Here is a 55702-nt window from a genome sequence, read left to right on the forward strand (position 1 = left end):
GCGAGGGAGCCGGTCGCTCTGGAGCCGCCGGCGGCGGTCCGCGACGAGTGCGTGCGGGCCGGCGCGGGCGACCCACCCAGCCGCGACCCCAGTCACGAGCGGATCAGCCACGATCGGGGGCGTCCCGGCAGGGCCGCGACATCGAGCCCGTGGACGTGCACGACCCCGCGGGGGTGCGGCTGCAGAAGCTGCTGGCGGCCGCAGGCGTCGGTAGCCGCCGGGCGTGCGAGCAGCTCATCGCCGCGGGGCGCGTAGAGGTCGACGGGCAGGTCGTCACCGAACTCGGCGTGCGGATCGACCCGCTCGGCCAGAGCGTGCATGTCGACGGCATCCGCATCCAACTCGACTCCAGCCGCGTGTACTTCGCGTTCAACAAGCCGCTCGGCGTGGTCTCCACGATGAACGACGAGCAGGGCCGCCCCAGCCTCGGGGACTACGTCGGCCGCCGCGGCGAACGCCTCTTCCACGTGGGCCGGCTCGACTCCGACACCGACGGACTCATCCTCCTGACCAACGACGGGGAGCTGGCGCACCGGCTGCAACACCCCTCCTACGGGGTGCCCAAGACGTACATCGCGACCGTGCCCGGGCCCGTCGGCCGCGACGTGGGCCGCACGCTGCGCGCCGGGGTCGAGCTGGAGGACGGGCCGGCGAAGGTCGATTCGTTCAAGCTCGTCGACTCGGCCCCAGGCAAGGCGATCGTCGAGGTCGTGCTGCACGAGGGGCGCAAGCACATCGTGCGTCGCCTCCTGGAGGCGGTGGGGCACCCGGTCCTCACGCTGACCCGGGTGCAGGTGGGCCCGGTGCTGCTGCGCGACCTCAAGACGGGCCGGATGCGGCCGCTGAACGGCAAGGAGATCGGCGAGTTGTTCCAGGCGGCGGAGCTATGAGCCCGCACATCATCCGAGTCTGCCCATGCCGCGTCACGTCGTTGCCGCCGGTGACGCGGGCCAGCCGGTTCGCGGGCCGCTGCCACGGACGCGCGGGCGCCAGCGGACGCACCTGCCGGTCGAAGTGGCGTACGTGGCCGCGCTGAGCCGGGTTCGAATCGTCGGCACGGGGCTGATCGGCACCAGCATCGGTCTCGCCATCCGTGACCGGGGTGTCGAGGTGAGCCTCAGCGACCCCTCACCGACGGCCGTCGCGCTCGCAGCCGACCTCGGCGCGGGTCGCCTCGCAACCGACGACGACCCGGCCCCGGAGTTGATCGTCGTCGCGGCGCCCCCCGATGTCACGGGGGACGTGGTCGCCCAGCAACTGACCCGGTTTCCGCAGGCGACGGTGACCGACGTGGCCTCCGTCAAGCGGGTGATCGCCCACGAGCTGGCCGAGGCGGGCGCCGATGCCAGCCGCTACGTGGGCGGCCACCCCATGGCCGGGCGCGAGCGCAGCGGGGCGATCTCGGGGCGCTCCGACCTGTTCCAGGGGCGGCCCTGGGTCGTCGTGCCGACCTCGAACAGTCATCCCGGCCGCGTCGAGCAGGTCTGCGCCCTGGCCGAACTCGCCGGCGCGGTGGTGACCCGAATGGAGGCCGCCGAGCACGACGCGGCGGTGGCCGCGGTGTCCCATGTGCCGCAGGTCGCCGCCAGTCTCGTGGCCTCCCGCCTGCGTGAGTTGCCGACGGAGTCGGTGGCGTTGGCCGGTCAGGGACTGCGCGACGTGACTCGCATCGCCGCCAGCGATCCGGCGCTGTGGACCCAGATTCTCGTCGGTAACGCCAGCGCGGTCCGCGACATCCTCGCCGAGCTGGCCCGCGACCTCGGCGGTGTCGTCGCCGCGCTCGACGCGATCGGCGACAATCCGGATGCGCTGGCGCCGGGAGCCCGAGGCGTATTGGCGGCCCTGGTCGCCGACGGCAACGCCGGGCACGCCCGCATCCCCGGCAAGCACGGTTTGACGGCGGTGGCCTACGGGGTCGTCACGGTGGTCGTGGCCGACGAGCCGGGGACCGTGGCCCGCCTGCTGCACGACATCGGCGCCGAGGGCGTCAACATGGAGGATCTGCACATCGAGCACGAGGTCGGCCGCCAGGTGGGCATCGTGCAGGTCTCGGTCGTCCCGCAGGCCGTCGAACCCCTCATCGAGGCGCTGCGCCGCCGCGGCTGGAACGTGCGGGATTGAGGGGTCGGGGCAGCGGATAGGCTGCTCCGATGAGTTCGTCGTCCCAGCCCATGCCTCCGGTCGTCGCGATCGACGGACCGTCAGGCTCCGGCAAGTCCAGCGTGTCGCGCGCGGCCGCGCAACGCCTCGACGTCGCCTACCTCGACACCGGCGCCATGTACCGAGCCGTCACCTGGTCGGCTCTGGAGGCCGGGGTCGACCTGAGCGACCCGCAGGCCGTCGTCGATCACGTCGACAGCGTGGGCCTGTCCGTGGGGGTCGATCCCGAGGCGCCCACGATCGCGGTCGACGACGTCGACGTCACCGAGGCGGTCCGTGAGTCTCGGATCAGCGCGGTGGTGTCCGCGGTCGCCTCCGTCCCGGCAGTTCGCGAACGGCTCATCGAGATGCAGCGCTCGATCATCGAGCAGGCCCGCGACACCGGGCTGGGCATCGTGGCCGAGGGTCGCGACATCACCACCGTCGTGGCGCCCGACGCGGACGCCCGCATCCTGCTCGTGGCCAGCCAGGAGGCCCGGCTGCGGCGCCGCGCCGAACAGTTGCACGGCGCGCAGGGGGCGCAGCGGATCGAGGAGATCCGCGACGAGGTGGTGCGCCGCGACAGCGACGACGCCCAGGTGACCGCCTTTCTCGAGCCGGCCCCCGGCGTGACATTGCTGGACACCTCCGAGCTGGACTTCGAGGAGTCGGTCGCGGCCGTTCTGGCGATCGTGGCCAGCACCGCGATGTGGGAGGGCGACGACGACTTCGGCGACGGCGAGATCGAGGACGAGACCTGGGTCGCAGACGACCATGGCGAGCCTGGCGAGCAGCACGGCGCCACTGGCGAGACGGACGATACGGGCGATGCGGGCCCATCGGTCGATGCCCCTGGGGCGGGCGACGGGGTGGCCGACGAGGACGTCGAGCGGGTGTTGCGGGCCGGGCTGGCCGTCTTCGACCTCGACCTCGACGACCAGGCGCTGCTCGAGCGCGGCGACATCGAAGACGCCGAGGACGACGGCGAGGCGGCCTACCCGGTCGTCGCCGTCGTGGGGCGGGCCAACGTGGGCAAGTCGACGCTCGTCAACCGCATCCTGGGCCGCCGGGAGGCCGTGGTCGAGGACGTCCCGGGAGTCACCCGCGACCGGGTGGCCTACGACGCGGAGTGGGCCGGGCGACGGTTCACGCTGGTCGACACCGGCGGCTGGGAGGTCGGCTCGACCGGCATCCACTTGCGGGTCGCCGAGCAGGCCGAGGTGGCGATCGAACTGGCCGACGCGGTGATGTTCGTCGTCGACGCCACGGTCGGCGCGACGGACGCGGACGAGGCGGTCGTCAAGCTGCTGCGTCGCTCGCGCAAGCCGGTGGTGCTCGTGGCCAACAAGGTCGACGACGAGCGCGCGGAGGCCGACGCGGCGATGTTGTGGTCGCTGGGGCTGGGGCAGCCGTGGCCGGTGTCGGCGCTGCACGGGCGCGGCAGCGGCGACATGCTCGACGCGATCCTCGACGTGCTGCCGGAGGTCTCGGCGGTCTCTGGGGCGTACCGGCGCGGGGGACCGCGGCGCGTGGCGCTGCTGGGCCGACCGAACGTCGGCAAGTCGAGCCTGCTGAACAAGCTGGCGGGCAGCGAGCGCGTCGTCGTCGACGACGTGGCGGGCACGACCCGCGATCCGGTCGACGAGTACATCGAGCTGGCCGGCAAGACCTGGCGCTTCGTCGACACGGCCGGTATTCGGCGCCGGGTGCACCAGACCCGCGGGGCGGACTTCTACGCCTCCCTCCGCACGCGTACCGCGCTGGAGAAGGCGGAGGTCGCGGTCGTGCTCATCGACGCCGGCGACCCGATGGCCGAGCAGGACATCCGCGTCATCCAGCAGGTGGTCGACGCCGGCCGGGCCCTGGTCATCGCCTACAACAAGTGGGACACCCTCGATGAGGAGCGCCGCTACTACCTGGAACGCGAGATCAACAAGGAGCTCGTGCAGATCCAGTGGGCACCCCGGGTCAACATCTCGGCGCGCACCGGCCGGCACATGGACAAGCTGGTGCCCGCGTTGGAGACGGCGCTGGAGTCGTGGGACACCCGCATCCCGACGGCCAAGCTCAACGCCTTCCTCGGCGAGGTCGTGGCCGCCCACCCGCACCCGGTGCGCGGCGGCAAGCAGCCGCGGATCCTGTTTGCGACCCAGGCCGCGACGCGTCCGCCGCGGTTCGTGGTCTTCGCCTCCGGCTTCCTGGAGGCGAGTTACCGGCGCTTCCTGGAGCGGCGCCTGCGCGAGCAGTTCGGCTTCGTCGGCTCCCCGATCGAGCTGTCCGTGCGCGTTCGCGAGAAGCGTCGCCGCGACCGCTGAAGCACGCTGAGCAGCCCGACATCCGGGCGAGCCGGTCCAGCGCGCGAGGCGATTCGGACCGGCACGCCGCGATGAGGTAGTCTGCCGAAGGCCCGAGAGGGTACCGGGATGTGGCGCAGCTTGGTAGCGCACTTGACTGGGGGTCAAGGGGTCGCAGGTTCAAATCCTGTCATCCCGACGGAAAGCCCTGGTGAGCGATTCACTCACCAGGGCTTCGTCGTCTCCGGGTGCGCAGGCGCTTGCGCGTCAGGCGACGGCGGTGCCTTCGAGTTCGACGAGCTGGCCGACAACAGCGAGCCGGGTGACCTCGAGCATGGTCGTGGTCGGGGCTACCCCGGCGGCGCCCAGTCGCCCGGCGAGAACGCCGTAGTGCCCGAACAGGGCGTCCACGTCGGTGACGTAGACGTTGAGGCGCACGAGGTTGCTCAACGACATCCCGGCCTCGTGGAGCACGGCTTCGAGGTTGTCCACGGCCAGCGCAAGTTGCGCTCCCATGTCGTCGGCGTGCAGCGGAGCGCCGTCCGCGCTCATCGCGGTCTGGCCCGAGATGAACAGGGTCCGGCTCTGCCCGCAGACGACTTCGCCCTGGTTGAACCCCATCGCCAGGGACCACGATACCGGGTTGATTGCTGTGCGCTCCATGTCACTCCTTCTCGCAGCGGGCGCCCGGCGACTCCGGCAGCCACCGCGGCAACGCCCGCACGACGAGCTTGGCAACGAATCACGACACCTCTTGTCATGATTTCTTGGGAGAATGAAGGGTGCGTGCGGATCGGCTCGTGTCCCTGGTGCTGCTGCTGCGCCAGCGCGGTCGGATGACGGCAGCGGCGCTGGCCGGCGAGCTGGAGGTGTCGACCCGCACGGTGCTGCGCGACATCGAGGCGCTGTCCACGGCGGGAGTCCCGGTCGGCTCCGACCGAGGCCGCCACGGTGGGTTCTGGCTGCTGCCCGGCTTCCGTACCGAGCTGACCGGGCTGAACCACGACGAGGCCCTCGCGTTGCTGACCGCCGGTTCGGGGCGAGGGGAGAAGGTGTTCGGCCTCAGCGCAGCGCTCGCCTCCGCGATGCGCAAGGTGGTGGACGCGCTGCCGGAAGGCCACCGCTCCGGTCTCGACGCCGCCGCCAGCCGCTTCCTCGTCGAGCCGGAGACCGATCTGCTCTCCCGGCCGGCAGCCAGCGAAGAGGTGACGCGCGCCGTCATGGGCAGTGTTCGCCAGGCCGTACTCACGGGCCACCGCCTGCGATTCGACTACGCCGCTCCCGACCGGCCGCCTACGCAGCACACCGTCGACCCGATCGGCCTCGTCACGGTTCGCGGCCGCACGTACCTGCTGGCGACCAAGACGGGACAGGACCGCACCTATCGGCTGTCGCGGATGCTGACCGCCGAGCAGCTACCCGACCCCGCAGAGCGACCGACTCAGGTCGACCTGGACCGCATCTGGGCCCAACGCAGCGCCCGATTCCTCTCCGAGAACCACCTCGCCGTCGTGGTCAGGGTCGCCCCGGCGCGCCGCGAGGATCTGTTGAACAACGCCCGCTCCGTCCGTCTGGAAGCAGCCGAACCCGACGGTCGCGTTCGCCTGGAGGTGGCCTTCGAGGACCTGCGCCACGCTGTCTGGGCGGTCTGGCAACTGGGCACCGCCGCCGAGGTCCTGGCTCCCGAAGAGCTGCGCGCGGCCCTACGCGATCGCGCCCAGACCCTCGCTGCCAGGTACGGCTCCGACTGACACGCCGACCCCACTGGGCAATCGCGGACCCGACTGGACCATCGCTCGAGCAGTTGCCCAGTGGGGCCGGAGTTGTCCAGTGGGGCTAGCGGTAGTCCAGTCGGCCCGCAGACTCGCCGACGCGACCGGCCGCCTCACACGCGGTAGCGGATGAAGGCGGGGGCGAGGGCGGCGGCGAGCAGGACGCCGACGATGGTCAGGATGCCGCCGGCGGTGATGGTCCAGCCGGGGCCGATGAGCGGAGAGGCTGCGCCGTGGGCGACGTCGGCAAGGCGAGGGCCGCCGGCGACGACGACGATGAAGACGCCCTGCAGGCGGCCGCGGACCGCGTCGCTGGCCGACGCCTGCAACATGCTGGTGCGGAACGCCGATGAGGCCATGTCCGCCGCGCCACCGACCGCCAGCGCCAGCGCCGCCAGCGAAAGCAGCGGCATCGAGGGCCCGTCCGCCATGAGCACGGCCGCGCCCAGCACGACGATCGCCGCACCCCACACGACGATGCAGGCCACCACCGCCAGGCCCTGCCGCTGCACCCGCGACACCCACCCCGAGATCACCCCGCCGAGCACCACGCCCGCCGGCATCGCCGCGAAGAGCACGGCGAACGCCAACCCGCCGGCCGGCGGACCGCCGAACGAACTCTGCGCCACCTCCGGAAAGAGCGCCCGCGGCATCCCGAAGAACATCGCGATGAGGTCGACGACGAACGACATGAGCAGCACCGGGTGGCCCCGCAAGTACACAAACCCCTCGATGACCGAGCGCCATCCCGCCCGGCCCGTCGCGCCCTCTACCGGCAGCTTCGGGAGCTGGGTCACCGCCCACAACGTCGCGAAGATGGTCAGGGTGTCGAGAAAGTACAACCAGGCGAAGCCCAGCACCGGGATCAACGCTCCACCGAGCAACGGCCCGGCGACCGCCCCGGCCCCGAACAGCGTCATCGACAAGGCGTTCGCTGCCGGCAGTTGCTCGGCCGGCAAGATCTTGGGCAGCATCGCGCTGCGCGTCGGCTGATTGACCGCGAAGAACGCCTGCTGTGCGGCGAACAACCCGAGCAGGAGCCACACGTTCTGGTTGCCCAGCGCCGCCTGCACCCACAGACCGCCGGTCGTCAGGATCAGTCCCCATGTCGTGACGATCAAGATCGTGCGCCGGTCGAAGACATCGGCCAGCGCCCCGCCGTACAGCCCGAACACGACGAGCGGCACAAGGCCGAACACGCCGGTCAGCCCGACGTAGGCCGACGAGCCGGTGATGAGGTAGATCTGCGCGGGCACCGACACGATCGTCAGTTGCGCCCCGATGACCGTCGCGATGTTCGCGAGCCACAGCCGGCGGAAGTAGAGGTTCTGCAGCGGCCGGGTGTCGGCCAGATGTCGGCGGAACGCCACAGTCCAACCTCCTCCTCGCCTACGCCGGTCAGCTTCGCGGCCCCGAGGTGGCGCCTCGAGGTCCCCGCAGGAGTATGCGCCCACAGCGACGCGACGCACGAACCAGGCACTGCGGGATCGTTGCGATCGCCCGCCTACACTGGGCCGAAGCCTCGCGGGGCCGAGGTGAGTCGCTGGTAGGGGAGCGGATGTCGCAGGACACCAACACGATCGACGCGCCACCGGCGCGCCCGTCGTTCGGCTACGGGCTCTACCTGCTGATCTCCGGGCTCATCGGGCTCATCGCCTCGCTGGCGCTGGCGATCGAGAAGATCGAACAGCTGCGCAATCCGCTGGGCGCGCTCAGCTGCGACGTCTCGATTCTCGTGCAGTGCAGCGCCAACCTGGACTCCCCGCAGGGCGCCCTCTTCGGCTTCCCCAACCCCTATCTCGGGTTGTTCGGCTTCGCGTGCGTCATCTGCGCGGGCGTCACCACATGGGCCGCACCGGCCATCGCCCGTTGGTACTGGCTGCTGTTCAACCTCGGGGTCGCCGCGGGGCTGGTCATGGTCCTCTGGCTCATCTCCCAAAGCGTGTACGTGCTCGGCACCCTGTGCCCCTGGTGCATGGTCGTGTGGGCGGTGACGATCCCGATGTTCATCGTCGTCACGCTGCGTAACCTGCGCGACGGGGTGTTCGGCGCCGGGCTGCGCGCCCTCGGCGCACAACTGTGGCCGTACGCCGGGCTCTTGGTTTTCGTCGCCGTCGCGGTCGTCGTCTTGCTGGCCCAACTGCGCCTGGATGTCGCGGGCAACGTCTTCGGGCTGTGATCGTGAGTCCCGCGAGCTCCCCAGGCACGGACTCCGGACCATCGACAGACTCCGGCGCACCGCCGCGCCGGGGGCCGGTCGACGCCTCGATGACGCTGATCAACGAGATCATGCGCTCACCCATCGACCCCGGTTACGCGGCCGCGGCCGCCCGCAAGAAGGCGCAGCAGGAGGGGGGTCGCTCGCCCGGCGTTCGGCCCACCACCCGGCTCGTCGTGCTGACGGTGACCGTCCTGCTCGGGCTCCTCGTGGGCACCGCCATCGTCAACCTTCGGCTGCCCGCCGCCGCTTCGGCGCAGGCCCGCGAAGAGCTCGTGCAGCGGGTCGACGCGGCCAACGCTGCGGTGGCGCAGCGCGGGGAGCAGGTGGCGACGCTGCAGTCCCAGATCGCAGCTCTGCAGCGCAGCGGCGACCCCGACAACGGGCAGGCCGCGACCCGCGCCGCCACCCTCGGTCTCCTCGTCGGCACCGTCGCGATGGCGGGGCCGGCGGTGCAGATCACCCTCGACGACGCCCCGGAGTCGGCGCTGCCGGCCGGGCCGAACGAGGCCGAACGCGGCGGCCAGTTCAACCCCGGCCGAGTCGTGGCCAGCGACGTGCAGGCCGTCGCCAACGCGCTCTGGGGTGCCGGCGCCGAGGCCATCGCCATCAACGGACACCGGCTGACCTCCACCTCGGCCATCCGGTTCGCCGGGCAGGCCATCCTGGTCAACTACCGCCCCCTGACGCGGCCGTACGTCATCACCGCGCTCGGCGCCCCCGATCTGGGCAGCCGCTTCTCCGCCGGCGAAGGGGGCGCCTACCTCGAGCAACTGGCCTCCGCCTACGGCGCGCGCACCGACGTGCGCACCCTGCCCCAGGGCGCCGTGCCCGCCGGCACCGCTCTGACGCTGCGCTACGCCCGCCCCGAGGCCTCGCAGACCCCGGCGACGACCACTCCGACCGAGACCTCACCCAACCAAACCTCTACGACCCCGCAGGAGGCCCCCTCATGATCCCCGCCATCGGCCTGCTCGTCGGCCTGGCGATCGGGCTGATCCTGCAGCCGAACGTGCCGCTGTGGCTGCAGCCCTACCTGCCGATCGCCGTGATCGCCGCTCTGGATGCCGTGTTCGGCGGCATCCGGGCGGTGCTCGACGGGATCTTCGACGACAAGGTCTTCGTCGTCTCGTTCGTCTCGAACACGGTCGTCGCGGCGCTCATCGTGTTCCTCGGTGACCAACTGGGGGTCGGCGCGCAACTGTCCACCGGGGTCGTCGTGGTCCTTGGCGTGCGGATCTTCTCCAATGTCGCCTCCATCCGCCGGCATCTCTTCAAGGCGTGATGAGCATGAGCAACGAGCCGACCCAGCAATCAGGGGGCGAGTCGGAGGGTCAGGACGAGAGCCAGGCACGAGGCACGGAGCCGACCACTGAGCCGACCAGGGCGCCGACCACTGAGCCGACCAGGGCCCGTTCGTGGGGGGACCTGTGGCGCGCGGCCCGCCTCCGTCCCTCCCGCTCGGGCGTGGTCGTCGGCGTCCTCGCGGTGCTGCTGGGCATCGCGATCTCGGCGCAGGTGGGGCAGACGCGCCAGAGTGGGCTGGAGAGTCTGCGCCAGGGCGAGCTCGTCGCGGTGTTGGATTCGGTGAACCAACGGTCGGCGCGCCTCGACGAGGAGATCACGCGGCTGACTGCCGAGCGGGACCGGCTGGAGCGAGAGCAGGGGCTGGACCCGACGCAGGCCCGCGCGGCCGCCACCGAACGGGCGGATGCACTCGGCATCCTTGCGGGCACGGTGGCTGCCCGCGGTCCTGGCGTTCGCATCACCATCACCGACCCGGGGCGCACCGTGGGTTCGGCGACGCTGCTCAACGCCATCCAGGAGCTGCGCGACGCCGGCGCGGAGGCGATTCAGGTCGGCGGGGTGCGGGTCGTCGCCTCCAGCTACGTCGCGGAGGACCCCAGCGGCGCGGTCCTCGTCGACGGCAAGCCGCTGCCCAATCCGTACGCGATCCTCGCGATCGGCGACGCGCAGACGCTGGCCTCGGCGATGAACATTCCTGGTGGAGTCGTCGAGACGGTGCGCGGAGTCGGCGCGACGATCGCCGTCAGCCAGCAGGATGGGGTGCGGATCACCGCATTGCACACCCCAGTCGCGCCTCGTTACGCTCGACCCGAAGCGAGCCCAGAGACTGCCTCGCCGGGCTCGTGACGCGGTAGGTTCGACCTACTGACCAGCACCCCGCTCGTGGCCCTCACGAGCACCGCCACTGACAAGGAGCGTCATGCCCGATCTGGAGTTCCCGGAGGACCTGCGTTACACCAGCGAGCACGAATGGGTGCGCACCGGGCAGGACGGCGTCGTGCGCGTCGGCATCACCTCCTACGCCCAGGACGCGCTGGGTGACGTCGTCTACGTGAGCCTGCCCCCTGTCGGTGACACCCTCAGCGCCGGCGACACCTGCGGTGAGATCGAGTCGACCAAGTCGGTCAGCGACCTGTACTGCCCGCTGGACGGCGAGGTGACCGCCGTCAACGAGGCACTGGACGCCACCCCCGAGCTGGTCAACTCCGACCCCTACGGCGACGGCTGGATGTTCGAGATCAAGCTCTCCGACACCGGTGCTCTCGAGGAGCTCATGGACGACAGCGCCTACGAAGAGAGCCTGTAACCAAAGGCCTGCCCGGTGCGGCCGGCACGGACTGGCGCACCGGGCGGAGCGAGACTGGCGCACAACCACACCCGGCCTCGGTCACGCGGCGGGCCGGGCGCTGGTGGGCGTGGTGATGGCCTATCGTGGAGTTTCAGGTTTCACGTCAGGTTGAGACGGCGAGGAAGCGGGTGACGTAGTGGTCGAGGCCTCGGGCAACGACGAGCAGCGGAACGGCGAAGGTCAGGGCCCCGACGAGCGCAACACTGGGCGCCAGCCGGCCAAGGACGGCCAGGACCCCACGCGCCGCCCGTTCGACCCGGCGACCCAGCACTTCCAAGGCCTCTCCGGTGAGCAGCCCGAGTCGTTCGGCGACGCCGACGCGGGCCTGTCCACCGACGACCACGCGACGATCGACGCTCTGCGCCCCGGCACGGCGTTGTTGCTCGTGCTGCGGGGCCCGAACACGGGTGCCCGCTTCCTGCTCGACGCTCCGACGACGACCACGGGTCGGCATCCGGACAGCGACATTTTCCTCGACGATGTGACGGTCTCGCGCAAGCACGCGGTCTTCCAGGTAGAGGGTGACTCGTTCGTGGTGCGCGATGTGGGCTCCCTCAACGGCACCTACGTCAACCGCGAGCTCGTCGACCAGGCCGTGCTGCGACCCGGCGACGAGGTGCAGATCGGCAAGTACCGGCTGGTCTTCTACACCGCGCGCCGCGCGAACTGACGCCGTGGCGCAGAGCCACCACGCCGGCCGTCGCTCCATCGGTGCAGTGCTGGACGAGTTGCGCGCCGACTTCCCCGACGTCACGGTCAGCAAGATCCGCTTTCTGGAGTCGCGGGGCCTCATCAATCCCCAACGCACCCCGGCTGGCTACCGCAGCTTCGACGAAGAGGATGTGCAGCGGCTGCGCTACATCCTGACCGCCCAACGCGACCGCTTCTGGCCGCTGAAGGTCATCCGCGAAGCTCTCGATGCGTTGGATCGCGGACTCGATCCGGCGGGGGACAGCGACCAGCGGCCGCAGGTCCCGAAGCCGGAGCACGACCCTGCCGTTCCGTCGGCGCGGCGGTTGGCCGAGCCCGCCAAGCCCCTGCGACTGACCCGGGCCGAGGTGCTCAAGGCCAGCGGTCTGAGCCCCGCGATGCTGGATGCGCTCGTGGGTTACGGGCTGTTGCAGCCCGACAGCGGCGGCCACTTCGACGCCTACGCGCTGCCGATCGCCGCAGCCGCCGCCGCGTTGGGTTCCTACGGCATCGAGGCTCGCCACCTGCGGCCGTTCCGCACGGCCGCCGACCGCGAGATCGGGTTGGCCCAGCAGGTCGTGGCCCCGGTGCGCGGGCGCGACCCCGAACGGGGTGAACTGCTCACGGCCGAGATCCTCGCCCACGGGATCGCCTTGCACACCGCGCTCGTTCGGGCCGCCCTGCGCGCCTGATCCGAGCGCCGAGTGGCGGTGCCGGTCTCCCGAGGGTTCGACGGGGGTTTCGACAGACGTTTCGACGGGGTGTTCTCGACCCCGCGGCTGTCGGCGGCGTTCAAGGGCGATGGTCGTCATCCGACACCGGCCGGTCTCGCGGGGTAGCGTGGAGTAGTGCGCGATCTCGACGTTCTCGGCGTCCGCGTGGAGATGCCGACCAACCAGCCCATCGTCCTGCTGCGCGAGCGTGACGGAGACCGATACCTGCCGGTGTGGATCGGTGCCGCGGAGGCGGCGGCGATCGCCTTCGCCCAGCAGGGGGTCACCCCACCGCGCCCGCTGACCCACGATCTGCTCCGGGATGTCATCGCCGGGCTAGGGCACCAGCTCGCCGAGGTGCGCATCGTCGAACTGCGCGACAACGTGTTCTACGCCAGCCTCGTCTTCGCCGAAGGCGTGCAGGTCAGCTCCCGCACCTCCGACGCCATCGCGTTGGCGCTGCGCACGGACGTGCCGATCCGGTGCGAGGACGCTGTCATCGACGAGGCTGGTGTCGTCGTCACCGAAGACCAGGACGACGAGGTCGAACGGTTCCGTGAGTTCCTCGACCAGGTCTCGGCCGAGGACTTCGACACGCCGGGCGGTCCGAGCGAACCGGAACGACGCGAGAGCTGACGGCGCGCGCCCGCGCACTTCTTCATGCATGGGCTCGGCCCAACTGCAGCCAGACAGCGCTGAACAGGCGCTTTTCATCTAACTGTCGAGTTGAGAGTAAGGGATTTGGGGGATGCTCCTGCAGCCCTCAACCCTCGATCGAAAGCTCAGCGCGACACGCCGAAACGCGACGATGCGTCGGTGATTGACGCCCCTGGACAGGGCCCGTAGCGTCGTATATGTCACCGCAAGACTCGGTGACGATCACACCCTGTGCCACGCACCCGCCCGGAGCGACCGCCCCGGCCCAGGTCGCACCCGAGGAGGCTGACGTGAACTCCAGCGAGACCCCTACTGGGCGTCGGATCACCGGCGACCAGGGTGTGCTGTTCACCGATGACCTGCCCGACCTTGCCGACGACGAGGGCTACCGCGGCCCCATCGCCTGCCGTGCGGCCGGCATCACCTACCGCCAGCTCGACTACTGGGCGCGCACCGGCCTCGTCGAGCCGTCGATCCGCACGGCCACCGGCTCGGGCACCGCGCGGCTCTACGGTTTTCGCGACGTGCTCGTGCTCAAGGTCGTCAAGCGGCTGCTCGACACCGGGGTGTCGCTGCAGCAGATCCGCATCGCCGTCGGCCACCTGCGGGAGCGCGGGGTCGACGACCTGGCCCAGCTGACCCTCATGAGCGATGGCGCCAGCGTCTACGAGTGCACGAGCAGCGACGAGGTCATCGACCTGCTGCAGGGCGGCCAGGGCGTCTTCGGCATCGCGGTCGGTCGGGTCTGGCGCGAGGTCGAGGGCGAGCTGGCCACGCTGCCCACCGAGCGACTCGAAGCAGAGGGTGCCGCCGAGGGCACCGCCCCCGCCGGCGACTCGATGGACGAGTTGAGCGTGCGGCGTCGCAATCGCCGCATCAGCTGAGGCACCCGCCGCCAGTGATAACCTCTACCCGCTGATCACCTCGCGCGGGAGAGCCGTGCGTCGACGCGTTCCGATCCCGCTGGCCGGTCACGGTCACCCGGGGTCGGTTGCGTGGTGACGTGCGGCGCCGAAGGAGCAAACCTCCCCGGAAACTCTCAGGCACCAGGACCGCGCGAGGCAGGCACCCTTGGAGTCACACCGGCGTGGCGACAGGTGGGGAGGGCACATCGACTCGCAGACCCGGCCGTGCTGGCGTAGCGCCGATCGACACCCCGATCAGCGCGGGAGCCGCACGGGCCCGGGCCGCCCGGAGCAGGGAGCTAGCCCGTGAGCATCGACAGCCAGACCACTGACCAGCAGGACACCGACCAGCATGACCCCCGCATCGGCGCCGTACCCATCGAGCTGAACGTCGCCACCCCGTTCGTCGCTCGCCACCTGGGCCCCCGCGACGAGGACATCGCAGACATGCTCGGCGTGGTCGGCAAGGACAGCCTCGACGACCTCATCGACACCACGCTGCCGGGGGCGATCCGCTCCGGCAAGCCGTTGGCCATCGAGGCCGCCGCCAGCGAGCAGGCCGTGCTCGCCGAGCTGCGCGAGATCGCGGCCCAGAACACCGTGCTCACCTCGATGATCGGCCTCGGCTACTACGGCACCGTCATCCCCTCGGTCATCAAGCGCAACATCCTGCAGAACCCTTCCTGGTACACGGCCTACACGCCCTACCAGCCGGAGATCTCCCAGGGTCGTCTCGAGGCGCTGCTCAACTTCCAGACCGTCGTCTCCGAGCTGACCGGGCTCGACACCGCCAACTCCTCACTCCTCGACGAATCGACCGCGGCGGCCGAGGCGATGACCCTCATGCGACGGGCGAGCAAGGCGCCCAAGGGCGCGGTGCTCCTCGTCGACGAGTCGGTGTTCCCGCAGAGCCTCGGCGTGATCCGCACCCGTGCCCTGCCGATCGGCATCGAGGTCGTCGTCGCCGACATCGTCGGCGCGGGCATCGACAGTCCGGAGGCGTTGCGCGCCGCCGCCGGTGACCGCGACGTGTTCGGGGTCATGGTCCAGTACCCCGGCGCCGACGGCTACCTGCCGCCCACGGCTGAGCTGCGTGCCCTGACCGAGGCCGCGCACGAGGCCAAGGCGCTCGTCACCGCCTGCGCCGACCTGCTGGCGCTGACGCTGGCCACGCCCCCGGGGCAGTGGGGCGCCGATGTCGCGGTCGGCACGAGCCAGCGGTTCGGGGTGCCGATGGGCTTCGGGGGCCCGCACGCCGGCTACATGTGCGTGCGCTCCGGCCTCGAGCGCACGATGCCCGGGCGGCTCGTCGGCGTCAGCAAGGACGCGGCGGGGGAGCTCGGCTACCGGCTCGCCCTGCAGACCCGCGAACAGCACATCCGCCGCGAGAAGGCGACGAGCAACATCTGCACCGCGCAGGTGCTGCTGGCGGTGCTCGCCTCCATGTACGCGGTCTACCACGGGCCGGGCGGGCTGCGCCGGGTCGCGCTGCGGGTGCACGGCCTGGCCACCGCGATCGCCGACCGCCTGCGTGCGGCCGGCGTCGAGGTGCTCCATGACCGCTTCTTCGACACCCTGGCGGTGCGGGTGCCGGGGCGGGCCGAGGAGGTCGTGTCCGCGGCTCGCGAGAGCGGCATCAACCTGTGGCGCGCCGACGAGGACACCGTGTGGCTGTCCACCGACCAGCAGACCACCCCGCAGGACGCCACCGCGGTGCTGGCCGCTTTCGGCGTCGATTCGGAGCCGGTGGGGCGGGTCGACATCGAGGCCGTCGACCTGGCCTCGGAGTGGGACGGCGAGTCGGTGCGCACCGACGACTGGCTGGCTCAGCCGGTGTTCAACACCTTCCACAACGAGACGGCGATGATGCGCTACCTCAAGCGCCTCGCCGACCGCGACTACGCCCTCGACCGCGGCATGATCCCGCTGGGCTCGTGCACGATGAAGCTCAACGCGGCCACCGAGATGGACTGCATCACGTGGCCGGAGTTCGCCGACATCCACCCGTTCGTCCCGGCCGAGCAGAGCCGTGGCTACCGCCGGATGGTCGACGACCTGGAGGCCTGGCTGGGCGACCTCACCGGGTACGACGCGGTGAGCGTGCAGCCCAACTCCGGGGCCACCGGCGAGCTGGCCGCCCTCATGGCGATCCGCGCCTACCACCGCGACAACGGGCAGACCGAGCGCGACATCTGCCTCATCCCCTCCTCGGCGCACGGCACCAACGCGGCGAGCGCGGTCATGGCCGGCCTGCGGGTCGTCGTCGTGAAGTCGACGGACGACGGCTCCATCGACATGGACGACCTGCGCGCCAAGGTCGAGCAGCACGGGGACAAGCTCGCGGCGATCATGGTCACCTACCCCTCCACGCACGGGGTGTACGAGGACACGATCACCGAGCTGACCGACCTCGTGCATGCGGCCGGCGGCCAGGTCTACATCGACGGCGCCAACATGAACGCGCTCGTCGGGGTCGCCCGGCCCGGGCACTTCGGCGGCGACGCGAGCCACCTCAACCTGCACAAGACGTTCGCCATCCCGCACGGCGGCGGCGGCCCGGGAGTCGGGCCGGTCGGCGTGCGCAAGCACCTGGCCCCGTACCTGCCGAACCACCCGTTCGACCCGGCCGCCGGTCCGGAGACCAGTGACGGGCCGAGCGTCGGCGCCCCCTACGGCTCGGCCGGCGTGCTGCCGATCTCCTGGGCCTACCTGCGGCTCATGGGGGCGGCGGGCCTGACGAAGGCCACCGGGGTGGCCGTGCTCAACGCCAACTACGTCGCGGCCCGGCTGCGCGAGCACTACCCGGTGCTGTACTCCGGCAGGGACGGCATCGTGGCCCACGAGTGCATCCTCGACCTGCGCGAGCTGACCAAGCGCACGGGCGTCACCGTCGAGGACGTCGCCAAGCGGCTCATCGACTACGGCTTCCACGCCCCGACGATGAGCTTCCCGGTCGCCGGCACGCTCATGGTCGAGCCGACCGAGAGCGAGGACCGCACCGAACTGGACCGGTTCTGCGACGCGATGATCGCCATCCGGGCCGAGATCGAGGAGGTGGGCGACGGTGACGTCGACGTCGCCGACAGTGCCCTGCGCGCCGCCCCGCACACCGCGCTGTGCCTGACCCAGGAGTGGACCGCCCCGTACTCGCGCGCCCAGGCCGTGTATCCGCCCGGGGTCGACCCGCGCAGCAAGTACTGGCCGCCCGTGCGCCGCATCGACGGCGCCTACGGCGACCGCAACCTCATCTGCACCTGCCCGCCCCCCGAGGCCTTCGAACAGGCCTGATCTACCGCCGAAAGTCCCACGCTCGGGCGAGATCCATAGTTCTTTCTGGGAATCTCGACCGAAAGTGGGACTTTCGGCGGTTTGGGGTGGGTGTGTGGCGCGCCCTTACGGCCCCGGCCCGACAGAATGGCCCCACGAATCGCGGGGCGGCGACCTCGCGAGCTCACGACGCGAGAACGAGGTACAGCCATGGGCCAAGAAGTCGCCGGCAACGAGTGGTCGAACGAGCAGCGCCGCCGGTACCGCGAAAAGGTGCTGCAAAACCTCGACGTCTTCGAACGGATGCTCGTAACGAGCAGCTTCGACTCCGACGTGCCGATGACCGGCATGGAGATCGAGTTGTACCTCGTCGACGAATCACTGCAACCCAGCTACAACAACACGGCGGTGCTCGAGGCGATCGACGACTCGGCGTTCCAGACCGAGCTGGCCCAGTTCAACATCGAGTGCAATGTCGACCCCCGGGTGCTCAACGACGACGCGATGCAGGTGTTGGAGGAGGACGTGCGCTCGGCGATGAACCGGGCCCGCGAGCGCTCCCGCTCCGCCGGGTCCGACATCGTCTCGGTCGGGATCCTGCCGACGGTCACGACCGACCACTTCGAATCATCGGAGTGGATGAGCGCGAACCGCCGCTACCTGGCCCTCAACGACGCGATGATGCGGGCTCGCGGCGAAGACATGCTCATCGACATCCAGGGGCCGACGGGGGAGCGGCTGGCCCTCTACTCCGGCTCGATCGCGCCCGAATCGGCCTGCACCTCTGTGCAATTGCACCTGCAAGTCGCGCCGGGCGACTTCGCCGCCTACTGGAACGCCGCGCAGGCCCTCGTGGGGCCGCAGGTGGCGATCGCGGCCAACTCGCCGTTCTTCTGCGGTAAGGCGCTGTGGCACGAGACCCGCATCCCGCTGTTCACCCAGGCCGCCGACACTCGCCCGATCGAGCTGGCCAATCAGGGGGTACGCCCCCGCGTGACCTTCGGAGACCGCTGGATCACCTCGATCTTCGACCTCTTCGAGGACAACGTGCGCTACTACCCGTCGCTGCTGCCGGAGGTCAGCGACGAGGATCCGGTCGCCGTGCTCGAGGGCGGGCAACCGCCGGAGCTGAAGGAACTCAAGCTGCACAACGGCACGATCTACCGTTGGAACCGGCCGATCTACGACACCCACGGCGGCCGCCCCCATCTGCGGGTGGAGAACCGGGTGTTGCCGGCCGGTCCCACGGTCGCCGACACGATGGCGAACAGCGCGTTCTACTACGGCGCACTGCACACCTTTGCCACCGAGGACCGCCCGGTGTGGACGCAGATGAGCTTCTCGGCCGCGGAGACCAACTTCCGGCACGGGGCCCGCGACGGCATGTTCGGGCGCATGTACTGGCCGGGCTTCAACGCGATCAGCCCCGACGAGCTCATGCTGCGGCACCTGCTGCCGGCGGCCGCCGACGGTCTGGCGGCCCTGGGCGTCGGCGGGCAGGTCGTCGACCACTACCTCGGCATCATCGAGGGCCGCTGCCTGACCCGGCAGAACGGGGCCACCTGGCAGCTCGACGCGGTCCGCCGTTTCGAGGACGCCGGCGACGACCGCTACACAGCCTTGACCAGGATGCTCGCCGCCTACATCGAGCGCATGCACGCCAACGAGCCGGTCCACACCTGGACCTTCCCCGACGCGGGGGAGTCAGACCGATGATCGGTCAGCTCAGCCGGGACTGATCACCTCGCCGCCAGCCGACCGGCCCGCTCGCTAGGCTGGCGGCGACCCATGCTGTCCTCAAGTTTCGGAGCTGATGTCATGTCTGTTCGTCGTGTGGCCCTGCTCACCGCCGGTGGTTACGCCCCCTGCCTGTCCTCCGCCATCGGTGGACTCATCGAGCGCTACACCGAGCTCGCCCCGCAGGTCGAGATCATCGCCTACAAGCACGGCTACCAGGGCCTGCTGACCGGCGATTACCTGACCGTCACCGACACCGTGCGCCAGAACGCGGCGTTGCTGCACGAGTACGGCGGCTCGCCGGTCGGCAACTCGCGGGTCAAGCTGACGAACACCAAGGACCTCGTCAAGCGCGGCCTGGTGCCCGAGGGTGTCGACCCGCTGGAGTTCGCCGCCAAGCGCCTCACCGACGACGACGTCGACGTGCTGCACACGATCGGCGGCGACGACACCAACACGACCGCGGCCGACCTGGCCAAGCACGTCGAGGACGCCGGCCACCCGCTCGTCGTCGTCGGCCTGCCGAAGACGATCGACAACGACATCGTGCCGATCCGCCAGTCCCTGGGCGCCGACACCGCCGCCGAGCAGGGCTCGGTCTTCGCGCAGAACATCTTGGCCGAGCACAATTCCGGCTCCCGGATGCTCATCGTGCACGAGGTCATGGGCCGCGCCTGCGGCTGGCTGACCGCCGCTACCGCTCGCAAGTATCGCGAGTGGCTCGACGGCCGTCAGTGGCTGCCGGAGATCGGGCTGTCCAAGGAGGCCTGGGACGTGCACGGCGTCTACGTGCCGGAGGCCGAGCTGGATGTCGAGGCGGAGGCGCAGCGCCTGCGCAAGGTCATGGACGAGATCGGGTGCGTGTCGCTGTTCGTCTCCGAGGGCGCCGGGGTGCCCGAGATCGTCGCGGCGATGGAGGCTGCCGGCGAGGAGGTGCCGCGGGACGCGTTCGGGCACGTGCGCCTCAACGAGATCAACCCGGGTCAGTGGTTCGCCAAGCAGTTCGCCGACAAGATCGGCGCCGAGAAGGTCAACGTGCAGAAGTCGGGCTACTTCGCCCGCTCCGCCGCGGCGAACGAGTACGACCTGGGCCTCATCAAGGCGATGACCGACCTGGCCGTCGACAAGGCGTTGGCCGGCGAGCCGGGGGTCATCGGCAACGACGAGGAGCGCGACGACGAACTGCGCGCCATCGAGTTCGAGCGGATCGCCGGGCACAAGGCGTTCGACATCACCCAGGACTGGTTCACGCAGCTGCTCGCGGACATCGGCCAGCCGGCCCCCAAGCCCGCCAAGGGCGAGGACCACTGAATCCAGGTTTACGAGTACCGCTGAACCACGCTCGAATCAAACCCGCGTAGGGGCCCGCTGTTCGGCGGGCCCCTACGCGGGTGCCAGCTGAGGTCGGCCGTTAGGCCGCCAGGAGGCGCCGGGTCACCACAGCACCCAGGCCAGGGCCACGAGCAGGATCAGGCTGATGGCCAGCGACACGAAGGCGCTGATCCGGCCCTTCTCTGGCAGGTTGGGGGAGCGGGCGGCGAGCAGTCCGGCACAGACGATGGCTCCACCGAGTCCTCCGGCGAGCGCGCCCAAGGCCCACGCCGGCACTGCAGCCCACGGCCCGGCGACCAGCACGAGCACCAACCCGATCAGCGCGTCGATGGATGCCGTGGCGAGCCCGATGCGGGTGCGCTGTCGCGGCCGCAACAGCCGAACGAGCAGCACCAGCAGCGTGATCGGGGCGACGATGAGGCTGACGAGTCCGAGTGGCCCCAGTCCCGGCCCGGGCACGTCGCCGGCGTCGGTCGCCAGGGCCATGCCCAGGGAATCCACGAGCCGGTCGTCCGTGGTGGCCAGCGCGATGCCGGCGCGGCCCGCGTCCCGATCCAGGGCCAGTATGGTGTGGGTGCCGCCCGTGCCGCCGTTGTGCCAGGTGATCGTGCGTCCGTCCCGTTCACTGATCGCCCAGCCGAGGCCGCCCGTGGCGGTGCCGTCGGGGCCGGGGCGCGGCGTCATCGAGTCTGCGCCGGGGGCGCTGCCGTCCAGGAGGGCGCTCGCGAGCTTGGTCAGGTCTGCGGCGGTGGTGCGGGTCGAGGTGCCTGCCCAGGCGAACGCCGCGCCGGTCCACGGCGCCATGACGCGACCGTTGACGGTGCGGGGCGTCGCCAGACCGGCCGGCTCGGCGCCGGCGGCGGGAACGATGGTCGTCGACTCCATGCCCAGGGGGGTGAGCAGCCGGTTCGTCAGCAACTCGGCGTACGAGCCAGAGCCGGCGGCGCGGGCCAGCGCGTCGCCCAGCAGGGCCGTCCCGAAGTTGGAGTACTCCTCCTGGCCCCCCTGCGTGAGGGTCGCGGTGGCTGCGGCGTCGATCACGCCCTCGGTGGTCCAGCCCTCGTACGGGTTGCCGGGCGCGAAGGAGGAGCCCAACCCCGCCAGACCCGTCATGTCCGCGGGCAGTCGCGGCAGGCCGCTGGTGTGCATCGCGAGGGCTTCGAGGGTGACGCCACCGGCGGGCGTCCCGGCCAACTCGGGCAGGTGCTGCGAGAGGGGATCGGTCAGCGCGGCCTCGCCCCGCTCGACGGCGTCGGCGAGCAGCATCCCGGTGAACACCTTGGTGATCGACCCCAGTTCGAAGGGCGTATCGGAGGTCGGTGGATCGCCGGCCGCCCGCGGGTCGCCGCCGACATCGCCGAACCCGGCGTACCGGGCGGTGCCCTCTGGAGCCTCTCCTGCTTCGACGCGAGCGGCGGAGAGGGCGCTCAGCCCGCGGCCGTCTCCGACCAGGCTTTCGACCTGCGCGATGAGCGCAGGATCGCCGGTCTGCCGTTCGGCCCCGTGCCCCAGTCTGGGGTTCGGCCCGACGAAGACGGCGAGGGCGGCACCGACCGCTACGGCGACCGCGAGCACGAAGGCCAGCGTGCGCCGGGTCGACCCGGCCGGCCTGGTCGGGTCGGTCAGGTGCCCGGTGGTCGCCTCTGTGGTCGCCTCAGTGGTCGACTCGGTGGAGGTCGGGTTGGTCTCTGGTGTGGGCATAACGAGGCTCCTATCGCAGGTCTGATCGGAGGCAGGGGACGTGGGAGTCAGGGGCACAGGGGGGCCAGGGGACAGGACTAGGTTCTGGCGGGTCGCTCACCGTCGCTCACTCGGTGGCGGCGGCAACGATGAGCAGCAGGGGCACGACGCGCTGCGCCGGTACGGCGTAGCGGCCGCGGCTCACGGAGGTGAGCCAGCCCGCGGCGACGAGTTGGCGCAGGTGGTGGTGCAGCTGCCCGGTCGTGCCGAGTTCGTCGTCCTGCGCCATCGCCGCGGTGGTCTCGGTGCCCGTGAGCACGAGCTGCAGCAGCCGCAGTCGCACCGGGTGGGAGAGCGCATCGAGCCGGGCGGCGCCCTGGTGCCAGTCCGACTCCACTAGCGCATCCGGGTCGAAGCTGCGCTGCCAACGCACGGGCCCATGGGGCAGTTGCAGATGTCCGGCGTAGTCGAGAGCGCCGTCCGGACGGCGCCGCAGCACCTCCTGCAACAGCCAGAACGGATCGTCGTGGGGCGCTCCGCCCGCCGTCTCGCCCGCCGTCTCGACAGCTGTCTCGACAGCTGTCTCGGCGCTCGGGATGGCCGGGACATCCGGGGTGGCGATGGCGGACGCGACCGGCGCGCCGGCCCGCTCCACCCGCGCGGTAAGGCGGGCCACCGCTTCTTCCAGAGCCGCCAGCCGCTCGCTCGTCGATGTCATAACTCCATAATTACGTACTTACGTATCTATGGCAAGAACGTGGACCTGAGAGCGCCGGGTTGCCCGGCCACGCGCGCTCCGATCCCTGACGCGACCCACTGGGCGGCCGCTGACCGATGCCTGATCTACACCTGCTCGAGACCTGCCTGTGCCCTGTCCGTGCCCTGTTCGTGACCTGCTCGCGCCCTGGTGAGTTGCTCACCAAGGGCAGGGAATGACCGCACCGCCCCTCGTAAATTCGGGGGTGAGTGCAACTCCACAGAAACCATGAATTGCGAGCTATTCCGTGTGTTTTGAACCGGATTGGCGACCCGGGGCTCGATTGAATCGACAACTTTTCCCTTAGTTCCGCGCATTGAGCGCCGATGTTCTCCCACGAGCGTCCACGGGCGGAGTTCGTCCGGGATGGTCTGTGCCCGGGACCAGGCGCGGACCCAGATTCGCGGACGCCTCGGGGGGCCGGCGCGCGCAGGACCGAGCGTGCGCGACAACGCCTACAGGGAGTGCATTCAACCGTGCGGATTCGCCATCTGGCCGGTGTCGTCGCCACGCTCGTGGTAACACCGGCTCTGACCGTCCTGCCCGCTGCGCCGCCATCGGCAACTGCCGACAGCGCGCCCGTCCCCACCTCCGAACGGCGGGTCGACCTCGTCGATCCCGGCAACGCCAAGGCCGACGACGCCGACAAGACGTCCGCGGCCGATGTCGCCCTAGCCAGGGCGCAGGCGACCCGTACGACCGACGCCAAGAATGGCGTCGCACCGCCACCGGCCCAACCGGTCGATCCGGCCGCCCTTCCCGAGCCGCAGGTGCTCGAGGTCTCCACCCCCCAGGACGTGCCCAGCGACCTCGCCGTGGCCGGCGTCACCTACGGCACCACGCCCGCCGCCGGCACCGTCGTGCAGTACCGCACCAAGCGGGCCGACGCGCCATGGCAGGCCTGGCAGGGCATCGACTCCGACTCGGTCACCGCGGATGCCGCGACCGGCGACGGCCAGCGCGCCGGCGGCTCGGACCCGATCGTCCTCATCGACGTCAGCCAGGTGCAGGTGCGCGTCCTCGGTCGAGCCGGCAGTCCGACCACCGACGCCAAGCTGTCGATCATCGATCCGGGCTCCGCCGCCCAGGACGCGCAGGTCGGCGCACCGCAGGCCGGCGCCGCCCACGCGGCGCAGCGGCGACCCGCGATCTTCACCCGTGCCCAGTGGGGTGCCAACGAGTCGTGGCGCAAGGGCTCGCCCTCGTACACGCAGGTGCGCGGCGTCATCGTGCACCACACCGCGGGTACCAACAACTACACCCAGGCTCAGGTGCCCGCCATCATGCGCGGCATCTACGCGTTCCACACCAAGGACCGCGGCTGGAGCGACGTCGCCTACAACGTGTTGATCGACAAGTGGGGCCGGATGTGGGAGGGCCGCGCCGGCGGACTGGACCGCGGCGTCATGGGCGCGCACGCCTCCGGGTGGAACACCAACACGATGGGCGTCGGAGTGCTCGGCGACTACGACAAGGTCGCGATCCCCGGCGCCGCCGTCAACGCGGTCTCCCGGGTCATCGCCTGGAAGGCCGGGGTGCACGGCTTCTCGCCCAACGGCCGCGCGACGATCAACGGCCGGTCGGTACCGACCATCCAGGCCCACCGCGACGTCGGCAACACCACCTGCCCCGGCCGCTACATGTACGCCCAGATGGGCAACATTCGGCGCACCGCAGCGCAACTCGCCGGGAACGGCACATCCACAGCCCCGCCGGCACCCAACAACCCCGAGCCGGTGACGAGCCCCAGCGGCGGAATCCGCGGCAACGACGTGCTCATGCGCAGCACCGCGAACACGTTGTTCCGCACCAGCCCCATCGGTGCCACGGGCATGTCCTTCGCGGCCCGTGTCTCCGGCGTCGACTGGTCGCAGTACGACAAGGTCGTCTCGACCGGTGACCTGACCGGTGACGGCATCGGCGACGTGCTGGCCCGCACCAGCTCCGGCGGGCGGCTGCACCTGTACCCGGGCACCCCCTCCGGGCAGCTCGCTGACATGCGAGACCTCGGCGCGGGCTGGGGCGGCATGAACGCCATCACCGGCGGCGCCGACTACACCGGCGACGGCCGGGCCGACATTCTTGCGGTCGTGGCCCGCACCGGCGAGCTGTTCATCTACGCCGGCAACGGCAGCGGCGGCTTCGACAACCGGCACTCGCTGGGCACCGGCTGGGGTCACATGCGCGACGTCGCGGCCGTCGGCGACTGGGACGGCGATGGGCGTGCCGACATCATGGGTGTGCTGCGCGACGGCACCGCATTCGTCTACCCGGGCAACGGCCGGGGTGGCTGGCGCGGCGGACGCACGCAGATCGCCACGAACTTCAGCGCGTGGCCCACGATCGTCGGGCTGCCGGGCTCACGAGCGGTCTTCGGCGTCGACGCCAGCGGCAACGGCTTCATGATCCGCAGGCACGGCACCAGCACCGTGCGCTCGACGCCGGTCGCGCCCAACTTCCGCGGCCTGCACGTCTTCGCCAGCTGAGTCACGACGCTCACCCGCGCAGCCGACGTCCGCGGCTGCCTCCCATACACCGCCTGTCGGTCGCTGCAGCACCGGCGGCCGACAGGCGGCGTTCGTCTCGAGCCAGATTCGTTGCGTCCGTTTATTGACACGCGCGGCTCACCTGGTGACACGGGACACCGTCGGGTGCGCCATGGCGGAAAATGGAGGCGTGCCATCGTCCAACCCTCCGACTCCGAACGCTTCGACGCCCTCGGGCCCCGCGCCGACGAGCAAACACCCCGCCCGCCGCGACCTGACGCCCTACGCGTGGCTGTCGATCGCCACGGCCATCACGACGATCTCGCTGAAGACCGGAGCCTGGGTGCTCACCGGCTCGGTGGGTCTGCTCTCGGATGCCGCGGAGTCGGTCGTCAACCTCGTCGCCGCCGTCGTCGCGCTCATCGCCTTGAAGGTCGCCGCCCGGCCGGCCGACAAGTCGCACCACTTCGGACATACGAAGGCCGAGTACTTCTCCGCGGCCGTCGAGGGCGTCATGATCTTCGTCGCCGCGGTCTTCATCCTCATCACCTCGGTCGAACGGTTCATCAACCCGGCGCCGCTGGAGAACGTGGGCCTGGGTCTGGTCATCGTGGTCATCGCCTCGGTGCTCAACGGGGTCGTGGCCGCGGTGCTGCTGCGGGCCGGCAAGCAGCATCGCTCGGCGACGCTGGTGGCCGACGGCAAACACCTGCTCACCGACGTGTGGACCTCCGCGGGCGTCGTGCTCGGAGTCGCCCTCGTCGCCCTCACCGGCTGGGAGCGGCTGGACCCCCTGATCGCCTTCGCGGTCGGCGTCAACATCATCGTCACCGGATGGAAGTTGCTCGCGGAGTCCGTCGCCGGGCTCATGGACGTCTCCTGGTCCAAGGAGGAGAACGCCAAGCTGGCGCGGCTCGTGCGGGCGCACATCAACGACGACGTCAACGTGCACGCCCTGCGCACCCGCGAGGCCGGCCACCTGCGCTACGTCGAGATGCACGTGTTGGTGCCCGGCAGCTGGACGGTGCTGGAAGGCCACGACGTCGTCGAGGAGATCGAGCAGGCGATCATGAACGAGTTCGAGGGGTGCCGCGTGAGCATCCACCTAGAGCCGCGCGAAGACCCGCGGGCCTACGGCGACTACGACCACGAAGTCGTCATTCCTGGGGACTGAGCTCCGCCGCCTCGAGCTCCCGCGCCAGCACGTCGGCCACCTCGTACACCCACGGCGGCCGGATCATCGTGTAGTGATCACCGGTCACCTCGATGCGTTCCCACTGGCCGCACAGGTAGCGATCCCAGTTGTCGCGCTGCTCCTTCTCCGGTGATTGAGCCAGGAAGACGATGCTCTTGCCGGGGTAGGGGCGGCCGCGGTATCGCTTGGCCAGCGCCTTGCTCTGCTCGAACAGCCGCCCGTTGCCGGATCCGCCGGGCGTGCTGCGCAACGTGGTGTAGTGCAGCATGAGCCGGCGCCGGGCCCGCAGCAGGGCCGAGCCCTCGGGTGCCGGGTGCAGCTCCGGGTCGGGCGGGAACGAATCCAACAGGGCCAGCAGGGCGACCTCGTGCCCGGCGTCGCGCAGCTGGTGGGCCATCTCGAAGGCGAGGATGCCGCCGAAGGAGTGGCCCGCCAGGTGGTAGGGACCCTGCGGCTGCACCTGCCGCAGACGCTCGATGTTGTCGGCTGCCATCTGTCGCACCGAGCGCTCGGGCCAGCCGCGGCCCTCGATGACGGGGGACTGCAGCGCGTAGGCGGGTCGATCTTTGCCGAGCCGACGCGAGAGGCCGACGAACGCGATGCCGAGCCCACCGGCTCCGGCCATGATGAACAGCGGCTCCTTGTCGCCCTCGGTGTTCAGCGGGACCAGCGCCCCGTTGACCCCCGAGCCGGACTCCTGCAGCGTGGCGGCGAAATCGCGTAGCACGGGCGCCTGGGCGAGCACCCCGCTGTGCACCCGCTCGCTGGGGATGTTCAGTTCTTGGCTGATGCGGGTCATCAGCTCCTCGGTGGCCAACGAATCGCCGCCCAGGGCGAAGAAGTCGTCGTCGGCGCCGACGTGGTCGACGTCGAGCACCTGGGCCCAGATCATCGCCACGAGCTGCTCGAAGTACGACAGCGAGCCGTCCTCCTCGACGCGGGCCGCGGCGGGCGGCTCGGGCAGGGCGGCGCGATCGATCTTGCCGCGCTCGCTGCGGGGCAGGGCCTCGAGAAACACGAGTCCCTCGGGCACCATGTGCGCGGGCAGAGCCCGGCGCAACTCGGCGCGCAGCGCTCCGGCGTCCGGCGGCCCGTCGGTGCCCACGATGTAGGCGACGAGCCGGGTGCCACCGGTCTGGCGCGGCACGCCGACGACGACCGCCTCGCGGACCGCGGGCAACGCGAACAGGGCCGCGTCCACCTCCGCGGGGTCGACGAGGTAGCCGCGCACCTTGACGCTGTGGTCGGCGCGGCCGACGAGCTGCATCGAGCTATCGGGCAGGAAGCGGCCGAGGTCGCTGGTGCGGTAGGTGCGGGTGCCGTCGGGATTGTCGCGGAAGGAGTCACCCGTCTCGTTGGGCATGCCCCAATAGCCGAGGGCGACATCGGGCGCGGTGACGGTGATCTGACCCGTCGCGCCGGGTTCGACGGACACCTCGATGCCGCCGGCGGCGGTGGTGGCCACCAGGTCGATGACCGTGCGGCCCACGCCCCGACCCACCGGTAGCGGCCCGTCGATGGCTGGGGCGTCGGGGGTGATGACGTACTCGCTGATGAGCCCCGTCTCCGAGGAGCCGTAGCGGTTACGCAGCACGCAGGTCGGCGGCAGCAGCGGACGCAAGGCGTCGGCGTCGCGCCCATAGGCGGCCTCGCCGGCGATCGTCACCGAGGTCAGGCTGCGCAGCGCCGCCCGGTCGGGTTGGCTCGAGCAGAACGCGCGCAGGATCGCTGGGCTCGTGATCATCACCGTGCACCCGTACTCGGCGATGAAGGCCGGCAGGTTGGCGATGCCGCGGCTGCGGGAGTCGTACAGGCGCATGCAGGCACCGACGAGCAGGCCGTGGATCGTCGTCGTCAGGCCGGCGTGGAAGGCGATGGGCAGGGTGTGCGCAATGACACCGGTGCTGTCGTAGCAGCCGGTGGCGATCGAACTGTTCCACGCGTCGCGCACGAACAGCCGGTGGTCGTTGGCGACCGGTTTGGGCTGCCCGGTCGAGCCCGAGGTGAAGGCCAACGCCGCCACCTGGGTCGGCTCCGGCGGGTTCTGCCACAGCAGGTCGACCGGGGTGCTCTCGTCCGCGTCGCGCAGCGGCACCGTGACGGTGGCGCCGAGGTCGGCGGCCAAGGCCTCGTTGGCCTCGTCGGCGCAGATCAGCGTGACGCCGGAGCGCTCGACGAGCGTGCGCAGGCGTGGTGCGGGCGAGCGCGGGTCGAGCACCAGCACCGGGTGCCCGGAGGCGAGCACGGCAACGAGGGTGGCCACGGCACCCACGGTGTGCCCGTACAGCATGCCGACGGGCTGGTCGGCGGGCAGGTCGGCCGCCGCCCGGCGCAGGCCGGCCAACGCTGCCGCGCTACGTTGCGCCAGTTGGGCGAACGTGAGGTCTTCGACCTCGTCGCTGACGGCAACTCGGTCTCCGATCGACTCGACGACCGTGCGCAGGCGCGGCAGGATGCCGGCGGCGACCTCGTCCTCGGTCAGCTCGGCGAACCGCCGGCCATGTCGAAGGTGGACATTCGTGGGCCCCGGATCGCCGGCGCTGGCAGGCGCCGTGCTGGGTGACACGCTCATGACGGGATCCCCTATTCCCCTCAGGTGGCAATACGGCACTTGTTGCCGCGCAATTTAGGCAAGGCTAACCAGTTGGCAGTCTCATGTGGGTTCGGTCACGTCTTGACAGTGATCACGCACCCCCGGCGGCCACCATACGCCCGCGGCGGGCGTGGTCGTCGGGTCCCTCGGACCGCGTTCTTCGCCTCCACCCCCCGCCGTTTATGAATATCAAGGAGGGACAAGGAAGTTCGACGTTCACTTGCGCTCGCTGCCTTGTGGACAAAAGCGGTCCGGCGCAGATCGCGCTCAGCGGTCGCGGCGAGCGGGCAGGGCGGGGTCCGAATCGGGGTGCCGTGGCGCGTCGATGAGCCGATGGGCGAGGGTCCGGCCGGTGACGAGACCGACGACGATCGCCAAGGTAGTGAGGGTAGCGGCGCTGGCGTTCGCGCCGACGCTCAGGAGCGTCGCCGCGGTGGGGTCCGCCGCCAGGTCGACCAGGCCGGCGGCGAACCGGAAGACGTAGACACCGGGCAGGAGAGCCACGACCGCGGCGAAACCGACCCCGGCGAAAGGGGCGTGCGCTCGCCGCGCAACCGGAGCCAACAGCAGCCCGGCGACGAGACACGCCAGCAGATCGGCGGTCGGGGCGTTGACGGCGGCCTCGTTGATGAGCGCCCACCGCAGGGCGTGCGCCACGGCTCCAGCCAGGACCGGCCAGATCGTCAGCCGCAGGGGCAAGGAGAAGTACACCGGATAGGAGGCGGCGGCAACGGCCGCCGCGGGCACGTCGAGCCACAGCCGGGTGCTGCCCAGCGGGGCGTCCGGAGGCAGATCGGCACCGCCGATTGCCAATCCCGCGACGAGTCCGGCGCTGATGCCGCCGAGGATGAGGGTCGCATAGGTCAGCCGTGCCAGCCCTTGCGTGATGCGGGCGTGCCCCAGGTCGATGGCGCCGTTGAGGATGTGCGGCCAGGCACGAGAATCATCGCCGGGCAGACAGCCACGAGCCGAGCCGGGCCGCTCAGGTCCAGATGCGTGGCCAGCGCTCCGGCCACGCCCGCGATGGCGGCGGCGGCGAAGGCCTGCCCGATCATGCCCTGACCGCGGGCACCGAGCAGCCGCCGAGCCCATCCGCCGATCCCGGCCGCCACCGCCACCAAAGCGATCGCCCCCGGATGGTGCGCACCGAAGATCACCGCCAGCGCGACCGCCCCGGTGACGCTGGCCGCGACGAACAAGGGGGTGGCGGAGGCGGGCCGGCGAGCTGCCTGTCTCAGCTGCGCGTCCAGGGCGGCGAGGTCGACGGGTCCGGGCGCGGTGTCGACGCGCTGCAACAACGTCATGACCGCTGTCGCCACGTGCATGTTCACGGCCTTCGGGGGAGCCGCCACCACGCGCAGGGGGCGACCCCTGGCGTCGGCCAGCGTCACCATCGACCAGTCAGGCACGACCCGGACCGGCTCGCCGAGGCGGGCCGCCAGCCGCTCGACACCGGCCACCGTCTCCGTCGTGGTGTGGCCGTTGGCGTGCAGCAGGGCCGCCGCTCGGGCGAGAACGTCGAGGCGGTCGACCCCGCTGCCCTGGTCACCCTGGGCCATGTTCACCCGTGATCACCCTCGGTCCTGCTCCTGGCCTGTAAGGCTCACCTCGTCGCCTCCCTCGCGTCGCCCGCGGTCCGGTGGTCCGGGGTTGTCCCGTGCCCGGGGCTACCTCGGCTGGATGTCGGCGTAGACCGGCTGCCACATGGCGTCCTGCACGGCCTGCACGAGGTTGTCGTGCTGCTTGGTCGCGACGCCGTCGGCGGCGGCCTGCGCGGCGACCGCCACCGCGACGGTGGCCGAGGAGGCGCGCAGGTTGGCGACCTCCGGCAGCAACGCTGCACCCAGCGCGCTGGGATCGACCTGGCCGGCAACCGCCTCCGCCGCAGCGAGCAGCATTGCGTCGGTGACGTGCTCGGCTCCGCTGACGATCGTGCCCAGCCCCAGGCCCGGGTAGAGGAGGGCGTTGTTGCCCTGCCCGATGGTGTACGTGGTGCCGTCGTAGGTCACGGGGTCGACCGGGATGCCGGTGGCCACGAGGGCCCGGCCCTTGCTCCAGGCGATGACGTCAGCGGGCATCGCCTCGATCTTCTCGGTCGGGTTCGACAGCGGCAGCACGATCGGGCGTTCCACCCCAGCGCTCATCGCCTCGATGACCGCCTGGGTGAAAGCGTTGTGGTCGGTGGAGGTGCCGATGAGAACGGTGGGCTTGACCTGGCGCACCGTCTCCAGCAGGCCGATGTGTCCGTCGTTGCGCGCCCAGTCGGCGACCTGCGCGGCCGGGCGAGCGTAGGCCTGCTGATAGTTCGGCAGGTCGGCCATGTCGTCGGTGACCAGGCCGTTGATGTCGATGAGCCAGATCCGCTCCGTGGCCTCCTGCTCGCTCAGGCCCGCGCGCACCATGCCCGCGTGGATCTGGTCGGCCATGCCGGTGCCGGCGGTGCCCGCGCCGTAGACGAGCAGCCGTTGGTCGGCGAACGTCTGGTGGGTGACCTTCATGCCCGAGATGACCGCGGCCATGACGATCGCGCCGGTGCCCTGCATGTCGTCGTTGAAGATGCGGTACTTGTCCGAGTTCTCCACGAGGATCCGGCGGGCGTTGGACGGCCCGAAGTCCTCGAAGTGCAGCAACGCGTTGGGGAACAGCTCGGTGGCGATCGCCAGGTACTCGGCGATGAGGTGGTCGTAGCGTTCACCGCCGATCCGCGCGTGCCGGTTGCCCAGGTAAGCCGGGTCGTTGAGCAGCGCCTCGTTGTCGGTGCCGCAGTCGAGGTTGACGGCGATCGTGCGCTCGGGGTGGATGCCGGCGGCGGCGGTGTAGACGGCGAGCTTGCCCACGGAGATGTCGGTGCCGTTGACGCCCCAGTCGCCGATGCCCAGAATCTCCTGGGCGTCGGAGACGACGAGCAGGTCGACGTCATCGGGCCCGAGGCGCAGGGTCTCGAAGGACGCGCGGATGTCTTCGGGGTGGTCGATCGACAGGTAGACGGCGCGCGACCGGCGGTAATCCCGCGACCACTTCTTTGATCGCCTCGCCGACCGTGGGGTCGTAGACGATCGGCAGCAACTCGGTGAGGTGGTCGGTCAGGACCTTGTAGTAGAGCACCTCGTTGCGGCTGTGCAGTTGGTCGAGGAAGACGTACTTGTCGATATCCCGGTCGAAGCCCTGTAGTTGGTGGTGTGCGCGGGCGGCCTGCTGGTCGAGCGTCTCCACCGCGGCCGGCAGCCGGCCGGTCAGGCCGAGCCGAGCGCGCTCTTCGCGGGTGAAGGCGGTGCCGCGGTTGGTCAGCGGATTGGTGATGGCAGAAGGCTTCTCGGACATGGCGCGGTCCTTTCAGTCGCAACGGACGCCCGTGGGGAGTCACCTGTCGGAACGTAGCCCAGCTCGAGGTGTCAAAAAAGTGACAGTTTGAGCTTCAGTCCTGCGGGCGGGGCAGATAGCCGCCGAGAGTGTCGAAGAGTTCTTCGATGTCACCGGCCCGCTGCACGGCCTGGGGTTCGGCGCTGCCCACGGCGTCGAGGAGCGCCTCGAAGAGCACGAGCAGGGGTGCGCGGGTGCGGAACACGGCGTCGCCGCCGGCAGCGACGACGAGCACATGGTCGGCGTCGCGCAGCAGCGGACTGTCCGGGCGATTGGTGATGAGCACCGTCGTCGCCCCGCGTCGGCGGGCGAACCGCAGGAGTGCGTGGATCGGCAGCATCGGCAGCGGATCTCGGTCGAAGGCTGCGGCCAGCACCACCCAGCGACTCGTCATCCCCGCGACCGCGTGCGCCCACTGGTCGGTGCCAGGCAGCACGGTGACCTGGCCTCGCAGGTACCGCAGGAGCGTGCCGAAGTAGGTCATCAGCGGCCGACCCGAGGCCACGGCGGCCAGGACCAGCGGCCGCTCGACCTCCTGCAGCAGCATGCTCACCCGCTCGAAGGCGGGGACGCTGAGCTGCTCGCAGGTCGCCTCCACCTGGGTCAGGGCCAGGTCGAAGCGGGAGTCGAGCATGTGCTGCCCGGCGCTGGGCATCGAGGCGCCGCGGGCCAGCCGCTCGCCGGGGCGGTCCAGGTCGGCGAGCGCCTCCCGGTGCAGCGCTCGGCTCAGCGCCCGAAAGTCCGCGAAGCCCAGTTTGCGGGCGAAACGAGCGACCGTGGCCGTGCTCGCCCCGGAGGCCTCGCACACCTGCCGCAGATTGGCCAACGCGACCTGTGGCAGCCCGTCTTCGTAGAAGTCGGCCACCAGTGATTCCGCGCGGGTGAAGGGGGGAGCGGACGCCAAGCGGTGCAGCACGCTGGGAGTGCCATCGGGTCCCTGCGGCGGCGGGCGAGGATGAGGCCACCTGGGCACCTTACGAAGCAAGGGTCGAGTCGCGGACCATCGGGCGGCGACTGTACGGCAGCGGCCACCCTGTCGGGCCGTCGGGCCGCTTGTCGGCGGTGCCCCGTACGTTGGATCCATGGACTTCCTGCGCGACCTTGCCCAGCGACTGCCGATCGACGAGAAATACCTGAAGAAGGTGCCGATCCCGGGGCTGCAAGGGCGCTGCCTGCTGGAGATCGACCTGGCTCGCGGACTGACCGAAACGTCGCCGGCCTCGCCGTTGGAGGCGCTGCGGGAGCGCAACACCCCCTCCCTCAAAGCGGTGGTCGACGGATTGCGCAAGGGGGCCGATGACGAGCGGGTCGCAGGTCTGATCGTGCACGCCGCCGCGGGCATCGGCATCAGCCAGGCGCAGGAGCTGCGGGCGGCGATCGAAGTCTTTCGCGCCAGCGGCAAGCCGACGGTGGCCTGGAGCGAGAGCTACGGCGAGCTGACCCAAGGCACGGTCGGCTACCTCGTGGCGTGCGCCTGCGAACAGGTGTGGGTGCAGCCCAGCGGTGACGCCGTACTGACGGGCTTCGTCGCGGGCGGGCTCTTCCTGCGCGGCGCGCTGGACAAGCTGGATGCGCTGCCGCAGTTCGTCAAGCGGAAAGAGTACAAGTCGGCCGCCGAGACGTTCATGAACTCCTCGATGAGCGAGCCGAACCGCGAGATGCTCGACCAGATCATCACCAGCGTTAACGAGTCGGTCACCCAGACCATCGCGGCGTCCCGCGGGTTGAGCGTTGCTCAGGTGCAGGAGGCGTTCGACGCCGGACGGCTGGGCGCGCAGCAGGCTCGCGAGCGCGGGTTCGTCGACGAGATCGGTTACCGCGACGAGGCGTTGGCCGCGTTGCGCGTTCGGGTCGGGGCCGCAGAGGACGACAGCGAGCTGCGCTTCGTCGAGCGATACCGCAAGGCTGGCGGCGGCCCGGCGGCCGCGCTGAAGCGCGGCCGCCCGGTGGTCGCGGTCGTGCAGGCGACCGGGCCCATCCACCTGGGCCGCGCCGGCGGCAAGAACCCGATGTCGGGGCACTCGGTGGGTTCGGACACCCTGGGCGCGGCGCTGCGGGCAGCGGCCCGCGACAAGGCCGTGCGCGCACTGGTGCTGCGGGTCGACTCGCCCGGCGGCTCCTACGTCGCCTCCGACGCCATCCGTCGCGAAGTGCTGCGGGTGCGCGACGCGGGCAAACCGGTCATCGCGTCGATGGGCTCGGTCGCGGCCTCCGGTGGGTACTTCATCGCCATGCCGGCGCAGCGCATCGTGGCCAACCCCGCGACGCTGACCGGGTCGATCGGGGTGCTCGCCGGCAAGATCGTCGTGGGCCAGTCGCTGCAACGCATCGGCGTGGCCCGCGAGGAGCTCTCCCACGGCCGCTTCGACGACATGTTCAGCCAGCAGCGCCCGTTCACCGACGACGAGCTGACGGCGCTCGACGAGTGGCTCGACGAGGTTTACGCAGACTTCACGACCAAGGCCGCCGACGACCGGGGAATGCCGATCGATCAGCTGGAGCCGCTGGCCCGCGGGCGCGTCTGGTCCGGCGCCGACGCCGTGGCCAAGGGACTGGCCGACGAACTCGGCGGCCTCGACACGGCACTCGGGCTGGCCTGCGCCGCAGCGGGCTTCGATCGCGACGACTGCGAGGCCCGGCTCATGCCCAAACTCGGCCCTCTGGACCGCCTCATGCCGACCGAGAGCTCCGAGTCGCCCGTCGCGGCCTTCGGCGAGGGCCCGGGCCTGTTCGCCCAACTCACCAGCGCCCTGGGCCTGCCCACCCATGGCGTCCTGACGATGCCCGACATCCGCATCCGCTGACCGCCACCCGGCGGGTCAGGAGTCGTCTTCGACCAACTCGTCGAAGTCACCCTCCAGGTCGCTCTCGACGTGCATGGCGGACTCCTCGGCGGGTAGGTCGTCGCCCTCGCCATACTGCGGAACGTAGTCGCCGTAGGCGGAGTCGGCGTTGTCGCCTTCGTTGTCCGGGGCGCCGTAGGCGGAGATGGGGTCGGGCTCCTCCTGCATGATCCGCTGGTCGATGCTCTCGGGCTCACCGACGTCGCCGCTCATCAGCGCCTCGCTGCCCCGCGGCTGCATGTCGGGTGGGGTCACCGGCAGGTCGTCGCCCTCGTCGGAGCTGATCCGCACTTCGCGATCGGCCTCCGACGTGCCCGCGTCGATGTCCTCGATGGCCTCGGTCTCCCGGAATCGATTCTCCTCGCTCATGACGCCACCCTGATCAAAGCGCGCGCCGCATGCAAGCGGACGGCTGCGACACGCGAATCAGCAAGTCGCCGCGACACTTGCCGCGCTCGCGCGTCGAGGCCGTAGGAGACTGCGCCTGTGAGCACACCTACCCCGACCAAGCCGGTCATCGTGATCCTCGCCGACGACCACGCGGAGCAGATCGAGAGCGAGCTGCGGGCCCGTTACGACCGTGACTACGACGTGCGGGTCGGCGCGTCGATGGTCGAGGGCAAGCAGCTGCTCAAGAGCCTCATCACCGAGCAGCATCCGGTCGCGATGATCGTCTGCGAGTACCTCACGCAGTCGCACACCGCGATCCAGGTCTACACCTGGCTGCTGCCGGTGCTCACCACCGCGCGCCGCGTGGTCATGCTGCCCACCGAGCAATTCCGCGACGCGGTGGGCGAGCTGCGGGAGGCGCAGGCAGGCGGGCTCATCGACGCCTACTTCGTCATCCCGCGCGGCCCGCGCGACGAGGAGTTCCACGCCGCCGTCACCGACCTGCTCTCGGACTGGACCTGGTCGTCGGGATCGGTCTCGGTCGACTTCGCGTACGTCGTCGTCGACACTCCGAATGCCGACGTGGCCCGCATCCGGGACTTCCTCGACCGTATGGGTGTGCCCACCCGAACCCTCGGCGTCGACACCCCCATCGGGCAGGAGATGCTCGCCATCGCGCAAGCGCAGCCGGAGGAGGTGGTGTTCCCGCTCGTCTCGGCGCGCGGCGGCCCCGTGTTCAGCAATCCGTCGCCGCGCAGCTCGGCAGCGCGATGACGATGCCGACAGACCTGCCCGGCACGGACGACATCGCCGATCTGCTCGTCGTCGGCGCCGGACCGGCGGGGCTGGCTGCCGCGGTCTACGGCGCCTCGGAGGGACTGAACACGCTGGTGCTGGACCGCGAGGCCATCGGCGGGCAGGCCGGCACGAGCTCGATGATCCGCAACTACCTCGGTTTTCCGCGCGGCATCTCCGGGATGCGATTGGCGCAGCGGGCGCGCATGCAGGCCACCCGGTTCGGCGCTCGCTTTCTCGTGGGTTGGCAGGTCGACGCGCTCGTGCCCGGCGATGGTCGCGACCCGATCCACGAGGTGTTCGCCGACGGGCGGGTGATTCGGGCGCGGACCGTTCTCATCAGCGCCGGCGTCGACTATCGCCGCCTGGGCGTCGAGCCCCTGGAGCACCTCATCGGCCGCGGCGTCAACTACGGGGCCGCCACCAGCACCGCCGGCGAGATGAAGCACAAGCGGGTCTTCGTCGTCGGCGGCGGCAACAGCGCCGGCCAGGCCGCGGTGCATCTGTCGCGCTTCGCCAGCAGCGTGTCCATCCTCGTGCGCCGCCCGGACCTGAGCGAAACGATGTCCGACTACCTGATCCGCGAGATCGCGGGCCGCCCCCGCATCGACGTGCGCGGCTGCACGGTCGTCGTCGACGGTGGGGGAGAGGGGCGCCTGCAGTGGCTGCGGCTGCGCGACCTGTCCACAGGCGAGGAGCAGACCGTCGACGCCGATGGGCTGTACCTGCTGCTGGGCGCCGAGCCGCACTGCGACTGGCTCTCGGATTCGGTGTGCCGCGACGACCACGGCTTCGTGCTGGCCGGCCGCGACGTGCCCGAGTCGTTCTGGATCGACGGCCGCCCACCGGTGGCCCTGGGCACCTCCGTGCCGGGCATCTTCGTCGCCGGCGACGTTCGTTCCGGATCGATGAAGCGGGTCGCGGCCGCGACCGGAGAGGGCAGCAGCGTCGTCGCGCTCGTGCACGGCTACCTGGGAGAGGCCTAGGCCGCTGACCGAGCGGGAGTGAGTTGAGTACGAGGACTCACGCGCCAGTCACCCCGGCGGGCGCACGATGGTCATCAGGAGGCGATGACCATGGAAGAGGCACGCACGCACGGGGAGCCGACAGCCCCGAAGGGCACCCGCCGGCCTGAGACGCCACACGTCAGTGTGCGGTCGGTGGCGCCGAGTCGGCTGCGGTGGCTGCACGCCGAGTTGGCGCAGTGGCAGAGCGAGGGGCTCGTCAGCGAGCAGGGGGCCGCGCAGATCCGCTCCCGGTACGTGGGGGCGACGCGCCCGGTACTGCTGCGGATCGTCGTCGGCCTCGGTGCCGCCTTCCTGGCGGTGGGTCTGTTGTGGCTGGTGGCGACCAACCTCGACCAGTTTCCGCCGGGGGTGCGCCTCGGCGCGGTGCTGGCCCTCTGGCTGGGGCTGGCCGTGCTGGCGCAGGTGCTGGAGAGCCGCGGGGGCGGCGGGCACGGCGGCATGGCGACGGGGGGCTGGGGCGCGGCGGATGAGCCCGGCATGGCGACGACGTTGGCTTCGGTCTGCCGGCTGTTGGCGGCGGCGGCCTTCGGCGCTGTGGTCTTCCAGGCCGCGCAGAGCCTGCAGGTGCCGGCCTACGACTCGCGCCTCGTCGCGGCCTGGGCGATCGGCTCTCTCGTCTACGCCTATGCGACGCTCTCGCAGGGGGCGCTGGCCGTCGGCCTGCTGGCCTCCCTCACCTGGTTCATCTGGTTCACCACGGAGGCGGCGGCCAGCTGGCCCGCCGCCAACGTCATGATCCTGGCCGCTGGCGTCATCGCCGCGTCGCTGGCGGTCATCCAGGCGGTCGCCGGGTGGCGGACCGCGTTCGGCTTCTCGCTGCAATGGCGTCAACTGGGCGCGCTGCTGGCGCTCGTCGGGCTGTTCGCGGCGGCGCTACCGATCTCGTCTCCGGACGCGGTGCCGTGGCCGGCCGCGCTCACGGCGCTGCTCATCGCTGCGGGGGTGGCGCTGGTCGGCGCGGTCGCGGCGGTCGCCTTGGTTGCTGCGGGCCACGGCGAGCACTCGCTGACGGGGGATCGCGGGCCGGCCGGCGAAGTACTCGTCGCAGTGCTCATCCTGGCCGCGGGCAGCGCTCTGGTCGTGTGGCGGATGCGTCTGCCGGTTGCGGATGGCACCCCCGACCTTTCGCAGATCTCCGCCGCTCAGTGGGCGTTGACCGGCGCCAGCGTGCTCGTCTTCATCGCGGCGGCGGCCTGGTTCGCGCTGCTCGGCGCGCGGCTGGAGTTCTCGCCGCTGACGGGGCTCGCACTCGTGGCGCTCGTGGTGTTCACCACGGTGCAGAGCTTCGCGGTCTTCGCACCGATCGTCTCCGGGGCCACGCTGTTCCTGGCGGTCGGCGCGGTGATGGTGGCCACCGGCCTGGTCGCCGGGCGCGTCGGGCAGCGCCTGAGTCGGCGCCGACCGCGCGGTCGGGGGCAGAACGGACAGCGGGGGCAGCGACCTCCGGGAGCCTGGTGGCGGCTGGGTGCCGGGCGCCCGCGCCGCATCCTGGGCGGCCAGACCGAGTCGACGGCAACGGGAGGCGCATCATGAGCCCCAGCACAAGCCCCAGCACGACCTCCGACGAGCCCGGCCCGGACGCCGCAGCGGTCCCCACGGCGGTTCCTGCAGCGGCCCCTGCGCAGGCCCCGGCCCGGCGGTGGCGCTGGCTCATCCTGGCGCTGGTGGTTCAGTTGGGCCTCGTGGGCGTTGCGGTGGCGCCGCAGTTGCAGGCGCGCTTCACGGGCCAGGAGTACCGGCTGCGGGTCGCGCCCATCGACCCGATCGACCCGTTCCGCGGCGCCTATGTGGCGCTGAGCTACCCCGACCTGCCGACCAGCGAATCCATGGCCCGGGACCTCGCCGCCGACCCCGGCACGCTGTCGGAGGCGCCCAGCGTCGGCGGCCACGTGCGCTTTGTTCCGCTGATCCGCTCAGGCGAGGTGTGGCGGGGGGCCGGCGTGCAACGCACCCGCCCCGACTCCGGCCCCTACCTGACGTGTCGGGACCGGGGATGGCAGCTGCGTTGCGGCATCGAAAGCTGGTTCGTCCCGCAGGATCGTGCAGCCGCCATCGAGCGGGCCGTCGGCTCCGGACACGCGATCGCGGTCGTTCGGATCGACAGCTCGGGCGACGCCGCGATCGTCGACCTGCTGACCGACGAAGGCTGAGCGGGCTGCCGGGGCGCTCTCCGCCTGTCGTCGTCGACCAAGGCGGGTCGCCCCGCAGCTCAGATGTCTGTGGGCATGGTCGAATCGGGTTACCGAACCAAGCCCAACGGAGAACACCCTGTGACTGCGCCGCCAACGACCGAGGAGGTCGAGGAGAAGGCCCCCGAGCCGCTGACCGACAAGGCGGTCGAGCAGTGGTACGGACGGCGGGGGATGACCCTCATGCTGCGGGGCACCGGCGTGGGCGGCGACACCGCCGACCGAGCCGCCCCCGTGCTGGTCGTTCTGTTCTTGACCTCGATGCTGCTCATCGTGCCGTGGCTGACCACGGCCAATGCGGCCGCCAGCCTGGCCGTCGCCCTCGTCATGCTGCTCGCCGCCTGGGTCGGCGGCAACCTCCTTGGGCGTCGGCGCCCGTTCGCGCGGATCCGTCACATCGGATGGTTCGAGGCGGTGGCCTTCGTCGCGGCTCCCACCTTCGCGGTCATCGCGAGCCCCCTGAGCGCAGAGGTGGTCGAGGCCGTCGATCTGCCCCGGATGCAGGTGCGGTTGTTCGCCGGGGCGCTGGTCGCCGCGTGGCAGGTGCTGCAGCTCGCGGTGGTGTTCCTGATCGTCATGTTCGGCCTGGTCTCGTTGATCACGTGGCTGTTGCGGGAGGTGTGGCGGTCCCTCGGCGAGACGGGTTCGGCGCTGTCGGCGACGCTGCCGGTGATGCTCGGCGTCGTGTTCTTCTTCTTCATCAACCCCGGCGTGTGGTCGACGATGGGCCGGCTGCCCGCGTGGTCCTACCTCCAGGTCATGTTGCTGCTGTTGCTGCTGGCGATCGCCTTCCTCAGCAGCCGACGCCAGTTCGACCTGCGCGCGTTGACCCGCTTCGAGCACCGGGAGGACGTGCGGGCGGCGCTCGTGGACACGCCGGCCGAACACGTGGGCGACGACGATCTGCCGGCGACGCCACTGACCTGCCCGCTCACTCGGCGGCAGCGACTCAACGCCGCCATCGTTGCGGTGACCTCGCGACTGGTCGTGGCGTTCGTCATCGCGCTGGCGGTGTTCTCGTTCTTCGTGGTGCTCGGCACTATCGCGATCGACGCGGCGACGATCACCCGCTGGACGGGTGCGCAACCCAGCGTCATCGGGCAGCTTGAGGGCTTCGGCTCGCGGCCCTACCTGCTGACCTGGGAGGACGTGCGGGTCTCGGGCTTCCTGGCGATGTTCTCGGCGTTCAACTACTCGATCGCCTCCGCGACGGACAACCGCTTGCGGCACGGCGCGGCCGGCGCCGTCAACGACGTCATCCGGCAAGCCTGCGCGGTGCGCCTCGTGCTGCTGCAGCGTTCGGGGCGGCTGGAGCAGGCCGAGGGCGAGTCGGCGCAGCGGTAGCCGGTAGCGGGTCAGCGCAGGCGGCGCGCCTGGGCCAGGCCCCGGTCCAGGAGGGTTCGGCCCATTGGTCGAATCGTGGCGTCCGGGCCGCCGAGGATGGCGACACCGAGGTAGATCGCCCAGCCTGCGGCCCGTAACCACAGCGGATCGCTGAGGGGCACTCCGTAGGCGGCGGCGAAGTCCGGCAGGTGTTCGGGCGGTATGAGCGAGTGCAGTTCCCCGAGGTCGGTGGCCGGGTCGCCGCTGGTCAGGTCGCCGAAGTCGATGACGGCGCTGATGCGGCCCGCGTCGACCAGGATGTTGTGGGCGTGCGGATCCCCGTGGATCCACACCGGCGGAGCCGACCAGCGGGGCGCGAGGCAGCAGGCGGCCACCAACGCCTCCACCTCCGAGAGGTCGACGGCCGTCTCCCCGACTGCCAGGTGCTCGAGTCCGGCGTTCCGGCCCTGGCGCGAGAGCTCGAGCCGTTCGTGCAGCATCGGGAGTCGCCCGTGCAGGGGTCCGCCTCGAGAGGGATTGGTCGGCGCGTCGCCAGGGGCGGGCCGGTGCAGTGCGGCGAAGAATCCACCGAGGGTGCGCGCGGCCTGGGCAGGATCGGTCGGCGGGTCCAGCAGGGCGCTGCGGCCGGGCAGCCAGGGCACGACGCTCCAGGGCCACGGGTGGCCGCAGCCGGGCTCCCCGCGACGAACGGGCACCGGTGTGGGCAGCGGCAGCCTCGGTGCCAGCCGAGGTAACCACATGAGCTCGTTGAGCAGCAGGGGGACTGCCTGCTCGCGGTGGGGGAGCCGGAGTGCCCACTCGTCTCCCACCCGGTAGAGCTCGTTGTCCCAGCCGCGGGCGACCGGTTCGACCGGTAGCCCGGCGAGGTCAGGATGCTGCTCGGCCAGCAGTTCGTGCACCAACGCGCTGCTGTTCGGGGCGGCGTGGTTCATGCACTCATGGTGCCTCTCCCGCGGCGGCGCCGACGAGCACCCCCGCGTCGGCCGGCATCGATGGCGCAAGATGGACCCGAGTGCAGAGGTCGAACAGGAGGCATCGATGGCGCAGCACAGGATCTTCGGGACAGCGTTCGCGGACATCTACCCGCACTACGTGACGAAGGCCGAACGCAAGGGCCGCACCCGCGAGGAGGTGCACGAGGTGATCACCTGGCTCACGGGCTACGACGAGCCGGGCCTGAGCGCGGTGCTCGAGCAGAAGGTGACGATGGAGGCGTTCTTCGCCGACGCGCCTGAGCTCAACCCGAACGCCGCCCTCATCACCGGCTCGATCTGCGGCTACAAGGTGCAGGAGATCGAGGACCCGCTGATGCGCCAGATCCGCTACCTCGACAAGCTCGTCGACGAGTTGGCCCGCGGCAAGAAGATGAGCTCGATCCTGCGGGGGAGCGAGTAGGGAGCCGGTAGGGGGGCCGCCGCTCAGCGGGCCGTTCGTTTGGCGGCGCTGGCCTTGGCGACCCGCCGCGACCGCAGGCGGACCTGGCGCCGCGATCCGTCGGTGCGGGTCTCCAGGTAGGGCTGTTCCTCGACGAGCGTGCTGAGCTTCTGGTGGCCGAAGTCGCGCGGGTCGAAGTCGGCGTGAGCGCGGCTCAGGTGCTGACCGACCGGGCCGAGGGTGGCCCAGCCGTCGTCGCCGCTCGTGCTGTTTATGGCCTTGGTCAGGGCGCTGCGCAGGTTGAAGGTGGGCGCTTCTTTGGCGTCAGCGACGGCCGGCTGGCTCGCCTCGGGCGCCCGCTCGGCCTCCGGCTCTTCGGCCGACGAGGCCTCGGCGAGCACCTCCAGGAAGATGAACTGGTCGACGGCGCGGCGCAGCGACTCGGGCGTCTTGCGGCGCCCGAGCCCGTAGACGCGCTTGCCGGATTCGCGTAGTCGGGTGGCGAGGCGGGTGAAGTCGGAGTCGGAGGAGACGAGCGCGAACGCCTCGACGTTGCCCTGCCACAGCAGGTCCATCGCGTCGATGATGAGCGCGGAGTCGCTGGAGTTCTTGCCGACGGTGTAGGCGAATTGCTGCACGGGTTGGATCGCGTGCCGGTGCAGCTCGGACTTCCAGCCGGTGAGCTGGGTCGTCGTCCAATCCCCGTAGGCGCGTTTGACGGTCGGGGTGCCGTAGCGGGCGAGCTCCTCGAGCACGTCGCCGGCGTGTTTGGCCGAGACGTTGTCGCAGTCGATGAGCACCGCGATGCGGGCGGTCGTGCTGGATTCGTTGTCCACCCGCCCAACCCTAGGGCTCGGGGGGTCTGACCCGAAACGTAGCGACTTCTCGACGCACTGCGGCGCCTCTTGTCCGGAGGCCATTCACATCAGCCCAGGTCAGCGGCTTGCCTCGAGGGGCCGCCATGTCGCGGGTACGTCAAGAATCCGCTACGTCCGCGCACACTTCCCGCCGTTGCGCTGGCGGGGGCTCCTGGGCGATCGGCTGACACGCCCGCCGAAGGACGCGCCTGAAGGACACTGGGCGGTATGCGTCGACGTCGGGATCCGCGGAGCGAGCCGCCGGGCGAGCCCGCCGCAGGCGCCGCCAATGGGCTGCTGCGCGGTGCCGCGCGGCGAGTCCCGGGTCTGCGGCGGATCCGTCGGCGCGCCACGGCTGACCACCCGGCGTTCGATCTCACGTACGTGCGGACGGGGGAGCTGGGCTCGGGTGCGGGGGAGGCAAACGCCGGGGCTCTGCCGCCGATCGTCGTCATCCCGGGTGGCCCGGGGATCGCCGCGACACTGCCGTACCTGGGCCTTCGTGGTCGCGCGGCAGCCAAGGGCATCGAGCTGATCATGGTGGAGCACCGCGGGGTCGGCCTCTCGCGGCGTGACCTGCGCGGCCGGGATCTGCCGCCGGCCGCGATGCGGGTCGAGGCGGCGGTCGACGACATCGCCGCGGTGCTTGATGCCGAGGGCGTGACGCGGGCGTTCGTCTACGGGGCCTCGTACGGCAGCTATCTGGCGGCGGGCCTCGGCGTGCGGCGCCCCGGCCTGGTCGCAGGGATGGTGCTCGACTCGCCGATGGTGTCGGCGACCGACCACGAGGTGGAGCGGGAGCTGATGCGCTCGCTCTTTTGGACTGGTGACGACCCTGCCACCGCGGCGTTGACCGATCAGGTGCACCGTCTGGCCGCGGCCGGTGTCGAGGCGACGGAGCTGCTGGTCGTCGTGCGCGCGGCCTACGAGCTCGGCGGGCCACACCTGCTGGGGCGCCTGCTCACCGCGCGCCTGGCAGGACGCGGCGCCGCGGCGTGGGCGATCCTGCGCCGCTACGCCGACCGTGAGGGGGTGGCGAGCCATCCGCGGGCCTGCCTCTACGAGTTCGACCTCGTGGGGACGCTCGCCTTCCGCGAACTGCACTACGCGCCGACTCCCGACGGTCGGCCGTTCGACACGGCGCTCACGTACGCGGCGCCGGCGCAACGGTATGCGGGTTTCGTCGGCGAACCCTTTGACCTGCCGCGCGACTTCGGCGCGTTCGACTGGCCGACCGTGGTGCTCAGCGGCCGCCGCGACCTGCGCACGCCGCCTTCGCAGGCGCGGCTCGCGGCGAGCTTGTTGCCGTCGGCGACCCTGGTCGACCTCGACAACGGCCACAGCGCCCTGGAGTCGCACCCGCTCGCGGCGCTGCACGTCATGGAGCGGCTGCGCGCGGGCCGACATCGTGCGCTGCTCGACGACGCGGCGCTGCTATCGGACCTGTCACGCCAGCCGCTCAGCGCGAGGTTGCCGGACCTCGTGCACCTGGCGCTGCTGCCCTGGTGACACCTACCTGCTGTGCGACGAGGCCGGGGCTGCGGCGCGGTACGTGGAGGAGCCGTCCTTTGACCCTCACTGGTCCGGGGCATGCAGATCGGTGAGCACCTGCTTGTCGGCAGCGGGCATCCCGACGATTGGCTGACCGTCCCAGACGATGTCTTCACCGAGCGCGGCGAGGGCCTTCTCGTGGTGCCCGCGGGCGAGTTCGAGGCCGTGGATGAGCGAGGCGGGGGCCCACAGCATCGGGCGCGGGTCGTGCCAGCCGGCGTTGAGGCTGCGACCCGCGACGAGGTTGTGGATCTCGCCAGGCACGTCCTTGAGCGGCTCGCGGAACGACTCGAGCACGACGGCCGGGGCGATCTCGAGGAGCCCGCCCGGGGGTACGACGCTGGGGGAGTCGGTCGGCGTGGTCAGCCCCTGGTGCAGCTGCTCGGCGGTCATGAGCATCACGCCGTTCGTGGCGCGGGGGTTGCACTCGATGATCGAGTAGGAGCCGTCGTTGTCGACGTAGTCGAAGGACAGTTGGCCGGTGTAGCCGGGCAGCGTCGCGGCGATCTTCTGGGCGTAGTCCAGCGTCGGGGTCGAGTCGATGGCGAGGAACTCGATGCCGGTGCTGTCGTCCCACTGCTCGGGGGCCCGGTAGGTGGAGTGCGCGGTGACCCGGCCGTCGATGAGGGTCGAGTACGAGCAGACCATCGGCCCGTCGACGAACGGCTGGACGAGCCACGGCTGTTCCGTGGTGGGGTGGACGTCGGCGATGTCGAGCTTGCCGGCCAGGGGACCGGTGTTCGTCAGCAGCGCGACGCCGCCGCGGGAGAACGCGGCCCGAGCGAAGTAGTGCGGCCACCGCTCGACGGCCTCGCGCAGGGAGGCGTCGTCGGTCGCGATGACGGTCTCCGGCGCGGGCACCCCTGCCTTGGCGGCGATGCCCTGAAACGTCTCCTTGTCGTGCAGCCGCGCGAGCTGGGCGAATTCGCCGGTGAGGAGCCGCACCTGCTCCGGCAGCTCCGCGCGTCGAGCGGAGAGGTAGAACGCCTCTTCGAACGTCGGCAGGATCGTGTCGAGGTCGTGCTCCTGAACCGCCGCGACGACGTCCTTGATGAACTGGTCGGTCGCGAATGTCGGCGACGCCGTGACGACATGGGCTTTCGCGTACTTCGAGTGGCTACCGAGCGCCCCGCCGAACGTGTCCGCCGCGACGACCGTGTGCCCCGTCGATCCCAGTTTACGGATGATGTCGAGGGCGAACGTGTTGCGTGAGCTCGTGACCAGAACCTTCATCGGCATTCCCCAATCCCTGCGACGATTCGATGAACGTTCACCCTAGTTGGGCGAAACGTTGCCACGGAGAGCGAGGTCCATCCCCGTCGTCACATCGTGGGGCCGGTGCCGTTCGCGGCTCGCCCCCCGCGGGAAGCCACGCTCATCGCAAAGGTCACTGTGTCGCCGTTGTCGACGTGCTCCTGGACGCGGACGGCCTTCTTCACCGGCAGGACGTACCCGCCATCGCGCGGCAGTAAGGAGGTTTCCCACTGCGTGCCGCCGACGAGCACGTGCACGGGGATCGCGCCCCAGCCGTAGCTGGCCTCCTGGGCGTCGACGTAGTCGCAGACCTCTGCCGGCAGCGCGGCCCAGTAGAACGGCGCCGGACCGCGCCACTCGAACAGCGTCGCCGTGAAGGTCACGTCCACACCGCGAGGCTACTTCCGATCTAGGGGTTAGAGGTCAAGGACGAACCGCAGTGCTTGGTCGACCGTCGCCATTGCTACCGGTTCCAGCATCCCGATTCGGCCCGACAATCGCTGCGTCGAAAGCACCCGCAGCTGATCGCATCGAGCGAAAGACGTGTGGTCCAGTCCGCTGCTGCCCGGCTCCAACTCCACATGGCTTCTCAGGCCGTAGGAAGTGGAGGTGATGGGCACGACCACGACGAGGCCGCCGGGGCCGTTGTTGAGGATGTCGACGGACACCACGACGGCCGGTCGCCGGAAGGCGGGTTCGTGGCCGATCGGTTGCCCCAGGTCGACGTAGTAGACCTCTCCTCGCCAGATCACGCCAGCGCGTCCCACTCCTGCCGCTCGGCGACGTACTGCTCCCACAGTTGCGGGTCGCTGCGCAGTTGCTGGTAGTCCTGGTTGAGGCCGCGCAGAAACTCTTGCCGTTCGAGCGCGTCGATCGCCGCGTGGACGACGTCGATGACCGACGCCTGTCGAGCCTTGGCAAGCGTGTGCAGGCGCTCTGAGTCTGGACGGCGCACGCGCACCGTCGTCGTGTCGCTGGCTGCCATGCGCTCAGTGTAGACGAATTGCATACTCGGTTCGGTGCCCCCGTAGGCCCCTACCCGCCATCGGACGCTCGAGTCCGCCCTGCGGTGTCTTGCGTTCTCCGCCGAGCTTCAAGCGGCGATGTGCGAGAGTCGGCCCATGTCGCGGACCATCCAGATCACGTTCGACGCCGCCGATCCGGAGGGGCTCAGCAGGTTCTGGGCCCAGGCACTCGGCTACCGGCACCCGCCGCCACCGGGGCGGGAACTGGCCGAGGGGGAGGACCCCTTCGATGCCTGGCGTGCCTTCCTCGCCGAGAATGACGTCCCGGAAGACCAGTGGAACAGCGCCTCGGCCGCCGAAGACCCCGACGGCGTCGGTCCGCGCCTGTTCTTCCAGCGAGTCGCCGACGGCAAAAGCTCAAAGAACCGTGTGCATATCGACGTGCGCGTGGCCCCCGAACTGGTCGGCGACGAGCGGATGGGCGCCCTGGAGGGGGAGTGCGACCGCCTGGTCGCGCTCGGCGCCACCCGGGTTCAACGCTTCGAGCCGGCACCGCCCACTTCGAACGGGTTCATCGTCATGCAGGACCCCGAGGGCAACGAGTTCTGCCTGGACTGACGGGCGCTGCGCGACAGCCCATCCGACGGCGACCCCGCCGCCCGTCGTGCCGAGTGGTAGGTCAGGGCAACGCAGAATCGTCGGTCACCGGATCATGGACATCCAGACCCAGCTCGCCAGCCACCACCGCCATGGCACGGTCATGTGTAGCGATCACAATGCCCTCCACCCCGCTGCGCAGAGCGGAGCCCAGGTGAATGGCATCGAGCGACTTCAGGTGCGGAACGATCGCTTCCGCTTCCTGAAGGACCGCGTGATCCAGCGGCACTATGCCGACGTGGTCGAGTACGGCCCTGCGGGTTTCCAGCGGCTCACCGAGGCGGCGGAGCGCGCGCGTCATCTCGGTCCGCAGGAGCCTCGAGGAGATCACGCGATCCCGGGGCGATCCAGTCGCGGAGTCGAACCAGCGAGCAGCTGCCGGCGAGTGGCCGAGGAGGATGCGCAAACCCACCGAACTGTCCAAGTAGTACTGCGTCACCATTCGCCCCGGAGCTCTTCGAGGAAGTCCCCGATCTCGAGGCCGGCGGGCAGCGCAACGCGCCTGAGGTCAACGGTTCGCGCCGGACCCTGTGCCTTGGGCGGAAGGACCGTGGCCGATGAGGCGCTGGGGACCACCCGAGCCACCTCGCGGTTGTGCCGCGTCACGACATAGGTCTCGCCCGCTGCGACATCGTCGAGCATCTGCGTCGGGTTCTGACGCAGCTCACCCACCGAGATGGTCTTCATGCCTTCCCACGCTATCGAGAATGTCTACCAAATGTCTACAGAGACACCTGTGGGTCGGGGGTCCCGTGGGACCTGCATCAGGACTGCCACCGCATGAGAATCCCCTCGCCGCCGCTGAACTCGAGCCCAGGCAGGGCGAAATCGCGGGTGACCTCCACGAAACCGAGTTGCTCGTGCAACAGGATCGAGGCCCGATTGACGGCCGAAGCAAAGCACCAGACCTCTTGCGCGCCTCGCGCAACTGCCGCGTCGAGCCGAGCACTCGTCAGCTGGCCGGCTACGCCCCGGCGTCGGTGATTCGGGGCGACGATCACGCCCGTCAGGTACCACCCCGCCGGCATGCCGCGGGCGTCGCGGGCACCGGGGTCCAACCAGGTCGCCTTCCCGTACCCGACGAGTTCGCCGACGTGATGCGCAACGACGACGATGTGCCCGAGATCCTTGAGGGCAGCGCTGAAGGCGCGCCTCCAGGTGTCAATATCTGCACCTTCTCTGGCGGCCGCCAAGGCAGCGCACCGATCGACGTCTCCGAGTGTTAACGGCGCGAGTGTGATCGGAAGCCGAGTTGACGGCGTAACGCCGGGGGAGTACCTGGCGAACTCGACCACGTCCCCGACGCTACACGTCGAGGGCGGGTGCTCGTTGGGCTACGGGATGGAACTGCGCCCAAGGGGTCGTAGCGGTTTCGGTCAGGAAGCCGGCAGGGGCTTGACGATGTGCTCGAGGGTGAGCAGTCGAAATCCGCACCGCTGCGACAGAAGAATGGAGGGGGCGTCTTGGGCGATCGTGCGGTGTTGCACTATCGCGATTCCCAATCGTGCGGCGCCAATGAGAACTGCCTTCTCGGCTGCGGTTGCGCATCCTGTTCCGCGATCTTGCGGCGTGGTGAGCACGCTGACTTCCGGTGGCCCCGCCGGTGTTGGCAGCAGCGAGCACATGGCCGCGATATGGTCGTCGGCCATCACCGCGGACGCGAGGATGGTGTCGCCTCCCACCCGTGGTTTCGCGGCGGCCAGGTCCGATGCTGGGCAGCGCTGGTGGAAGTCTGCGACCAGTTCATGATCCGTGTCATGCAGGAGTTGCGTGGGCCGCTTCGGGGTAGTCGCGAGCCTTGTGTCGATGAATCCGCGCACGCCGAGAAAGCGCTCTGTCCAGCGGTGCTGAGGTTGGCCGGATTCGGGATACACGGCCAGCACGCGGTCCTTGAACTCGACAAGACGCGGTCCCAGCGCATCGGACGCGCCCAGTGCTTGCACCCACGCGCGACCGGTATCCAGCAAGTCGTCGCCAGGAACCCCCCAGCATTCGCCGAGCGCCATCAACTCGGCGTCGCTCGGGGCTTGAAGGAAGTCTCGCGGATCCATGGTGGAAGGTTAGGCGCAGGCGGGGCAGCCAGAGGGCCCCATCGGTAGGAGCGGGAACGTTCGGAATGACATAATGTAGATTATCGGCGTCACGGGATCGGGTCAGGTGTGGTGGGCCGAGGTCTGCGACCGCACGTTCGCGTGGAAGAGTTCGACCATGCGGCAGATTGACCTCTCGGGCGTAGAAGGTGTGCGTTGGGGCACCCGGGCCACGACCGACTCACCGATCCGATACGGCGCGATGACGGTGCCGGCGCTATTCAGTGGCCGCACGCGCTCACCCGCGAGCGCCGGGAACTTGCTCCCCCACGGCAGCCGCGAGTCGCTGCGCTGAGACGCTCCCCTCGCCCTCGTGCATCGGACGCCTCACTGGTTGATGTCGATGACCGCAATGCCCGAGGCTTGCCACGCCGCCAGGAGTTGCGCGTCGCCGGCAGCAGCCACCAGGTCAGCAGCCTGGAGCTTCACCGCGGAAGCACAGTGCATGGCGTCGTACCCGCGCAGGGCCAAGGACGAGGCCAGATTCGCTGCATCGGTGGCTAGCGCCTCGGACACCTCCACCACGTTCAGCTCCGACCACATGCCCACGAAGTTCGCCCACGCCTCGGCGTGCTCGTCCTCGGAGATTCGAGACTGGCGCCGGGCCGCGGCCAGGGCGGCAGCCGTCTCGACAAATGCCAATCTGGACGTGACTCGATGGTCCGCGCTACTCCACACGAGACGACACTTCGCCGTACTCGGCTCCGCGATCAGAATCGGCACCAGGGCGGAGGTGTCCAGGTACACAATCAACGACGCTGCTCAGCGATGAGATCGCTCACGGTGCCGGCCGTCTTGATCGGCTCGGGCAAACGTCGACGCGTGCGACTCGCCGGCGTGACCAGCCCCTGCGCAACGAGCTGTTCCAGAGCCGTCGGGGCTCCCACCGGCACGATCCTCGCCACCGGTCGACCATGATCCGTCACCGTGATCGTGTGCCCCTCACGCACCGCAGCCAAGTGACGGCTTAGCCCGTCTCGCAGTTCGCGAACGCCGACCTCAGTCACCACTCCCCCTCACCAACAGCCCAAGATAGCCATTTTCAGGCGACCTATTGTGGCCATTTTGACACTCTGCGAGCTGGACTTCAATACAGCGCACGCCGGCGATAGGACCACGCGGACGTTATCGCAGATCCCCTAGACCGGCTCGAGGGGTCGGAACGGCCCAGCGGGCGCCTCGATGCGAATGCGTTGACCGGGGCGCACGTCGCCGGAGCGCTCGACGACTCCCATGACTCCGGCCCTGCGCACGACCTGACCATTGGCGCTTCTGGCTTCAGGCGAGCCGGTCGGCGGCGCCGGGCCGTCGGTCGGTGAGCCGTCGGACGTGGTGAGCACGACCTTCAACAGACCGGGGCGGAACGCGTTGATCTGGGCACAGGGGTTGCGCAGACCCGTGAGCCGCACCACGGCCTCGCCGAAGATCAGTCGGGTGTCGGTCGGCAAATCCAAGAGGTCGACGCCGGCCGTGAGGATGTTCTCGCCGAGGTCCCCCGGCGACAGCTCGTATCCATGCTCGCGCGCAACGTCGAAAAGCTCCGACTGGATGAGATGCACCTGGCGTAGATTGGGCTGGTTCGGGTCGCGACGCACCCGGGACCGGTGCTGCACCAGAGTGCCGGCGTGGGCATCGCCGACGACTCCCAGGCCGGCGACAAGGCTGATCGCCTCGACCGGAGCTTTGCTGAAGCGGTGCAGTTCGTCCCGGCACACGGCGAGAACCCGGGCGTTGCCGGTGTCGGCAGCCATCAACGCACCGACTCCGCTGCACCCGCCGCGATCGCGTCGTCCATCTCGTCAAGCGTCACCGCGGGCCTGCCACGACCCATGGTGCCGAACAGGTCCAGGACGCTTCTTCGCTGCCTGGCCAGCACGTAGTCTCCGTCGGCAGTGCGGGTGAAAGTCACCTTCGTCCCAGGGGTAAGTCCCAGGTCCTCGCGAACTTCCCGCGGCACCGTGATCTGCCCCTTGGATGTCATCGTCGCAGTCGCCATTCGCACCCCCTTGCGCCAGAGTAAGGCGACCTGATCGCGCGGACAACGAGGAAGGCTGTCGGGGTCAGGGCGAGGGATGGCGGCGGGCGGGGTTGGGTCGGACGAGGGCGCGGTGGGGTGAGGCGTCGAGGAAGGCGCGTGTGATGGCCACGTAGTGCGGGGTGGATTCGGCGCTGATGGCGGTGACGAGCTCGCCGATGCGGTCGATCGCCACATCCGCCGGGAACAGCTCGCCTGGGATGTCGGCGCACGTCAGCCACAACGGCGTGGCGATGACGAAGGCGTCGTGGACCCGGCGAGCATGTGCCCAGCCGTCGACGGCAGCTCGGGCCTGCAGCCCCGTCAACTCGACCACCGCGTCTTGCACGCCCTCGCGTAGCTGCGGGTAGTCCCAGACGATCGCGGCCATGCGCCGAGCGGTCGGCAGGTCGACGGAAAGCTCGGCCACCTCGACACTCCCCCGCGCCTGCCCCAGCGATTCGTCGGCCAGCACGTCGTCGAGCCACGACCGGGCCGGCCGGCAGCCCAACAGCAGGCCGGGCCGGTACTGCCCGAAGCCCTCCCGCGCAGCCGCGGCCAGGAGGCGCTCGCGCCGGCGGCGCCGCGACTGCGGGATGTCGTGGATGACCGCGGCGAACGCTCCCTCCCAGCGCAGCGGATCCGGTGAGTCGCTGATCGTGCGGTACCTGCGCAGCATGGCGCCCGCCAAGTTGTAGACGGCGACGCGCCCGTGCCGCTCGACCTGCAGGTCACCGGCCGACGCCAAACGGGACAGCAGCTGCCGGGCCGCAGGCTCGGCCGTGCCCAGGTGCCCGAGCAGCGGGATGAGGATCGGTCCGGGCACGGCGAGGGCATCGAGCAGACCGAAGGCGAAGCCGATGCGCGATGCGCCATTCGCCGGTGCGCGGCGCTGCAGAGCGAACTCGGCCATTCCTGAACCGTACCTGTGATGCTATGGCCGTGAATACCGGTCGCGATGTAATACTTCCCACATGACATCGCAGCCCAGCGCGCCGGCGGGCCAAAACTCCCGACACGTGGCCACGCCGACCGAGTCGAGCAGAGCAGGCGGCCGACTGCGGCTGGCGATGACCGTGCTGCTGAGCATCGTCGCCCCCCTGGTCATCCTCAATGTCGCCAAGGCGCAAGACGTCCCGGACGTGCAGGCCTACATCCTGGCCAGCCTGCCTCCGCTGCTGGAGGCGATCATCACGGCGTTTTGGCGCCGCACGGTGGACACGTTCGCGGTCATCATCGTCGCCCTCAACCTGGGTTCGGCGGCCCTGGCGCTCGTCGGCGACACGAGCCCGACGATGCTCCTACTCAAGGACTCGGCGCTGACCGGGGCCTTCGGCCTCATCTGCCTCATTACGCTGCTGCCGATCGTGCCGCGGCCGCTGATGTTCTACTTCGGGCAGCGCTTCGGCGGCGGCGGTACCCCCGAGGGTGAGCAGCGCTTCGCCGACCTGTGGCAGCACCCTCAGTTCCGTCGGCTCATGCGGATCATCACCGCAATGTGGGGCGTCGGCTTCGTGCTCGAGGCCGCTATCAAGGTCGTCGTCGCGGAGACGTATTCCTTCCAGGCCGCCTTCAACCTCAATCAGGTGCTGCCGCTCGTCGTCACTGCGCTGCTCGTCGTCGCCACGATCGCGCTCGGCCGATGGGGCAAGAAGCAGGGCGACAAGGCCCGAGCCCGGAGACTGAGCGAGGAGGCCGGCCGGCCGGCCGTCGCCGAACGCGTGAGCTGACGACGGCACGCGACCCTTCGCGCTCGCAGCCCTCCCTCGCGCACGGCAGACTCGCGGCATGGACGCGCACCAGCCGGCGGAGCCCGCAGAGATCACCCGCTCGACCCGCCGGGTCGCCGTCGTCGTCAATCCGGTGCACTCCGCCTCCCGTCGGGCGTTGGAGGCCCTGCGGGAATGCTGCGAGCGGTTCGACCTCGACGCGCCCGACGTGCGCGAGACGACGGCCGACTCCCCCGGCTACGAGCAGGCCCGCGAAGCGCTCGAGGAGGGCGCCGACGTGGTCGTCGTCATCGGGGGTGACGGCACCGTTCGCGAGGTCGCGCAGGCCCTGGCCGACACGGGCGTGCCGATGGGCATCGTGCCCACCGGCACGGCCAATCTGTACGCCCGCAATGCCGGGCTCTTCGGCCACGACCTGCAGCGCACGGTCCGCCTCGCGATCATCGGCGCCCCCGAGGCAGCGGACCTCGGGCAACTCGAGCTGACAACCGAGCACGGCACGCAGCAGCGCACCTTTCTCGTGGTCGTCGGCATGGGCCACGACGCCGACACGGTCGCCGACGTCGAGGACCGGCACAAGGCCACGCACGGCTGGCTTTCGTACTTCCTGCCCGGCGTACGCCGCCTCGGCAACCCCCTGATCCCCCTGCGCATCGACCTCGAGGGCCGCGAACCGGAGACGAGGGACGTGTGGTCGGTGCTCGTCGCCAACACCGGCATGATCCCGGGCGGCATCCACGTCGTGCCCGACGCCCGCCCCAACGACGGCGAGCTGCACCTGGCGATCGTCGCGCCCACCAAACTCACGCAGTGGGCGCGGATCGCCGCCGCCGGCATCCGGCCCCGCTATCGCGCCCCGAGTGGGCTGGAGTACCGGCGCGGCGAGCACGTCACCGTCGAGTCCGACTCCCCCAGGCGCGTGCAGGTCGACGGCGACGTCGTCGAGGGCGTCACCCGCCTCGACGCGCGCATCCGGCCCGGCGCCCTGACGGTGCACGCGATCCCCAGCCGCCAGTCGATCCCCCGGGTCGACGACCTGTCCGATGCGGCCGTCGCCCGGTTCGTCTTCGAGGCCCACGAGTACGGGGTCTCCCGCGACGGCGGCGCGGCCCTCGTGCGGCTGCTCACCGGCCTGACCGGCGACCGGTTCGTGCGGGTCAAGTATCTGCTCAACAGCCAGGGCGACATGCACGACCTCGAGCGGCTCGTCTACGACAGCCTCGGCGAGGCCCCGCGGATGACGCTCTTGACGCACATCGCCGAACAAGCCCGCGAGGTCGGCACCACCAGCGACGTCCGCGTGCTCTGCGACATCGACGACACAGTCAAGTGTGCGATTCACGACGATCGCTACCCCAAGGGCACCGTCTACCCCGGCGTCGAGGCGTTTCTGCAGGCCCTCGACGAAGGCAGCGCGACCGACCCGTCCCGACCCGGCGACCTCACCTTCGTCACCGCCCGCCCCGGCGGCCCGGCCGGCCTCTTCGAGCGCTACACCAGGCACAAGATGGACGACCTCGACCTGCCGCCGCACTCGATCATGGGCGGCTCGCTGCTCAATCTGCACACCAAGACCGCCATCGCCGCCCGCAAGATCGAGAACCTCGGACGCGATCGGCGCCTCTTCCCCGAATGCCGCATGGTGTTCTGTGGAGACAGCGGCCAGGCCGACGCGCACGTCGGCCTCAAGGCGCGCCGCGACTACGGCGATCACGTCGTCGCCGTGTTCATCCACGACGTCGTCGGCATCGACGCACGCACCCGGCAGGACTGGCGCCGCGAAGGCGTCTACACCATCGACACCTGGGACGAGGCCGCCCGCATCGCCGAAGCCCTCGACCTCATCAGCGCCGACGGCCGGGAGCAGGTGGAGCGCGCAGTGAAGGAGGGCCGGCAACCGGAGCCGCGCACCGCAGCCGAGGCCAGACAGCGCTAAGGCGGCCCTTAGAGTGGCGGCCATGGCCAGCACTCCCCCGCCCCTTGGTGCCCACGTCGACCAGGAAGACCCGATCGCGCAGGCCCGAGCACGGGGTGCGCACATCGTCCAGATCTTCCTCGGCGACCCCCAGTCCTACAAAGGCCCGGTCGTGCGGTACGAGGGCGGCGCCGAGGCGTTGCGGGCCGCCGCCGACGAGGCCGGGATCGGGATCTACGTGCACGCGCCGTACCC

56 protein-coding genes, 1 tRNA gene, 1 pseudogene and 1 riboswitch (1 of these 59 cut by a window edge) are annotated in these 55702 nt (G+C 70.4%); of the genes and pseudogenes, 31 read left to right on the forward strand and 27 right to left on the reverse strand.

Features of this window, described 5'->3' with window-relative positions:
* The first annotated feature begins 47 nt into the window (after positions 1–47).
* The 4 genes from KILIM_RS10785 (at position 48) to KILIM_RS10800 (ending at position 4632) form a co-directional block, all read left to right on the forward strand.
* Positions 48–890 (forward strand): pseudouridine synthase, encoded by an 843-nt coding sequence (locus tag KILIM_RS10785; protein ID WP_006592713.1) that lies wholly within the window; start codon positions 48–50, stop codon positions 888–890.
* Between the two features lie 25 nt (positions 891–915).
* Positions 916–2121: a prephenate dehydrogenase gene (locus tag KILIM_RS10790; RefSeq protein ID WP_006592714.1), complete on the forward strand. Its 1206-nt coding sequence runs from the start codon at positions 916–918 to the stop codon at positions 2119–2121.
* 29 nt (positions 2122–2150) lie between these two features.
* Positions 2151–4454 (forward strand): bifunctional cytidylate kinase/GTPase Der, encoded by a 2304-nt coding sequence (gene der / locus KILIM_RS10795; RefSeq protein ID WP_006592715.1) that lies wholly within the window; start codon positions 2151–2153, stop codon positions 4452–4454.
* A gap of 104 nt (positions 4455–4558) precedes the next feature.
* Positions 4559–4632, forward strand: a tRNA-Pro gene (locus tag KILIM_RS10800).
* A 68-nt stretch (positions 4633–4700) separates the two neighbouring features.
* Here the strand turns inward: KILIM_RS10800 and KILIM_RS10805 are convergent.
* Positions 4701–5096 (reverse strand): RidA family protein, encoded by a 396-nt coding sequence (locus KILIM_RS10805; RefSeq protein ID WP_006592716.1) that lies wholly within the window; start codon positions 5094–5096, stop codon positions 4701–4703.
* A gap of 137 nt (positions 5097–5233) precedes the next feature.
* Here KILIM_RS10805 and KILIM_RS10810 point away from each other — a divergent pair, with 137 nt between their 5' ends.
* Entirely contained in the window at positions 5234–6184 is a 951-nt protein-coding gene (locus tag KILIM_RS10810) for a helix-turn-helix transcriptional regulator (protein WP_255247639.1), read from the forward strand.
* A 134-nt stretch (positions 6185–6318) separates the two neighbouring features.
* On the opposite strand, the gene KILIM_RS10815 is transcribed toward KILIM_RS10810, so the two are convergent.
* Positions 6319–7575 (reverse strand): MFS transporter, encoded by a 1257-nt coding sequence (locus tag KILIM_RS10815; protein WP_006592718.1) that lies wholly within the window; start codon positions 7573–7575, stop codon positions 6319–6321.
* A gap of 188 nt (positions 7576–7763) precedes the next feature.
* Here KILIM_RS10815 and KILIM_RS10820 point away from each other — a divergent pair, with 188 nt between their 5' ends.
* From KILIM_RS10820 to KILIM_RS10875, 12 genes are all read left to right on the forward strand, one after another.
* Positions 7764–8384, forward strand: a complete 621-nt coding sequence (locus KILIM_RS10820; RefSeq protein ID WP_006592719.1) for a vitamin K epoxide reductase family protein — start codon at positions 7764–7766, stop codon at positions 8382–8384.
* An 89-nt stretch (positions 8385–8473) separates the two neighbouring features.
* Positions 8474–9379, forward strand: a complete 906-nt coding sequence (locus KILIM_RS10825) for a DUF881 domain-containing protein (RefSeq protein ID WP_006592720.1) — start codon at positions 8474–8476, stop codon at positions 9377–9379.
* Positions 9376–9708, forward strand: a complete 333-nt coding sequence (locus KILIM_RS10830) for a small basic family protein (RefSeq protein WP_006592721.1) — start codon at positions 9376–9378, stop codon at positions 9706–9708. Before KILIM_RS10825 ends, KILIM_RS10830 begins: the two co-directional genes overlap by 4 nt.
* 5 nt (positions 9709–9713) lie before the next feature.
* The gene (locus KILIM_RS10835; RefSeq protein WP_083876088.1) at positions 9714–10577 is read left to right on the forward strand and encodes a DUF881 domain-containing protein; all 864 of its coding nucleotides are present in this window, start codon (positions 9714–9716) and stop codon (positions 10575–10577) included.
* A gap of 73 nt (positions 10578–10650) precedes the next feature.
* Positions 10651–11037: a glycine cleavage system protein GcvH gene (gcvH, locus tag KILIM_RS10840; protein ID WP_006592723.1), complete on the forward strand. Its 387-nt coding sequence runs from the start codon at positions 10651–10653 to the stop codon at positions 11035–11037.
* A gap of 178 nt (positions 11038–11215) precedes the next feature.
* Positions 11216–11749, forward strand: coding sequence for an FHA domain-containing protein (locus KILIM_RS25290; RefSeq protein ID WP_006592724.1), 534 nt, complete (start codon positions 11216–11218; stop codon positions 11747–11749).
* A 4-nt stretch (positions 11750–11753) separates the two neighbouring features.
* Positions 11754–12461: a transcriptional regulator FtsR gene (gene ftsR, locus KILIM_RS10850; RefSeq protein WP_006592725.1), complete on the forward strand. Its 708-nt coding sequence runs from the start codon at positions 11754–11756 to the stop codon at positions 12459–12461.
* A gap of 156 nt (positions 12462–12617) precedes the next feature.
* Entirely contained in the window at positions 12618–13118 is a 501-nt protein-coding gene (locus KILIM_RS10855; protein WP_006592726.1) for a bifunctional nuclease family protein, read from the forward strand.
* A 311-nt stretch (positions 13119–13429) separates the two neighbouring features.
* Positions 13430–14023, forward strand: a complete 594-nt coding sequence (locus KILIM_RS10860) for a MerR family transcriptional regulator (protein WP_006592727.1) — start codon at positions 13430–13432, stop codon at positions 14021–14023.
* A gap of 35 nt (positions 14024–14058) precedes the next feature.
* A riboswitch (glycine riboswitch) is annotated at positions 14059–14204 on the forward strand.
* Between the two features lie 203 nt (positions 14205–14407).
* The gene (gene gcvP / locus KILIM_RS10865) at positions 14408–17332 is read left to right on the forward strand and encodes an aminomethyl-transferring glycine dehydrogenase (protein WP_051988749.1); all 2925 of its coding nucleotides are present in this window, start codon (positions 14408–14410) and stop codon (positions 17330–17332) included.
* A 189-nt stretch (positions 17333–17521) separates the two neighbouring features.
* Positions 17522–19027: a glutamate-cysteine ligase family protein gene (locus KILIM_RS10870; RefSeq protein ID WP_006592729.1), complete on the forward strand. Its 1506-nt coding sequence runs from the start codon at positions 17522–17524 to the stop codon at positions 19025–19027.
* A gap of 102 nt (positions 19028–19129) precedes the next feature.
* Positions 19130–20359, forward strand: coding sequence for a pyrophosphate--fructose-6-phosphate 1-phosphotransferase (locus KILIM_RS10875; RefSeq protein WP_006592730.1), 1230 nt, complete (start codon positions 19130–19132; stop codon positions 20357–20359).
* Between the two features lie 123 nt (positions 20360–20482).
* Here the strand turns inward: KILIM_RS10875 and KILIM_RS22335 are convergent, their stop codons facing one another.
* Both KILIM_RS22335 and KILIM_RS10885 read right to left on the reverse strand, forming a co-directional pair.
* Positions 20483–22081, reverse strand: coding sequence for a serine hydrolase domain-containing protein (locus KILIM_RS22335; protein ID WP_006592731.1), 1599 nt, complete (start codon positions 22079–22081; stop codon positions 20483–20485).
* 106 nt (positions 22082–22187) lie between these two features.
* Entirely contained in the window at positions 22188–22778 is a 591-nt protein-coding gene (locus KILIM_RS10885; RefSeq protein ID WP_006592732.1) for a helix-turn-helix domain-containing protein, read from the reverse strand.
* Between the two features lie 515 nt (positions 22779–23293).
* Between KILIM_RS10885 and KILIM_RS22340 the strand changes: the two genes are divergently transcribed.
* Positions 23294–25303 (forward strand): FG-GAP-like repeat-containing protein, encoded by a 2010-nt coding sequence (locus tag KILIM_RS22340; protein WP_006592733.1) that lies wholly within the window; start codon positions 23294–23296, stop codon positions 25301–25303.
* 190 nt (positions 25304–25493) lie between these two features.
* Positions 25494–26477 (forward strand): cation diffusion facilitator family transporter, encoded by a 984-nt coding sequence (locus KILIM_RS10895; RefSeq protein ID WP_006592734.1) that lies wholly within the window; start codon positions 25494–25496, stop codon positions 26475–26477.
* Here KILIM_RS10895 and KILIM_RS10900 read toward each other — a convergent pair.
* The 6 genes and pseudogenes from KILIM_RS10900 to KILIM_RS10915 all read right to left on the reverse strand — a co-directional run bounded on the left by KILIM_RS10900 (position 26461) and on the right by KILIM_RS10915 (position 33316).
* Positions 26461–29070, reverse strand: a complete 2610-nt coding sequence (locus tag KILIM_RS10900) for an alpha/beta fold hydrolase (protein WP_006592735.1) — start codon at positions 29068–29070, stop codon at positions 26461–26463. The two genes, KILIM_RS10895 and KILIM_RS10900, sit on opposite strands and share 17 nt — an antisense overlap.
* A gap of 288 nt (positions 29071–29358) precedes the next feature.
* The gene (locus KILIM_RS22345) at positions 29359–29904 is read right to left on the reverse strand and encodes a threonine/serine exporter family protein (protein ID WP_006592736.1); all 546 of its coding nucleotides are present in this window, start codon (positions 29902–29904) and stop codon (positions 29359–29361) included.
* Positions 29905–29954: 50 nt separating this feature from the next.
* Positions 29955–30650, reverse strand: a complete 696-nt coding sequence (locus KILIM_RS22350) for a threonine/serine exporter family protein (RefSeq protein WP_051988744.1) — start codon at positions 30648–30650, stop codon at positions 29955–29957.
* A gap of 108 nt (positions 30651–30758) precedes the next feature.
* Positions 30759–32075: pseudogene (gene maeA / locus KILIM_RS10910) on the reverse strand (oxaloacetate-decarboxylating malate dehydrogenase); the annotation flags it as partial.
* Positions 32008–32412, reverse strand: coding sequence for a putative malate dehydrogenase (locus KILIM_RS24630; protein WP_006592739.1), 405 nt, complete (start codon positions 32410–32412; stop codon positions 32008–32010). The gene KILIM_RS24630 and the pseudogene maeA, both read right to left, overlap by 68 nt.
* 94 nt (positions 32413–32506) lie before the next feature.
* Positions 32507–33316, reverse strand: a complete 810-nt coding sequence (locus KILIM_RS10915) for a MurR/RpiR family transcriptional regulator (RefSeq protein ID WP_169330756.1) — start codon at positions 33314–33316, stop codon at positions 32507–32509.
* 217 nt (positions 33317–33533) lie between these two features.
* Between KILIM_RS10915 and sppA the strand changes: the two genes are divergently transcribed.
* Positions 33534–35255 (forward strand): signal peptide peptidase SppA, encoded by a 1722-nt coding sequence (sppA, locus tag KILIM_RS10920; RefSeq protein ID WP_006592741.1) that lies wholly within the window; start codon positions 33534–33536, stop codon positions 35253–35255.
* 15 nt (positions 35256–35270) lie between these two features.
* Here the strand turns inward: sppA and KILIM_RS10925 are convergent, their stop codons facing one another.
* Entirely contained in the window at positions 35271–35663 is a 393-nt protein-coding gene (locus tag KILIM_RS10925; RefSeq protein WP_006592742.1) for a hypothetical protein, read from the reverse strand.
* A gap of 117 nt (positions 35664–35780) precedes the next feature.
* Here KILIM_RS10925 and KILIM_RS24975 point away from each other — a divergent pair, with 117 nt between their 5' ends.
* From KILIM_RS24975 to KILIM_RS10945, 5 genes are all read left to right on the forward strand, one after another.
* Positions 35781–36458 (forward strand): response regulator, encoded by a 678-nt coding sequence (locus KILIM_RS24975; RefSeq protein ID WP_006592743.1) that lies wholly within the window; start codon positions 35781–35783, stop codon positions 36456–36458.
* On the forward strand, positions 36455–37465 hold the full coding sequence (locus KILIM_RS24980) for an NAD(P)/FAD-dependent oxidoreductase (protein ID WP_006592744.1): 1011 nt from the start codon (positions 36455–36457) through the stop codon (positions 37463–37465). The genes KILIM_RS24975 and KILIM_RS24980 overlap by 4 nt, the downstream gene beginning before the upstream one ends.
* A 174-nt stretch (positions 37466–37639) precedes the next feature.
* Positions 37640–39040, forward strand: a complete 1401-nt coding sequence (locus KILIM_RS10935; RefSeq protein WP_169330757.1) for a DUF2157 domain-containing protein — start codon at positions 37640–37642, stop codon at positions 39038–39040.
* Positions 39037–39657, forward strand: coding sequence for a GDYXXLXY domain-containing protein (locus tag KILIM_RS24000; protein WP_006592746.1), 621 nt, complete (start codon positions 39037–39039; stop codon positions 39655–39657). Before KILIM_RS10935 ends, KILIM_RS24000 begins: the two co-directional genes overlap by 4 nt.
* Positions 39658–39777: 120 nt before the next feature.
* Positions 39778–41040, forward strand: a complete 1263-nt coding sequence (locus KILIM_RS10945; protein WP_006592747.1) for a hypothetical protein — start codon at positions 39778–39780, stop codon at positions 41038–41040.
* 11 nt (positions 41041–41051) lie between these two features.
* Here the strand turns inward: KILIM_RS10945 and KILIM_RS10950 are convergent, their stop codons facing one another.
* Positions 41052–41972 carry an aminoglycoside phosphotransferase family protein gene (locus KILIM_RS10950; protein WP_006592748.1) on the reverse strand — a complete coding sequence of 307 codons (921 nt, stop codon included), beginning with the start codon at positions 41970–41972 and terminating at the stop codon, positions 41052–41054.
* 106 nt (positions 41973–42078) lie between these two features.
* Between KILIM_RS10950 and KILIM_RS10955 the strand changes: the two genes are divergently transcribed.
* Positions 42079–42435, forward strand: coding sequence for a DUF2200 domain-containing protein (locus tag KILIM_RS10955; RefSeq protein ID WP_006592749.1), 357 nt, complete (start codon positions 42079–42081; stop codon positions 42433–42435).
* Between the two features lie 23 nt (positions 42436–42458).
* Here the strand turns inward: KILIM_RS10955 and KILIM_RS10960 are convergent, their stop codons facing one another.
* The gene (locus KILIM_RS10960; RefSeq protein WP_040563014.1) at positions 42459–43250 is read right to left on the reverse strand and encodes an NYN domain-containing protein; all 792 of its coding nucleotides are present in this window, start codon (positions 43248–43250) and stop codon (positions 42459–42461) included.
* A 249-nt stretch (positions 43251–43499) separates the two neighbouring features.
* Here KILIM_RS10960 and KILIM_RS10965 point away from each other — a divergent pair, with 249 nt between their 5' ends.
* Positions 43500–44780, forward strand: coding sequence for an alpha/beta hydrolase (locus KILIM_RS10965; RefSeq protein WP_006592751.1), 1281 nt, complete (start codon positions 43500–43502; stop codon positions 44778–44780).
* Between the two features lie 66 nt (positions 44781–44846).
* Here the strand turns inward: KILIM_RS10965 and KILIM_RS10970 are convergent, their stop codons facing one another.
* The 4 genes from KILIM_RS10970 to KILIM_RS10985 all read right to left on the reverse strand — a co-directional run bounded on the left by KILIM_RS10970 (position 44847) and on the right by KILIM_RS10985 (position 47061).
* Positions 44847–46061 (reverse strand): ATP-grasp domain-containing protein, encoded by a 1215-nt coding sequence (locus KILIM_RS10970; protein ID WP_006592752.1) that lies wholly within the window; start codon positions 46059–46061, stop codon positions 44847–44849.
* Positions 46062–46144: 83 nt separating this feature from the next.
* Positions 46145–46465, reverse strand: a complete 321-nt coding sequence (locus tag KILIM_RS10975; protein WP_006592753.1) for a DUF1905 domain-containing protein — start codon at positions 46463–46465, stop codon at positions 46145–46147.
* A gap of 27 nt (positions 46466–46492) precedes the next feature.
* Positions 46493–46828 carry a type II toxin-antitoxin system PemK/MazF family toxin gene (locus KILIM_RS10980; protein ID WP_006592754.1) on the reverse strand — a complete coding sequence of 112 codons (336 nt, stop codon included), beginning with the start codon at positions 46826–46828 and terminating at the stop codon, positions 46493–46495.
* Positions 46825–47061, reverse strand: coding sequence for a hypothetical protein (locus tag KILIM_RS10985; protein ID WP_217997097.1), 237 nt, complete (start codon positions 47059–47061; stop codon positions 46825–46827). The genes KILIM_RS10980 and KILIM_RS10985 overlap by 4 nt, the downstream gene beginning before the upstream one ends.
* A gap of 136 nt (positions 47062–47197) precedes the next feature.
* On the opposite strand from KILIM_RS10985, the gene KILIM_RS10990 reads away from it, so the two are divergent.
* Positions 47198–47659: a VOC family protein gene (locus KILIM_RS10990; protein WP_006592756.1), complete on the forward strand. Its 462-nt coding sequence runs from the start codon at positions 47198–47200 to the stop codon at positions 47657–47659.
* Positions 47660–47720: 61 nt separating this feature from the next.
* Here the strand turns inward: KILIM_RS10990 and KILIM_RS10995 are convergent, their stop codons facing one another.
* The 10 genes from KILIM_RS10995 to KILIM_RS22355 all read right to left on the reverse strand — a co-directional run bounded on the left by KILIM_RS10995 (position 47721) and on the right by KILIM_RS22355 (position 52715).
* The gene (locus KILIM_RS10995) at positions 47721–48140 is read right to left on the reverse strand and encodes a type II toxin-antitoxin system VapC family toxin (RefSeq protein ID WP_006592757.1); all 420 of its coding nucleotides are present in this window, start codon (positions 48138–48140) and stop codon (positions 47721–47723) included.
* On the reverse strand, positions 48134–48385 hold the full coding sequence (locus KILIM_RS11000; protein ID WP_006592758.1) for a type II toxin-antitoxin system Phd/YefM family antitoxin: 252 nt from the start codon (positions 48383–48385) through the stop codon (positions 48134–48136). The genes KILIM_RS10995 and KILIM_RS11000 overlap by 7 nt, the downstream gene beginning before the upstream one ends.
* Before the next feature lie 77 nt (positions 48386–48462).
* Positions 48463–48891, reverse strand: coding sequence for a GNAT family N-acetyltransferase (locus tag KILIM_RS11005; RefSeq protein ID WP_006592759.1), 429 nt, complete (start codon positions 48889–48891; stop codon positions 48463–48465).
* Between the two features lie 183 nt (positions 48892–49074).
* A complete protein-coding gene (locus tag KILIM_RS11010; protein WP_006592760.1) occupies positions 49075–49749 on the reverse strand; it encodes a GNAT family N-acetyltransferase in 675 nt (224 codons plus the stop codon).
* Positions 49750–49851: 102 nt separating this feature from the next.
* Positions 49852–50022 carry a hypothetical protein gene (locus KILIM_RS24005; protein WP_157551642.1) on the reverse strand — a complete coding sequence of 57 codons (171 nt, stop codon included), beginning with the start codon at positions 50020–50022 and terminating at the stop codon, positions 49852–49854.
* A 93-nt stretch (positions 50023–50115) separates the two neighbouring features.
* Positions 50116–50535, reverse strand: a complete 420-nt coding sequence (locus tag KILIM_RS11020; protein ID WP_006592762.1) for a type II toxin-antitoxin system VapC family toxin — start codon at positions 50533–50535, stop codon at positions 50116–50118.
* 2 nt (positions 50536–50537) lie between these two features.
* Positions 50538–50798, reverse strand: a complete 261-nt coding sequence (locus KILIM_RS11025) for a type II toxin-antitoxin system Phd/YefM family antitoxin (RefSeq protein WP_306302354.1) — start codon at positions 50796–50798, stop codon at positions 50538–50540.
* Positions 50799–50927: 129 nt separating this feature from the next.
* Positions 50928–51539 (reverse strand): MOSC domain-containing protein, encoded by a 612-nt coding sequence (locus KILIM_RS11030; RefSeq protein WP_006592764.1) that lies wholly within the window; start codon positions 51537–51539, stop codon positions 50928–50930.
* Positions 51539–51784 carry an AbrB/MazE/SpoVT family DNA-binding domain-containing protein gene (locus KILIM_RS11035; RefSeq protein WP_006592765.1) on the reverse strand — a complete coding sequence of 82 codons (246 nt, stop codon included), beginning with the start codon at positions 51782–51784 and terminating at the stop codon, positions 51539–51541. The genes KILIM_RS11030 and KILIM_RS11035 overlap by 1 nt, the downstream gene beginning before the upstream one ends.
* Before the next feature lie 64 nt (positions 51785–51848).
* A complete protein-coding gene (locus KILIM_RS22355) occupies positions 51849–52715 on the reverse strand; it encodes a putative PaaX family transcriptional regulator (protein ID WP_006592766.1) in 867 nt (288 codons plus the stop codon).
* Positions 52716–52776: 61 nt separating this feature from the next.
* Here KILIM_RS22355 and KILIM_RS11045 point away from each other — a divergent pair, with 61 nt between their 5' ends.
* The 3 genes in view from KILIM_RS11045 to KILIM_RS11055 are tightly spaced (at most 58 nt apart) and all read left to right on the forward strand, a layout consistent with a single transcriptional unit that may run on beyond the window.
* On the forward strand, positions 52777–53532 hold the full coding sequence (locus KILIM_RS11045; protein WP_157551643.1) for a VC0807 family protein: 756 nt from the start codon (positions 52777–52779) through the stop codon (positions 53530–53532).
* Positions 53533–53590: 58 nt separating this feature from the next.
* On the forward strand, positions 53591–55468 hold the full coding sequence (locus KILIM_RS22360) for a diacylglycerol kinase family protein (RefSeq protein ID WP_006592768.1): 1878 nt from the start codon (positions 53591–53593) through the stop codon (positions 55466–55468).
* A 22-nt stretch (positions 55469–55490) separates the two neighbouring features.
* On the forward strand, positions 55491–55702 hold the 5' portion of the coding sequence (locus KILIM_RS11055) for a deoxyribonuclease IV (RefSeq protein WP_040563045.1). It continues 595 nt past the right edge of the window; the window shows 212 of its 807 coding nt (coding positions 1–212); its start codon is at positions 55491–55493; its stop codon lies off the right edge, out of view.

Source organism: Kineosphaera limosa NBRC 100340 (assembly GCF_000298215.1).
Lineage (GTDB): Bacteria > Actinomycetota > Actinomycetes > Actinomycetales > Dermatophilaceae > Kineosphaera > Kineosphaera limosa.

Excerpts from the sequence above, each read along its gene's own strand:
- KILIM_RS10790 (WP_006592714.1), top strand. The coding sequence starts at position 916 with ATGCCGCGTCACGTCGTTGCCGCCGGTGACGCGGGCCAGCCGGTTCGC.
- der (WP_006592715.1), top strand. The coding sequence starts at position 2,151 with ATGAGTTCGTCGTCCCAGCCCATGCCTCCGGTCGTCGCGATCGACGGA.
- KILIM_RS10805 (WP_006592716.1), bottom strand. The coding sequence starts at position 5,096 with ATGGAGCGCACAGCAATCAACCCGGTATCGTGGTCCCTGGCGATGGGG.
- KILIM_RS10820 (WP_006592719.1), top strand. The coding sequence starts at position 7,764 with ATGTCGCAGGACACCAACACGATCGACGCGCCACCGGCGCGCCCGTCG.
- KILIM_RS10825 (WP_006592720.1), top strand. The coding sequence starts at position 8,474 with ATGACGCTGATCAACGAGATCATGCGCTCACCCATCGACCCCGGTTAC.
- KILIM_RS10830 (WP_006592721.1), top strand. The coding sequence starts at position 9,376 with ATGATCCCCGCCATCGGCCTGCTCGTCGGCCTGGCGATCGGGCTGATC.
- KILIM_RS10835 (WP_083876088.1), top strand. The coding sequence starts at position 9,714 with ATGAGCAACGAGCCGACCCAGCAATCAGGGGGCGAGTCGGAGGGTCAG.
- gcvH (WP_006592723.1), top strand. The coding sequence starts at position 10,651 with ATGCCCGATCTGGAGTTCCCGGAGGACCTGCGTTACACCAGCGAGCAC.
- KILIM_RS10870 (WP_006592729.1), top strand. The coding sequence starts at position 17,522 with ATGGGCCAAGAAGTCGCCGGCAACGAGTGGTCGAACGAGCAGCGCCGC.
- KILIM_RS10875 (WP_006592730.1), top strand. The coding sequence starts at position 19,130 with ATGTCTGTTCGTCGTGTGGCCCTGCTCACCGCCGGTGGTTACGCCCCC.
- KILIM_RS22335 (WP_006592731.1), bottom strand. The coding sequence starts at position 22,081 with ATGCCCACACCAGAGACCAACCCGACCTCCACCGAGTCGACCACTGAG.
- KILIM_RS10885 (WP_006592732.1), bottom strand. The coding sequence starts at position 22,778 with ATGACATCGACGAGCGAGCGGCTGGCGGCTCTGGAAGAAGCGGTGGCC.
- KILIM_RS10900 (WP_006592735.1), bottom strand. The coding sequence starts at position 29,070 with ATGAGCGTGTCACCCAGCACGGCGCCTGCCAGCGCCGGCGATCCGGGG.
- KILIM_RS22350 (WP_051988744.1), bottom strand. The coding sequence starts at position 30,650 with ATGGCCCAGGGTGACCAGGGCAGCGGGGTCGACCGCCTCGACGTTCTC.
- KILIM_RS24630 (WP_006592739.1), bottom strand. The coding sequence starts at position 32,412 with ATGTCCGAGAAGCCTTCTGCCATCACCAATCCGCTGACCAACCGCGGC.
- sppA (WP_006592741.1), top strand. The coding sequence starts at position 33,534 with ATGGACTTCCTGCGCGACCTTGCCCAGCGACTGCCGATCGACGAGAAA.
- KILIM_RS10925 (WP_006592742.1), bottom strand. The coding sequence starts at position 35,663 with ATGAGCGAGGAGAATCGATTCCGGGAGACCGAGGCCATCGAGGACATC.
- KILIM_RS24980 (WP_006592744.1), top strand. The coding sequence starts at position 36,455 with ATGACGATGCCGACAGACCTGCCCGGCACGGACGACATCGCCGATCTG.
- KILIM_RS24000 (WP_006592746.1), top strand. The coding sequence starts at position 39,037 with ATGAGCCCCAGCACAAGCCCCAGCACGACCTCCGACGAGCCCGGCCCG.
- KILIM_RS10950 (WP_006592748.1), bottom strand. The coding sequence starts at position 41,972 with ATGAACCACGCCGCCCCGAACAGCAGCGCGTTGGTGCACGAACTGCTG.
- KILIM_RS10955 (WP_006592749.1), top strand. The coding sequence starts at position 42,079 with ATGGCGCAGCACAGGATCTTCGGGACAGCGTTCGCGGACATCTACCCG.
- KILIM_RS10965 (WP_006592751.1), top strand. The coding sequence starts at position 43,500 with ATGCGTCGACGTCGGGATCCGCGGAGCGAGCCGCCGGGCGAGCCCGCC.
- KILIM_RS10970 (WP_006592752.1), bottom strand. The coding sequence starts at position 46,061 with ATGCCGATGAAGGTTCTGGTCACGAGCTCACGCAACACGTTCGCCCTC.
- KILIM_RS10985 (WP_217997097.1), bottom strand. The coding sequence starts at position 47,061 with ATGGCAGCCAGCGACACGACGACGGTGCGCGTGCGCCGTCCAGACTCA.
- KILIM_RS10990 (WP_006592756.1), top strand. The coding sequence starts at position 47,198 with ATGTCGCGGACCATCCAGATCACGTTCGACGCCGCCGATCCGGAGGGG.
- KILIM_RS10995 (WP_006592757.1), bottom strand. The coding sequence starts at position 48,140 with ATGGTGACGCAGTACTACTTGGACAGTTCGGTGGGTTTGCGCATCCTC.
- KILIM_RS11000 (WP_006592758.1), bottom strand. The coding sequence starts at position 48,385 with ATGAAGACCATCTCGGTGGGTGAGCTGCGTCAGAACCCGACGCAGATG.
- KILIM_RS11010 (WP_006592760.1), bottom strand. The coding sequence starts at position 49,749 with ATGGATCCGCGAGACTTCCTTCAAGCCCCGAGCGACGCCGAGTTGATG.
- KILIM_RS11030 (WP_006592764.1), bottom strand. The coding sequence starts at position 51,539 with ATGGCTGCCGACACCGGCAACGCCCGGGTTCTCGCCGTGTGCCGGGAC.
- KILIM_RS11035 (WP_006592765.1), bottom strand. The coding sequence starts at position 51,784 with ATGGCGACTGCGACGATGACATCCAAGGGGCAGATCACGGTGCCGCGG.
- KILIM_RS22355 (WP_006592766.1), bottom strand. The coding sequence starts at position 52,715 with ATGGCCGAGTTCGCTCTGCAGCGCCGCGCACCGGCGAATGGCGCATCG.
- KILIM_RS11045 (WP_157551643.1), top strand. The coding sequence starts at position 52,777 with ATGACATCGCAGCCCAGCGCGCCGGCGGGCCAAAACTCCCGACACGTG.
- KILIM_RS22360 (WP_006592768.1), top strand. The coding sequence starts at position 53,591 with ATGGACGCGCACCAGCCGGCGGAGCCCGCAGAGATCACCCGCTCGACC.